Origin of the sequence: Myxococcus guangdongensis, from assembly GCF_024198255.1 — a bacterium.
Classification (GTDB): domain Bacteria; phylum Myxococcota; class Myxococcia; order Myxococcales; family Myxococcaceae; genus Myxococcus; species Myxococcus guangdongensis.
On the sequence record NZ_JAJVKW010000011.1, the window covers coordinates 282519 to 338347 of the forward strand.

Annotated in this window: 50 protein-coding genes (1 of these 50 only partly in view); 20 read left to right on the plus strand and 30 right to left on the minus strand. The window is 70.3% G+C overall.

The features are described 5' to 3' along the window. On the plus strand, window positions 1-446 hold the final stretch of the coding sequence (locus LXT21_RS30805) for a response regulator (RefSeq protein ID WP_254041779.1). Its footprint begins 1081 nt before the window's first position; the window shows 446 of its 1527 coding nt (coding positions 1082-1527); its start codon lies beyond the left edge, outside the window; the stop codon is at window positions 444-446. A gap of 54 nt (window positions 447-500) precedes the next feature. Here the strand turns inward: LXT21_RS30805 and LXT21_RS30810 are convergent, their stop codons facing one another. Continuing rightward, window positions 501-866 (minus strand): helix-turn-helix transcriptional regulator, encoded by a 366-nt coding sequence (locus LXT21_RS30810; RefSeq protein WP_254041780.1) that lies wholly within the window; start codon window positions 864-866, stop codon window positions 501-503. A 499-nt stretch (window positions 867-1365) separates the two neighbouring features. Between LXT21_RS30810 and LXT21_RS30815 the strand changes: the two genes are divergently transcribed. Together LXT21_RS30815 and LXT21_RS30820 are read left to right on the plus strand one after the other, a co-directional pair. Then, on the plus strand, window positions 1366-3006 hold the full coding sequence (locus tag LXT21_RS30815) for a methyl-accepting chemotaxis protein (RefSeq protein WP_254041781.1): 1641 nt from the start codon (window positions 1366-1368) through the stop codon (window positions 3004-3006). Window positions 3007-3119: 113 nt separating this feature from the next. Beyond that, window positions 3120-3719: a DUF2378 family protein gene (locus LXT21_RS30820; protein WP_254041782.1), complete on the plus strand. Its 600-nt coding sequence runs from the start codon at window positions 3120-3122 to the stop codon at window positions 3717-3719. A gap of 20 nt (window positions 3720-3739) precedes the next feature. Here LXT21_RS30820 and LXT21_RS30825 read toward each other — a convergent pair whose 3' ends face one another. From LXT21_RS30825 to LXT21_RS30875, 11 genes are all read right to left on the minus strand, one after another. Next, entirely contained in the window at window positions 3740-3952 is a 213-nt protein-coding gene (locus LXT21_RS30825; protein ID WP_254041783.1) for a hypothetical protein, read from the minus strand. A 220-nt stretch (window positions 3953-4172) separates the two neighbouring features. Beyond that, the gene (locus tag LXT21_RS30830) at window positions 4173-5585 is read right to left on the minus strand and encodes a TolC family protein (protein ID WP_254041784.1); all 1413 of its coding nucleotides are present in this window, start codon (window positions 5583-5585) and stop codon (window positions 4173-4175) included. After that, window positions 5585-6817 (minus strand): ABC transporter permease, encoded by a 1233-nt coding sequence (locus tag LXT21_RS30835; protein WP_254041785.1) that lies wholly within the window; start codon window positions 6815-6817, stop codon window positions 5585-5587. The genes LXT21_RS30830 and LXT21_RS30835 overlap by 1 nt, the downstream gene beginning before the upstream one ends. Beyond that, on the minus strand, window positions 6814-7569 hold the full coding sequence (locus LXT21_RS30840; protein ID WP_254041786.1) for an ABC transporter ATP-binding protein: 756 nt from the start codon (window positions 7567-7569) through the stop codon (window positions 6814-6816). Before LXT21_RS30840 ends, LXT21_RS30835 begins: the two co-directional genes overlap by 4 nt. A gap of 71 nt (window positions 7570-7640) precedes the next feature. Then, window positions 7641-8948: an efflux RND transporter periplasmic adaptor subunit gene (locus tag LXT21_RS30845; protein WP_254041787.1), complete on the minus strand. Its 1308-nt coding sequence runs from the start codon at window positions 8946-8948 to the stop codon at window positions 7641-7643. Window positions 8949-9105: 157 nt separating this feature from the next. Continuing rightward, window positions 9106-10416 carry a hypothetical protein gene (locus LXT21_RS30850; protein ID WP_254041788.1) on the minus strand — a complete coding sequence of 437 codons (1311 nt, stop codon included), beginning with the start codon at window positions 10414-10416 and terminating at the stop codon, window positions 9106-9108. 162 nt (window positions 10417-10578) lie between these two features. Further along, complete coding sequence (locus LXT21_RS30855) at window positions 10579-11973, minus strand: sensor histidine kinase (protein ID WP_254041789.1); 1395 nt, start codon at window positions 11971-11973, stop codon at window positions 10579-10581. Continuing rightward, window positions 11970-12698: a response regulator transcription factor gene (locus LXT21_RS30860; protein WP_254041790.1), complete on the minus strand. Its 729-nt coding sequence runs from the start codon at window positions 12696-12698 to the stop codon at window positions 11970-11972. Before LXT21_RS30860 ends, LXT21_RS30855 begins: the two co-directional genes overlap by 4 nt. Window positions 12699-12978: 280 nt before the next feature. After that, on the minus strand, window positions 12979-14484 hold the full coding sequence (locus LXT21_RS30865) for a ricin-type beta-trefoil lectin domain protein (RefSeq protein WP_254041791.1): 1506 nt from the start codon (window positions 14482-14484) through the stop codon (window positions 12979-12981). Window positions 14485-14828: 344 nt separating this feature from the next. After that, window positions 14829-16349 (minus strand): acyl-CoA synthetase, encoded by a 1521-nt coding sequence (locus LXT21_RS30870; RefSeq protein WP_254041792.1) that lies wholly within the window; start codon window positions 16347-16349, stop codon window positions 14829-14831. A 31-nt stretch (window positions 16350-16380) separates the two neighbouring features. Beyond that, window positions 16381-17982, minus strand: a complete 1602-nt coding sequence (locus LXT21_RS30875; RefSeq protein ID WP_254041793.1) for an LVIVD repeat-containing protein — start codon at window positions 17980-17982, stop codon at window positions 16381-16383. Window positions 17983-18248: 266 nt separating this feature from the next. On the opposite strand from LXT21_RS30875, the gene LXT21_RS30880 reads away from it, so the two are divergent. Continuing rightward, the gene (locus tag LXT21_RS30880; protein ID WP_254041794.1) at window positions 18249-19802 is read left to right on the plus strand and encodes a serine/threonine-protein kinase; all 1554 of its coding nucleotides are present in this window, start codon (window positions 18249-18251) and stop codon (window positions 19800-19802) included. Window positions 19803-19813: 11 nt separating this feature from the next. On the opposite strand, the gene LXT21_RS30885 is transcribed toward LXT21_RS30880, so the two are convergent. Then, complete coding sequence (locus LXT21_RS30885) at window positions 19814-20851, minus strand: synaptic vesicle VAT-1 family membrane protein (RefSeq protein ID WP_254041795.1); 1038 nt, start codon at window positions 20849-20851, stop codon at window positions 19814-19816. A 156-nt stretch (window positions 20852-21007) separates the two neighbouring features. Between LXT21_RS30885 and LXT21_RS30890 the strand changes: the two genes are divergently transcribed. After that, entirely contained in the window at window positions 21008-22030 is a 1023-nt protein-coding gene (locus LXT21_RS30890) for a lipase family protein (RefSeq protein ID WP_254041796.1), read from the plus strand. Window positions 22031-22551: 521 nt separating this feature from the next. Here LXT21_RS30890 and LXT21_RS30895 read toward each other — a convergent pair. The 6 genes from LXT21_RS30895 to LXT21_RS30920 all read right to left on the minus strand — a co-directional run bounded on the left by LXT21_RS30895 (window position 22552) and on the right by LXT21_RS30920 (window position 29626). Next, window positions 22552-23733, minus strand: a complete 1182-nt coding sequence (locus LXT21_RS30895) for an alpha/beta fold hydrolase (RefSeq protein ID WP_254041797.1) — start codon at window positions 23731-23733, stop codon at window positions 22552-22554. Between the two features lie 2 nt (window positions 23734-23735). Beyond that, entirely contained in the window at window positions 23736-25394 is a 1659-nt protein-coding gene (locus tag LXT21_RS30900; protein WP_254041798.1) for a hypothetical protein, read from the minus strand. A 180-nt stretch (window positions 25395-25574) separates the two neighbouring features. Continuing rightward, complete coding sequence (locus LXT21_RS30905) at window positions 25575-26177, minus strand: hypothetical protein (protein ID WP_254041799.1); 603 nt, start codon at window positions 26175-26177, stop codon at window positions 25575-25577. Window positions 26178-26300: 123 nt separating this feature from the next. After that, complete coding sequence (locus LXT21_RS30910; protein WP_254041800.1) at window positions 26301-27854, minus strand: acyl-CoA synthetase; 1554 nt, start codon at window positions 27852-27854, stop codon at window positions 26301-26303. A 14-nt stretch (window positions 27855-27868) separates the two neighbouring features. Continuing rightward, window positions 27869-28864 (minus strand): 3-oxoacyl-ACP synthase III family protein, encoded by a 996-nt coding sequence (locus tag LXT21_RS30915; RefSeq protein ID WP_254041801.1) that lies wholly within the window; start codon window positions 28862-28864, stop codon window positions 27869-27871. A gap of 9 nt (window positions 28865-28873) precedes the next feature. Then, window positions 28874-29626 (minus strand): TetR/AcrR family transcriptional regulator, encoded by a 753-nt coding sequence (locus LXT21_RS30920; protein WP_254041802.1) that lies wholly within the window; start codon window positions 29624-29626, stop codon window positions 28874-28876. A 249-nt stretch (window positions 29627-29875) separates the two neighbouring features. On the opposite strand from LXT21_RS30920, the gene LXT21_RS30925 reads away from it, so the two are divergent. Continuing rightward, entirely contained in the window at window positions 29876-30814 is a 939-nt protein-coding gene (locus LXT21_RS30925; RefSeq protein WP_254041803.1) for a TraB/GumN family protein, read from the plus strand. 45 nt (window positions 30815-30859) lie between these two features. Here the strand turns inward: LXT21_RS30925 and LXT21_RS30930 are convergent, their stop codons facing one another. Next, window positions 30860-31195, minus strand: coding sequence for an imm11 family protein (locus LXT21_RS30930; protein ID WP_254041879.1), 336 nt, complete (start codon window positions 31193-31195; stop codon window positions 30860-30862). A gap of 146 nt (window positions 31196-31341) precedes the next feature. Here LXT21_RS30930 and LXT21_RS30935 point away from each other — a divergent pair, with 146 nt between their 5' ends. The 9 genes from LXT21_RS30935 (at window position 31342) to LXT21_RS30975 (ending at window position 37051) form a co-directional block, all read left to right on the plus strand. Continuing rightward, on the plus strand, window positions 31342-31734 hold the full coding sequence (locus LXT21_RS30935; RefSeq protein ID WP_254041804.1) for a hypothetical protein: 393 nt from the start codon (window positions 31342-31344) through the stop codon (window positions 31732-31734). Window positions 31735-31806: 72 nt separating this feature from the next. Further along, window positions 31807-32295, plus strand: a complete 489-nt coding sequence (locus LXT21_RS30940) for a hypothetical protein (protein ID WP_254041805.1) — start codon at window positions 31807-31809, stop codon at window positions 32293-32295. Between the two features lie 227 nt (window positions 32296-32522). Then, entirely contained in the window at window positions 32523-32921 is a 399-nt protein-coding gene (locus tag LXT21_RS30945; RefSeq protein WP_254041806.1) for a hypothetical protein, read from the plus strand. Window positions 32922-32985: 64 nt separating this feature from the next. Next, entirely contained in the window at window positions 32986-33447 is a 462-nt protein-coding gene (locus LXT21_RS30950) for a hypothetical protein (protein WP_254041807.1), read from the plus strand. 88 nt (window positions 33448-33535) lie between these two features. After that, the gene (locus LXT21_RS30955) at window positions 33536-33790 is read left to right on the plus strand and encodes a hypothetical protein (RefSeq protein WP_254041808.1); all 255 of its coding nucleotides are present in this window, start codon (window positions 33536-33538) and stop codon (window positions 33788-33790) included. A gap of 62 nt (window positions 33791-33852) precedes the next feature. Beyond that, window positions 33853-34104 (plus strand): hypothetical protein, encoded by a 252-nt coding sequence (locus tag LXT21_RS30960; RefSeq protein ID WP_254041809.1) that lies wholly within the window; start codon window positions 33853-33855, stop codon window positions 34102-34104. Window positions 34105-34389: 285 nt separating this feature from the next. Further along, window positions 34390-34866 carry an Lrp/AsnC family transcriptional regulator gene (locus LXT21_RS30965; RefSeq protein ID WP_082164907.1) on the plus strand — a complete coding sequence of 159 codons (477 nt, stop codon included), beginning with the start codon at window positions 34390-34392 and terminating at the stop codon, window positions 34864-34866. A 3-nt stretch (window positions 34867-34869) separates the two neighbouring features. Further along, on the plus strand, window positions 34870-36087 hold the full coding sequence (locus LXT21_RS30970) for an aminotransferase-like domain-containing protein (RefSeq protein ID WP_254041810.1): 1218 nt from the start codon (window positions 34870-34872) through the stop codon (window positions 36085-36087). Window positions 36088-36304: 217 nt separating this feature from the next. Beyond that, window positions 36305-37051: an SDR family oxidoreductase gene (locus tag LXT21_RS30975; RefSeq protein ID WP_254041811.1), complete on the plus strand. Its 747-nt coding sequence runs from the start codon at window positions 36305-36307 to the stop codon at window positions 37049-37051. Window positions 37052-37336: 285 nt separating this feature from the next. Here the strand turns inward: LXT21_RS30975 and LXT21_RS30980 are convergent, their stop codons facing one another. The 4 genes from LXT21_RS30980 to popC form a co-directional block, all read right to left on the minus strand. Beyond that, the gene (locus LXT21_RS30980) at window positions 37337-39691 is read right to left on the minus strand and encodes a lytic transglycosylase domain-containing protein (protein ID WP_254041812.1); all 2355 of its coding nucleotides are present in this window, start codon (window positions 39689-39691) and stop codon (window positions 37337-37339) included. A 201-nt stretch (window positions 39692-39892) separates the two neighbouring features. Beyond that, window positions 39893-40336, minus strand: coding sequence for an SRPBCC domain-containing protein (locus LXT21_RS30985; protein WP_254041813.1), 444 nt, complete (start codon window positions 40334-40336; stop codon window positions 39893-39895). Between the two features lie 292 nt (window positions 40337-40628). Then, complete coding sequence (gene popD / locus LXT21_RS30990) at window positions 40629-41042, minus strand: PopC secretion inhibitor PopD (protein WP_254041814.1); 414 nt, start codon at window positions 41040-41042, stop codon at window positions 40629-40631. A 63-nt stretch (window positions 41043-41105) separates the two neighbouring features. Continuing rightward, the gene (gene popC, locus LXT21_RS30995) at window positions 41106-42533 is read right to left on the minus strand and encodes a subtilisin-like protease PopC (RefSeq protein WP_254041815.1); all 1428 of its coding nucleotides are present in this window, start codon (window positions 42531-42533) and stop codon (window positions 41106-41108) included. 472 nt (window positions 42534-43005) lie between these two features. Between popC and LXT21_RS31000 the strand changes: the two genes are divergently transcribed. After that, on the plus strand, window positions 43006-43797 hold the full coding sequence (locus LXT21_RS31000; protein ID WP_254041816.1) for a prolipoprotein diacylglyceryl transferase: 792 nt from the start codon (window positions 43006-43008) through the stop codon (window positions 43795-43797). Window positions 43798-43942: 145 nt separating this feature from the next. Here the strand turns inward: LXT21_RS31000 and LXT21_RS31005 are convergent, their stop codons facing one another. Together LXT21_RS31005 and LXT21_RS31010 are read right to left on the minus strand one after the other, a co-directional pair. Beyond that, entirely contained in the window at window positions 43943-44902 is a 960-nt protein-coding gene (locus LXT21_RS31005; protein WP_254041817.1) for a sigma-70 family RNA polymerase sigma factor, read from the minus strand. 4 nt (window positions 44903-44906) lie between these two features. After that, a complete protein-coding gene (locus LXT21_RS31010) occupies window positions 44907-46211 on the minus strand; it encodes an FAD-dependent oxidoreductase (protein WP_254041818.1) in 1305 nt (434 codons plus the stop codon). A gap of 289 nt (window positions 46212-46500) precedes the next feature. On the opposite strand from LXT21_RS31010, the gene LXT21_RS31015 reads away from it, so the two are divergent. Together LXT21_RS31015 and LXT21_RS31020 are read left to right on the plus strand one after the other, a co-directional pair. Next, entirely contained in the window at window positions 46501-46740 is a 240-nt protein-coding gene (locus tag LXT21_RS31015) for a hypothetical protein (RefSeq protein ID WP_254041819.1), read from the plus strand. Between the two features lie 182 nt (window positions 46741-46922). After that, entirely contained in the window at window positions 46923-47855 is a 933-nt protein-coding gene (locus LXT21_RS31020) for an alpha/beta fold hydrolase (protein ID WP_254041820.1), read from the plus strand. A gap of 39 nt (window positions 47856-47894) precedes the next feature. On the opposite strand, the gene LXT21_RS31025 is transcribed toward LXT21_RS31020, so the two are convergent. The 3 genes from LXT21_RS31025 to LXT21_RS31035 all read right to left on the minus strand — a co-directional run bounded on the left by LXT21_RS31025 (window position 47895) and on the right by LXT21_RS31035 (window position 50718). After that, a complete protein-coding gene (locus LXT21_RS31025; protein ID WP_254041821.1) occupies window positions 47895-48818 on the minus strand; it encodes a DMT family transporter in 924 nt (307 codons plus the stop codon). Between the two features lie 54 nt (window positions 48819-48872). Continuing rightward, entirely contained in the window at window positions 48873-49154 is a 282-nt protein-coding gene (locus LXT21_RS31030) for a rhodanese-like domain-containing protein (RefSeq protein WP_141330090.1), read from the minus strand. 82 nt (window positions 49155-49236) lie between these two features. Continuing rightward, the gene (locus tag LXT21_RS31035) at window positions 49237-50718 is read right to left on the minus strand and encodes a DUF6891 domain-containing protein (RefSeq protein WP_254041822.1); all 1482 of its coding nucleotides are present in this window, start codon (window positions 50716-50718) and stop codon (window positions 49237-49239) included. A gap of 174 nt (window positions 50719-50892) precedes the next feature. Here LXT21_RS31035 and LXT21_RS31040 point away from each other — a divergent pair, with 174 nt between their 5' ends. Both LXT21_RS31040 and LXT21_RS31045 read left to right on the plus strand, forming a co-directional pair. After that, complete coding sequence (locus LXT21_RS31040) at window positions 50893-51408, plus strand: GreA/GreB family elongation factor (RefSeq protein ID WP_254041823.1); 516 nt, start codon at window positions 50893-50895, stop codon at window positions 51406-51408. Window positions 51409-51507: 99 nt separating this feature from the next. Next, the gene (locus LXT21_RS31045) at window positions 51508-54039 is read left to right on the plus strand and encodes a sensor histidine kinase (RefSeq protein ID WP_254041824.1); all 2532 of its coding nucleotides are present in this window, start codon (window positions 51508-51510) and stop codon (window positions 54037-54039) included. A gap of 1 nt (window position 54040) precedes the next feature. On the opposite strand, the gene LXT21_RS31050 is transcribed toward LXT21_RS31045, so the two are convergent. Further along, on the minus strand, window positions 54041-55780 hold the full coding sequence (locus LXT21_RS31050) for a sensor histidine kinase (RefSeq protein WP_254041825.1): 1740 nt from the start codon (window positions 55778-55780) through the stop codon (window positions 54041-54043). Between the last annotated feature and the right edge of the window lie 49 nt (window positions 55781-55829).

Here is a 55829-nt window from a genome sequence, read left to right on the forward strand (position 1 = left end):
CCGGCAGGGGCTCCGAGTTCGTGGTGCGGCTGCCGCTCCTGCACGCGAACGAGGTGTCGCTGGTGCCGCCCATCAACACGGTGTCGCGCTCGGGCCGGCGCATCCTCCTGGTGGAGGACAACCCGGACGCGCGTCAGGCCATGCGCGAGCTGTTGGAGCTGTGGGGCCACGACGTCGAGGTGGCGCCGGACGGCCTGCAGGGCGTGGAGCTGGCGGTGAGGAAGCCGCCGGAGCTGGCGCTGGTGGACATCGGCCTGCCAGGGCTGGACGGCTACCGGGTGGCGAAAGAGCTGCGCATGCGCATCGGCCGCGACATCCGCCTGGTGGCGATTACCGGCTACGGCGGGCCGGAGGGCCATGACCGCGCGCTCGCGGCGGGGTTCGACCTGCACATCGTCAAGCCGGTGAAGCCCGACGAGTTGGATCGCCTGCTGTCCAATCTGTGAGGGATGCGGGGGTGGGCGCGGGCCGGCGCCCTTCACTTCTTCGGGCGGGGCGCTTCAGCGCCGGCCCAGGGCGTTGGCCACCAGCCCCAGCAGCTTCACGTGGGGGGCCTCCAGCTGACGCACGGTGCGAAGCAGGCGGCGCACCTCGGGCCGCTCGGGTGGGGACGACGACGACTCGCTGACGCGCGTGGGCGGGGCGCCCTGCGAGGCGAGCCCCAACAGCTCGTCCGCGGAGACATGCAGCTCGTGACACAGCTTCAGCAGCGTCTGCACGCTGGGAAGCATGCCGCCGCGCTCCAGCCGCCCATACACCTCCGTGGCCACGTCGATGCGCTCGGCCACGTCAGCCTGGGTGAGCTCCAGCCGGGACCGCGCGGCTCTTGCTCCCGCTCCGATGGTGGTTGCCAGTTTCTTGTCCATGCCTTACCGACCCGAAACGTTTGGCCGCTGGCATAGGACGTATAGAGGCAGACAGACAGAACTTGTCGGGTCAGCCTCAGGTTGTTCACCCAGCGGGTCACCGCTGTAGAGGGAGACTTTCGGGGTTCCGAGTACCTCGATACCCGCCCCTTTCTCTCGACGGAAGAACCGACTTCCACGCTCAACCCGGCACCCTGAAGTCGGGGGAAGAGCCCCTGGAAGCGGACGACCTGATACGTCGGGCGTCGATTTTCCTACGGTGCCTGGGAGTCCTACCGCCAGGGCCACCCCGCAGGGTTGTATCCCCTGTCGGACGGCGGATGACGTCGGCGCCGGTGTGTCGGAACGTCGCGAGCGGGCAGGCGGGCCGTGACGCTCGCCCTGCCGCACACGGTGTACGCCGGAGAGGACGCGACCTGTGACAACCGGTGGCAATCGACGGGGAGACGACCTTGGGAGTCGCGCGCGTCGAGGGCGGGAGGACTAATCTCGCGCGCCGATGTCGCTCGGACGGCGCAACCTGCTGGTGAAGCTCTGTGTGGCGATGGGCGTGGTCGCCCTGCCGTTGCTCGTCGCCATCCTGGGCTACGTGTTGCCGCAGCTGCGCGCGCAGCTGCACGCGGACCGGGTGCGCGGGCTGCGGCAGGCGGTGGAGACGGCCTACGGAGTCCTCCGGGTGTACGAGGCGCGCGAGCGCACGGGCGCGCTGACGCGCGACGAGGCGCAACAGCAGGCGTCCGCGCTGCTGTCGTCGCTGCGCTACTCGGAGGTGGAGTACTTCTGGGTCAATGACCTGGACACGCGGCTGGTCATGCACCCGCACCTGCCAAAGATGGTGGGGCAGGACATGAAGGGCTACCGCGACGTGCGCGGGCGGCCGGTGTTCTCGGACATCGTCACGCTGGTGCGGGCGCGAGGCGAGGGCGCGCTGGGCTACGAGGCGACGCGGCCGGGCTCGCCGGACCCCATCCCGAAGGAGAGCTACGTGAAGCTCTTCGAGCCGTGGGGTTGGGTGCTGGGCACGGGCGTGTACGTGGAGGACATCGACCGGGAGGTGGCGGCGGTGCGCCGGCGCATCCTCGTTGCGGTGGGCGGCGCGCTGGTTCTGGCGGCGCTGGCGGGGGTGTATGTCTCGCGCCGCGTGGTGAAGCCCGTGCGCGCGCTCGCGCTGGCGGCGCACCAGGTGGCGCGCGGGGATTTGTCCGTGCGCGTGGAGGTGCGCACCGAGGACGAGGTGGGCCAGCTCACTGGCGCGTTCAACACCATGGTGGCGGGGCTGGGCGAGGTGGTGGGCGCGCTGACGCGGGCGGCGGGTGACACGGCGGCGGACGCGGAGCGCATCCGTGTGTCGGCGGACGGGCTGTCCCGAACGACGCGCGAGCAGGCGGAGTCGCTCGAGCGCGCGGCCAGCTCCGTCCAGGAGATGAGCCGTCATGTCTCGCTGGGGGCGGCGGACGCGCGCGTGGCGGCGCGCTCAGCGTCGAGCCACGGACAGGTGGCGCGCGAGGGCGGCGTCGCGGTGGACCAGGCGTCGCGGAAGATGGTGGAGATCGTCGACGTGGTGGAGCGCTCGGCGCGCACCGTGGAGGAGCTGCAGGCCTCCGGCCGCGCGACGTCGCGGATGCTCCAGCTCATCCAGGCGGTGGCGGACGAGACGCGGATGCTCGCGGTGAACACCGCCATCGAGGCGGTGCGCGCGGGGCAGCACGGCAAGGGCTTCTCCGTGGTCGCCGGCGAGGTGCGCAAGCTGGCGGAGCGCACGCACGAGGCGGCGGACCAGGTGCAGGAGCTGCTGACGAAGCACGAGGCGGACACCACCGCGGCGGTGGAGCTGATGCGCCGGGGGACATCGAAGGTGGACGAGGGCATGGGCCTGTCGTCCGCCGCGGCCCAGTCGCTCTCGCGCCTGTTGTCCGGCGTGAAGGAGCTGGGCGAGCGCGTGGAGGCCCTGGCGGAGCAGAACGCGCGCCAGTCGTCCTCGGGTGAGGCCATCGCCGAGCGCATCCAGGCGCTGTCGGAGCGCTCCGCCGAGGCCGTGTCGGGCGTGGAGCGCATCGCCCGCTCGGTGGAGGACCTGAGGGCCCGGGCAGGACGGCTCCAGGAGCTGGCCGCCCGCTTCACCCTGGGCGGGCCCCCTTAGTTCCCGGCGTTAATCTTTCTTCATACCCGCGCAACGCCCAGGACAGCTGTGCCGGGCAGTCTGCGACTCCAACCTGGATGGACGTCCTCCATCCACACCTGGAGGTAGGAGACATGGCGCTGGCATTGACGCGGGCCCCCGGGCGCGAGCCCGTGGTGTTCGGATACGCGCTGGAGACGCTGCTGTCGGCGGCGGCGCCCCTGACGGAGCTCACGCAGAAGGCGCTGGAGCGGCAGGGCATCTTCGCGCTGCGGCCCCTGCACACGGCCTACCCCTGCGCGGTGTGGCCCCAGAGCATCCAGCTGTTGGCCGCCACCACCCTGCCCCACCTGGAGCGCGAGGAGGCCGAGTACGAGCTGGGCCTGCGCTTCGCACAGGCGTTCATCCAGGCGCGCCTGGGCACGGCGCTCCAGGACTTCGCGCAGGTGGTGGGCCCGGAGAAGATGTTGCTGCGGCTCGCGCGCTCGCTGCGCTCCATCAACAACTTCCTCGACGCCTCGGTGACGCCGACGGGGGACGACGGTGGTTGGGAGCTGAGCCTGTACCCGGTGCGGGAGTTCCTCGACCACCCGCGCCGTCGGGCGGACCCGCCGCACTTCATGCGGGGCCTGCTCACGTTCGCGTTCCAGCACAGCGGCGCGCCCACGGCCCGGGTGACGCTCACCCGCCACGATGAAGCGCGGGCGGTGACGACCTTCCACGTCAGCCTGTAGTCACCTCGGGCGGGCGAAGCTCACTGACACCAGTGCGGCTGACGGACGCAGTCGCGGCACAGGCCCCCCACGCACGTGCTGTTGCCCGGGCAGTAGTCATCCGGGTGACGACACGCCAGGGCCTGCTCGGTCTCGCCCAGCGTCTCCGGGACCGCCTCCTCCGCGGGGCCGCCACAGGCCGACAACGTCAGCACCGCCATCAACCCCAGCAGCCCCTTGTAGAGTCCTCGCATGGCACGCTCCTCGGCTCGGATGGGTACGAGCCTCCGAGATTAACCCGATTCCAGATGCCATGGGATTGCGACCCGGATTCGTCGCGATGCAGGGTGCTCGTTTGAGCGCGAGCAAGCGACACGGGCCCACCTCGGCGAGCACGGCCTCATCCGCTCGCCGCGAACAGGTGCAGGGGCCACGCCGCGCTCCACTCCCGACAGGCTCGGCGCCATCCATTCGCTACGAGCCGGCGACGCGGGCCTGCTCCTGACGAGCGCAGCGCCATCCATTGACCGCGAGCAAGCGCGGGCTGACCCCAGGCTCCTCCGATGAGCGCCACGCCACCAGCGTCGGCCGCGTGCCGAGCGCACGGGCCAGCTCCGCGCGAGCGGTGGCGAGCTCGTAGTTCGCCTGCACGCGCTGGGCGGCGGCGCTCGTGTAGGCCACCTGGGCGTCCCCCAGCTCGATGATGTTGCCCACGCCCGCGGCATAGCGCCCCTCGGCCAGGCGCAGGCGCTCGCGCGCATTGAGCAGGGCCTCCTCGGCGGCGGACAGGGCCTCGCGCGCGGCGGTGACAGCCAGTCGCGTCTGCTCCACCTCCAGGCGCACCTGTTGCCGGAGCGCGTCCTGCTGGGCCCGAGCATCCCGCACCAGCGCCCGACGCTCGCGCACCTCGGCCCGGGTGCGCCCGCTGTCCCACAGGTTCCAGCTCAGGTTCAGCCCACCGCTCACGCTCACGTCCGCGTCGACAGGACTGTCCCCCAGGTCCTGCACCCCGGCCGTGGCCCCCAGGCTGGGCCAGTACCCCCCTCGCGCCACGCCCACCTGCGTCTCCTGCGCCCGCACTTGGAGCTCACCGGCGGCCACGTCCGCGCGCACCGACAGCGCCCGCTCCACCAGGACCTCCGTGGCGGCCTCCTCGCCCTCGAGCGGCGCCACCGCGACGTCCCGCACCACGTAGTCCGTGGAGCCCTCCACGCCCATCGCCTGATTGAGCCGGGCCTTCGCGGACGCATACCCATTGCGCGCGCGGATGAGCTGCACCTGCGCGTTCGCGCGGGCCGTGCGCTGCTGGAGCAAGTCGATTTCGGGCCGCGAGCCCACCTCGACGGCGGCCTGCACCTGCTGCAACCGACGCGACTCCGTGTCGAGCGTCTCCTGCGCCACATCCAGCAGCGCGAACTGCGTGAGCGTGTCGAAGTACACGGCGCGCACGTCGAGCAGCACGTCCTCCAGCGTCTGCGCCTGCGAGGACTCCTGCGCCTGGGCGGACTGGCGCGCGGCGGTGAGCCGGCCGCTCGTGCGCCCGAAGTCATAGAGGAGCTGATTGGCGGACACGCCCGCGCTGAAGCGCTTCGACACACCCCGGCCGCCGGGCACCTCCGTCGTGAGGTTCCTGCCCACGTCGTAGCCCGCGCTGCCGCTCACCTGGGGGAACAGCCCCGCACGCGACTGGTCCGTGCGAGCCCGCGCCGCATCCGTCCCCGCCTGGGCCGAGCGCAACCGGGGCTGCCGCTCCCTCGCGGTGGACTCGGCTTCATCCAACGTGAGGACCCGCGCCTCGGCCGTCACTCCAGGCGCCTCCGTCGACGCCCGCGCCGCTCCAGCCGCCAGACCCCACCCCAACACCACCATCCACGACAGCGCGCGCATCACTCGTACCTCAGGGCATCGATGGGGTCCAACCGGCTCGCCTTGCGCGCCGGATACAGCCCGAAGCCCACGCCGACGAGGGCGCTGAAGCCCAGCGCCAGCACCACGACGTCCGGCCGGACGAGCATGGGCCACTGGAACTGCGCCGCGAGCAGCTTCGCCACGCCCGCGCCCAGGGCCGCGCCCAACAGCCCGCCGAGCATCGACAACGTCAGCGCCTCGACCAGGAACTGCAACAGGATGTCACGCGGCCTCGCACCGATGGCCACGCGCACGCCAATCTCCCGCGTGCGCTCCGTGACGCTCACCAACATGATGTTCATGATGCCGATGCCGCCCACGACCAGGGACACCGCGGCGATGGCCGCGAGCAACAGGCTCAACGTGCGCGTGCTCTCCTGCTGTCCGCTCGCCAGCTCCGCCAGGTTGCGCACGTCGAAGTCATCCGCCTCGCCGTCCTCCAACCGGTGACGCTCTCGCAGGAGCTGGGTCACCTCCTGCTGCGCCTGCGTCGTCTGCGCGGAGGACGCGGCCTGCACGTAGACGACGCCGCTGATGTACGCGCCCAGGCTCTGCGCCTGCACGCTGCGCCGGAAGCTGGTGGCGGGGATGAACACGGTGTTGTCGAAGTCCTGGCCCATGCCGGACTGGCCCTTGCGCGCCGCCACCGCCACCACCGTGAAGGGCGTGGTCTTGATGCGCACCACCTGTCCCACCGGGTCGAAGCCCGGGCCATACAGGTTGTCCACCACCGTCTGGCCCAGGATGACCACCTTGGCGCCCAGCTCCGCGTCGGACTCGGAGAAGCGGCTGCCCAGGGCCATGGTCCAGTTGCGCACGTCGAAGAAGTCCGGCGTGGTGCCCACCACGCTCGTCGTCCAGTTCTGCTCGCCGGAGAAGACCTGCGCGCTGGAGCGCAGCTCGGGCGCCGCCGCGCGCACGCTCGGCAACTGCGTGCGCATCGCCTCCAGGTCGTCCCACGTCAGCGTGGGCTGGCTGCCGAAGCCGCCGCGCATGCCGCCCGCGCTCGATGAGCCCGGCAGCACCACGAGCATGTGGGTGCCCATCGAGTCGAACACCTTCTGCACGCTGGCGCGCGCGCCGTCGCCGATGGCCACCATGGCGATGACCGCGCCCACGCCGATGATGATGCCCAGCGCGGTGAGCACCGAGCGCGTCTTGCTGCGCAGCAGCGCGCGAATCGCCAGTCGCATCGTCTCCAGGAGGTTCATGGGTGAGCCTCCTCGCCCTCGTCCTCAGGCAATGGAACCGCGGCCTGGGGTGTCTGCCGCTTGTCGGAGACGATGCGCCCGTCCCGCACCACGACGACGCGTCCCGTGTACGCGGCGATGTCCGGCTCGTGCGTCACCACCACCAACGTGAGCCCCTCACGCTGGAGCTGCTGGAACAGCGCCATCACCTCCACGCTGGTGCGCGAGTCCAGGTTGCCCGTGGGCTCGTCGGCGAGGATGAGGCGAGGCCTGCCCACCAGGGCCCGGGCGATGGCCACGCGCTGCTGTTGTCCGCCGGAGAGCTGCTTGGGGTGGTGCTCCAGTCGCTCCCCCAGGCCCACGCGCGTGAGCGCATCGCGGGCCCGCGCGTGTCGCTCGCGAGCGCCCACGCCCGCGTACAACAAGGGCAGCTCCACGTTCTCCAGCGCCGAGGTGCGCGCCAGCAGGTTGAAGCTCTGGAACACGAAGCCGAGCGTGCGGTTGCGCACGCGGGCCAGCCCGTCCCGGTCCAGCCGCGACACGTCCTGTCCATCGAGCAGGTAGTGGCCCTGCGTGGGCTTGTCCAGACAGCCCAGGATGTTCATCAACGTGGACTTGCCGGAGCCGCTGGTGCCCATGACGGAGACCAGCTCTCCCGGTTGCACGGTGAGGTCCACGCCGCGCAGCGCGCGCACCTCCACGTCCCCGGTCCGATACACCTTGCTCACCGCGCGCAGCTCCACGAGCGGCGGCGCGACCTTGCTTGATTCCATGTCCACCCGACTCCTCGCTTCCCCGCCCTGAACCCGTTTCCAACCGGCCGAACGAGCGCTCCGCGCGCCCCTCAGAAAGGCCCGGGCCCACGCCGCATCGGCGGCCGCCCCCCAGCCGGTGGCGCCCCGCCCGCAGCCGCGCTGGTCGTCTGACCGATGACGACCACGTCTCCGGCCTTCACGTCTCCCTCGGACAGCTCCGTGTAGCTGCCATCCGTGAGCCCGGTCTTCACACGCGCGGGCGTGGGGTGCGTCTGTCCCGCGCGCAGCAGGTACACGGTGCGACGGCCATCCTCCTCGGGCGGCGCGCCCCGGGACCCCTCGGCCGGGGGTGGTCCCTCCGTCACGGCGGGACGGAAGCGCAGCGCCGCGTTGGGCACGGCGAGTGCCTGGTCCTTCTGCGCGGTGACGATGGTGACGTTGGCCGTCATGCCCGGCTTCAGCTTCAGGTCCGGGTTGTCGACGTCGATGATGGCGTCGTAGGTGACGACGTTCTGGACCGTCGTCGCCGCGTTGCGAATCTGCCGGATGGTGCCGTGGAAGCGCTCACCGGGCCACGCGTCCACGGTGAAGGTCGCGCGCATCCCATCCTCCAGCCGCCCCACGTCCGCCTCGGACACGCTGGTGTTCACCTGCATCTTGCGCAGGTCCTCGGCGATGGTGAACAGCGTGGGCGCCTGGAGTGACGCGGCCACCGTCTGCCCCACGTCCACGCTGCGCGAAATCACGATGCCATCCGTGGGCGAGACGATGGTCGTGTAGCGCAGGTTGACGTCCGCCTCCGACAGCGCCGCCTGCGCCTGCGCGAGCTGCCCCTCCGCCGCCGACACCTGCGCACGGGACGACTGCGCGGTGGACTCAGCGGTGTCCAGGTCCGCCTGCGAGATGAACTGTTTGTCGCGCAGCGCCTTCGAGCGCTCCGCCTGCTTGCGCGCGTTGTCCGCCTCCACGCGGGCCTTGGTGACGTTGGCGCGAGCGGCGACCAGGTTCGCCCGCGCGCGCTCCACCGCCGCCTGGAACAGCTGCGGGTCGATGCGCGCGATGACCTGCCCCTTCTTCACGGGCGAGTTGAAGTCGACCGACAGCTCCTGGATGCGCCCTGACACCTGGCTACCCACCTGCACCGTCACCAGCGCGGACAAGGTGCCGGTGGCCGTCACCTTCGACGTGAGCCGTCGCGGCTCGACCTTCGCCGTCTGGAACGCGGCGGCCGGGTCCTCCACCTGCCCTCGCACACGGAGGACCCCCACGCCCACGACGACCGCCAGCCCCAGCAACGTCCAGCCCCACCAGGGCAGCCGTCGCCTCGTCGTCTCCACCTCATGAGTCACGGGGGCTGGGACCAACAGCTCCCCCGCTGCTTCGCTCGAGACCTTCATGTCGCAAGGTCTACGTGGCGAATGATTACGGCGAATGAAGGCGGGATTACGAGGTGTGTCCGAGCACCTCGCGGTCGAAGCCCGGCCGACGGGCCTCGGAGCAACCGGGGGGGCGGGGCCGTGAAATCAAGGGCAGGGAACGAATTGAGTCGCGACCTTACCGCCTGGAGTACTTGTCCCCGACCTTCGGCCACCGATCTCGAACGGGAGGCGTGAGGAGGCGTCCAGTGCCCTTGAGCATCTTCTGGTGCTCCTCATCGGCTGTTTTGAGGAACGCGCTGAGCCTCTGCCAGTCGATGTCATTGCTTCGAGCAAGCTGCTCGACCACCGCCAGATGCTTCGACCGAGGCGTCTGAACACGAACCTTTCCATGATTGTCATGGTTGGGATCAAATCCAGCGCCCGGGTCAACCTTGCGGAGCTCGGAGAGCGGACCCACCTCGAGGTTCGCAGGGAGGTTGAGCAGTATCTCCAGATAGTCCGATTTGGTGGCAGTCGGCCGGACCCGGCTCTGGATCTTGTCCAGGAGCACGCGAAGTACGGCGCCTTGGGCGCCAGCCTTCTCGAGCTTCTGGCTCAATTCTCTCAAGGTCGCTTGAGAGATCTTGTGGTGCAATGAGCCCCTCTTGGTGGGGAAGAGATATTGGTGTTCGGGGTCAGCCGCGAACTTCTGGGCATCCTCGCGGAGCACTTTCAGCGCCCAGTCGCCGTGGTTTGCGGCCCCCGTGCCCAACCGCACCTTGCCATCGTCCAGCTCCCACTTCTTCAGATGCTCCCGCACCTGATTGACGTAGGTGCTGTCCCATTTTGCCCGGACCACCGCCAGGCCGACCTCGTGAAGAGGGCCCAGCACGCCCTTCCACCTGGCGAGCATTTCGCCGAAGACGATCTGCTCTTTGTCGCTCAGCTTCGATGACACGAACTTCATGAGCTCCTCTTCCGGGTCGACCCAGGCGGAATCATCGTCCGTGTCTTGCGCAGGAGGCTTCTTCGCCATCTGCCCCGCCCCTGCGGCGGCCGCCGCGGATGCCCCATCACTCGCGGCCGCCGCGGATACTCCGCCACTCACGGAGGCCGCAGGCTGGCCGACCGTTTTCGCACCGGCCTTCTTCGCGTCCCGCCGGGCCTTCTTGGTCGAGGCAGCTTTGGCCTTCATGGCGGGCGCAGCGGCCGCGCCCCCCTTGATGCGACTGGCATTCTCAGCCTGCCTGCACGAGACACAAGACCCAGCGACCTGGTTGTGTCCGCAGCGCTTCGGCTGGACGCACATCGCACAACCGTCAGGTGGCTGTCCGTGCTCGCAAGTCGCTTGCGTGGCGATGTCGCTGTCCGGCGCCATCCCCTTGAACGTCGTCCTCATCATCAAGTTCGAAGCGGCAACATCGGCTGAGGCAGCCATGCCGCACCCAGGGCATTTCTTCTTGTCTTCCTGGCTCGTCAGCTCGGTGTTGCAGTAGGCACACAGCAAGCACTCCCCCTCTCGTGATTCGAATGCGGCGACAACAGTGACGCACCAGTCACTGCATGTCACATACCACTCACGACAAGGGTGAGAGACGCCCCGGTCAGGGCGCATCCCAGTCGCCCCGGAACGCAGGCGCGTCTGGGCAAGACGCAAGAGAGGGCCGCGCTACCCGTCGACGCGAGCCTCCACCGTCGGCAGCGGCAACACGATGCGCGCCGTGGTGCCCACGCCCGGCTGGCTCTCCAGCGTCAACGTCCCGCCGTGCGCGTCGACGATGCGACGGGCCAACGCCAGCCCCATGCCAATTCCCCCCGTGCGCCGCGCGCGGCTGCGGTCCGTGCGGAAGAACGGCGTGCCCACGCGGCCCAGGTCCTCCGACTCGATGCCGATGCCCTCGTCCGCCACCTCCAGCGAGAGCGTTCCCGGAGTCCCGGCGGACAGTGCTCGCAGTCGCACCGGACTCCTCGGCTCGGAGTACTTGCCCGCGTTGTCGAGCAGGTTGTCCAGCGCGCGGCGCAGCAGCACCGGGTCCACCTCCACGGGTGGCAGCGAGCCCTCCACGCTCACCTCCAGCACCCGGCCCGGCCGCGCGGAGCGGAAGCGCGAGGCGGCCTTGTCCACCAGGCTCCGCACCTCCACCTGCTCCTGCCGCAGCGGCGGCGCGCCCACGCCCGCGTTCCCCGTGGTCAAATCCAGCCGCGCCGCGGTGAGCACGTCATCCACCAACTGCTCCAGCTCGGCCAGGTCACTCGTGATGTCGGAGAGCATCTCCCGCGCCGTCTCCGCGTTGCCCTCCGCCGCCAGATCCAACGCCACGCGGATGCGCGCCAGCGGCGTGCGCAGCTCGTGCGACACGTTGGCCAGCAACTCTTTCTGCGAGCGCAACAGATGCGTGATGCGACAGGCCATCTCGTCGAAGGCCTCCGCCACCTGCCCCAGCTCATCGCGACGGCGGATGCCCGTGCGCGTGTCCAGCTTGCCGTCGCCCAGCGCGCGCGCCACCTCCGCGAGCCGCTGGAGGGGCCGCGCCAGCGTGCGCGCGAAGGCCAGTGAGGTGATGGCCGTGGACAAGAGCACCGCGCACACCACGAGCGCGGTGTTCCCCGGCGGCGGCTCGGGAGGACGGGTGATGATGGTGGCGTACGCCTCCAGCGGCCCCTCCTCCGGAATCGGCAGCGTGAGCGCGTGCGGCGGAGGCCCCCGAGACAGCCGCTCGCCGTGCAGCGCCAGCTCATCCAGCTCCACGGGGGTGAGCTCGGGAGCGGGGGCCGACGTGTTGGTGGCGATGAGCCGCCCCGAGGCGTCTCTCAGCGTCACCTTCGCCTCGAGCAGCCTCGCGGCGCGGTCCAGCGAGGCCTGGAGCGCCACCGGGTCTCCGAGCAGCTCCTCCCACTCACGGATGTTGTACGCGGCGTGACGGACGAAGCCGTGCCGCAGCGGCTTGTCGACGACGAACGAGCGCGCCGCGAACAGCGTGGCGACGACGAGCACGAGCTGGGCGATTCCCACCAGATAGATGCGGAACAGCAGCCTGCCAGGAGCGCGGAGACGACGGCTCACGACTCCTCTCCGGTCGCGAGCATGTAGCCGGCGCCGCGCACCGTCTTCAACAGCAGGGGATTGCGAGGGTCCACCTCCAGCTTCTGGCGCAGGCGGAAGATGTGCACGTCCACCGAGCGGTCGAACACCTCGTCCGCGCTGCCCTTCACCAGGTCCAGCAGCTGCTCGCGGCTGAGCACGCGGCCGGCGCGCTCGGCCAGCACGCGCAGCAGGCTGAACTCGTAGGTGGTGAGGTGCAGCGCCCGACCGTCGAGCGTGGCGCGCAGGCTGCGTGGGTCCATCAGTAGCCGTCCGGCCTGCACGGGCTGGGACGAAGGACCGGCCTTGCCCCGGGCGCGGCGCACCTGGGCGCGGATGCGGGCGAGCAGCTCGCGCGAGGAGTAGGGCTTGGCCAGGTAGTCGTCCGCGCCCGTCTCCAGGCCGAGCACGCGGTCGGCCTCCTCGCCTCGCGCGGTGACCATGATGATGGGGACATCGGTGCGGCCTCGCAGGTCCCGACACACCTCCAGGCCATCGCGGCCGGGGAGCATCAGGTCCAGGAGGATGACGTCGAACACGTGGCGGTTGGACTCGACGAGCGCGTCGGAGCCGCTGTGCGCCAGCGTCACCACGACGCCGTGCTCCTGGAGGTAGCGGGCGGTGAGCCGCGCCAGACGCTCGTCATCTTCGACGAGCAGGACCTGGATGGTGCCCTCCTCCAGCGAGGGACGGCTGAGTTGTTCCATGGGTGCGAGCCTCCTGCCTTTCCGCGGACCTTCCCACCGGGAAGGTAACAGCGGAGCCGTGGCCCGGGAGCAGGCGGGAGGGGTCTGGCGCCACTCGCCGGGCTCCGGCCGGGTCCAGCGAGGGCATTCAAGCTCCCGGGCCACGCGTCGAACGGTGTCACCGGGATATGTCCGGGGTGCGTCCCGCGGATGACGGATTGTTACCGGCAGCCACCCGCCCGCCCAGGGACCGGTCGGGCCTCCGACACCCCGTCCGGCCCGGAGTTCCAGGGAACTCCGGTCAGCGCAGGTACCACTTCTGGTTCGCGGTGCCGGCGCACTCCCAGATGTGCAGCCGCGTGCCGTTGTTGCTGTTCCACTCGGCCACGTCCACGCACTTGTTCGCCTGCGGGTTGACCAGGTCACCCGCGCCGCTGAGGACGAACTGCTGCGCGGGGTTGCCCGTGCAGTCGTGGAGCTGGATGAGCGCGCCGTTGGCCGTGGAGCCCCACGTCACGTCCATGCACTTGCCGAAAGCGCGCAGCGTGCCGTCGCCGTGGAAGGTCCACTTCTGCGCGTTGGTGCCGTTGCAGTCCCACAGCTGGATGGGCGTGCCATTGGCCGTGTTGGAATGGTCCACGTCGATGCACTTGCCCGCGAGCCCGACGATTTCACGTCCACCGCCGCCGCCGTTGGTGGTGAGCGACAGGCCGTAGACGGAGAGGATCTCGTTCACCGGCTGGAAGTACGTGGTGCCCCCCGTGGAGCAATTGCCCGAGCCGCCCGACGTCACGCCCTGCGCCTGGTTGCCCGAAATCCATGAGCCGCCCGAGTCGCCACCCTCCGCGCACGCGTTGCTGCGCGTGAGCCCGTACACGGGGCCAACGTCGTAGTTGACGGTGACATTCTTCGCCTGGATGACGCCACAGCGCCAACCGGTGGTGGAGCCCGAGCGACAGACGGACGCGTTGATGCCCGCCTCCGCGGAGCCCGCGACGATGACGTTGCCGCCCGCGTAGTTGTAGACCCACGGCTGCGAGGCCCAGCTGCCGTTCGTCTGCACCCAGCCGTAGTCGTTGTTCGGGAAGGACGAGCCGCGCACGGTGCCCTGGCCCGCGCCGTTGTGGCCCTGGGTGGAGGAGTTCACCCCGCCGCAGTGGCCCGCGGTGACGAAGCCTCCGGCCACGGGGAAGCCGATGGAGCAGCGCACGTTGCCGTTGATGTAATACGCGTCACCGCCGCGCAGGTCATACAGGGGGCGGGGCTTCTCCTGGGAGATGACCACGCGCACGGCGGTGTCGGCCGCGCCGCTCTCCGCGACGAAGCGCTCCGCGTTCACCACCGCCGCGTCCCGGGCGAGCACCACCACGCTGTTGGTGGGCAGGTCCACGTACCAGCCATGGATGTCCTTGCTGGCCACGTCCGCGCCCCGGTCCAGCGCCTCCTTCAGCGCGTCCAGCTCGCGCTCCGTGCGCGTCACCCAGCGAGGCTCCGCGCCCGCGCGCCGCGCCGCCTGCTCTCCCGCGGCGGTGGTGACGCCGACGATGAACCGGTCTCCCGTCTCGTTCAGCCACGCGCCGCCGAAGGAGGTGCCCAGCTCGCCCCGCAGCGTCCGCTCCGCGCGCGCTGTCAGCGCCTCTGTCTCCAGCCGTTGCCGCGCCTGTTCGGCGGTGAGCCCCAGGTCCCGCTGCATCGCGGTGAGCACCTCGGGAGAGATGTCCTCGCTCGCCGCGAGCGCGGCGCCAGGGAGCGTCAGGGTGGTGAACAACGCCGTCGCGGTCCGGAGCGCATGCAGTCTTCGGTTCATCGGGGGCTTCCTTTCTGAACGGGGGACCGGCGCACGCGGACACCCTCGTCCGCGACGCCTCGCGGACCATCGGAAGCGGGATTCACCTCCCGAGTCAATCAATTCAAGTATTCACAGAAAATCACGACACTTTTGCCGGACGGAGAATAAAGTCCCGAACATTGGCCGCCCGGAGCGGAATCACCGAGCGGTCGAGTTTCTCCACTTGGTGGAATAATTCAGGCCGTCGACACCGTCGTCGAGGCGCCCGGAGACGGCTTCTCACGTATCCGGCACGCGCCTCGGGAACAGGCTCACGGCCCGCACGAGGCGGAGGCAACACGCGTCAGAGAGTGGGCGCCCGCTCAGGGCTGACCGTGCGCGGAGGACAGCGCACGGCGGTCCACCTTGCCAGCGGACGTGCGCGGCAGTGACGCGACGAAGCGCACGGAGCGCGGAGTCTTGTAGCGCGCCAGTCGTCCCTCGCAGAACGACAGCAGGGACTCGGCGGTGGGCGTCGTTCCCGCGCGAGGCACGACGAGCGCGCGCGGTGTCTCGCCCCACTTCGCGTCGGGTACGCCGATGACCGCGACCTCCGCGACGTCGGGGTGTCCAGAGAGCACGCTCTCCACCTCGGCGGGGTAGATGTTCTCACCCCCGGAGATGATGAGGTCCTTGTGGCGACCCACGATGCGGAAGCATCCCTCCGCGTCGCGCAGGGCGAGGTCGCCAGTATGCAGCCACCCATCGATGAGGGTGCGCGCGGTCTCCTCGGGGCGGCGCCAGTAACCGGCGCACACGTGCGGCCCGCGCAGCAGCAACTCACCCACGTCCCCGGGCTGACGCTCACCGTCGATGCGGGCCTCGACCTGGAACAGCGGCACGCCGACGAAGCCCGGCTTGCGGCGCACGTCCGAGGGCGGGAGCCAGAAATTGTTGGGCCCTGCCTCCGTGAGGCCATAGCCCGTCTTGAAGGCCACGCCCTTGGCGAAGAAGCGCTCGAACACGGGCGGCGGACACGGCGCGCCGCCGCTGACGACGAGCTTGAGCCGGGAGAAGTCCATCGCCTCGAAGCGCGCGTGACGCTGCATCTCGATGAACATGGTGGGCACGCCGAAGAAGAGGCTCACCTCGCGGCGCTCGATGAGGTCGAACACCTGCTCCACCTCGAAGCCCTTGCACACCACGGACGCGCCGCCCACGTACACCAGGGGCAGCGTGAAGACATTGAGTCCCCCCGTGTGGAACAGCGGCGCGTTGAGCACGGCCACGTCGTCGGACGTGAGGCCCCAGCTCACCACCGTGTTGACGGCGTTCGCGGCGATGGAGCCATGGGTGAGCACCGCGGCCTTGGGGACGCCGGTGCTGCCGCCCGTGTAGCAGAGCACCCACGGCGCCTCCGCCTCCAGCTCCAGCGCGGGCAGCGGAGACTCGGGCGCAGTGTCCCGCTCGGCCACGAAGTGACGCTCATCAAGACCCGGCGCATCGAAGGTGAGCCAGTGGCGCACGAAGGGCGCGTGCTCGCGCACGGCGAGGACCTGGGCGCGCAGCTCCGAGCCATACACGAGCACGGTGGGCTCCGCGTCGGCGAGGATGCCGGAGAGCTCCGGCGCGCTGAGGCGCCAGTTGAGCGGCTGGAGGATGGCGCCCAGCTTCGCGCAGGCGAAGAGCAGGTCCAGCGTCTCCACGCGGTTGTGGGCGAGCACGGCGACGCGCTCGCCGCGTCGGACACCGAGCACCTGGTGCAGGTACGCGGCGGTGCGCGAGGCACGGGCGTCCCACTCGCGATACGTGATGCGGCGTCCCTCGCGGGTGGCATCGACGAGGGCCAGGTGGTCGGGGTCCAGGGCCGCGCGTCGGGCCAGCCAGTCATGGACGATGGGCATGGCCCGCACGGTAGCCGAGCGCCCCGCCCGCTCAAATCTCCGGGAAGATGAGCAGCCCGCGCGTCGTGTCGACGACGTAGACGTAGCCGTCTCCGGGCAGACGGATGCCGATGGCGCCGTCCCAGAAATCGAGCCCCCGGTTCGGGTCCGACTCCCGCACCGTGTGGAAGTGACCCAACTGCCGAGGCTCCCGAGGCCTGGAGACGTCCAGCACGCGCAGGCCGTGCTGGTAGTGGGCGAGGTAGAGCCGTGAGCCCTTGAGCTCCATGTTGTGGATGGAGGCCCAACCGGGCAGCTGGTACTCGCCGATGAGCGTGGGGCTCGCCGGGTCGTTCAGATTGAGCACGCGCAGATGGGCGCCCCAGTCCTCCCCTCCCTCGAAGGCGATGAGGTTGTCGTTGAAGTACCCCGCGCGAGAGGCATGGCTCGTGGCCCGAGGGTACACGTACGCGCCCAGCCGCTTCACGTTCTCCGGGTCCTTCGCGTCGAGGATGACGAGCCCGCCGCGCCAGTGGCTGACGAAGAGGCGATGGTTCAGGGACGTCGCGTCATGCGGATAGGAGCCGCGGACCACCCCCACGGTCGAATCCCGGTAGTGGCCGAGGCGCACCGGCTCGCGCGGATTCTTCACGTCGTGGATGTGCACCTCCTGGTTGGGCCCCACGGCCATGGAGTAGAGCCGGTCACCGTCCACGAAGAGGGTGTGCACGTTGGTATGCACCCCTGCGGACAGGTCGCGCAGGAACAGCGGGTTCGCGGGGTCCGTGATGTCGAACACCAACACGCCCCGGGCGGCGCTGGCGACGTAGAGCGCATCCCCCTTGGCCCACACGCCGTTCCAGTAGGAGTCGTCGGGGAACTGGACGGTCCTCACCAGACGCGGCGCCCTTCGGTCCTTCACGTCGTAGACCTGGAGCGCACCGGACCCGAGGAAGAAGTCGTCGATGGAGACGACATAGGCGTGCTCCTTGGCGACAAAGACATCCACCGCCCGTCCGCTGTGTCCGCCCGCTTCACCGAGGAGCTTCAGCCCTCCGGAAGACTCCGCCTCCCCGGGGAGCCACTGAACCCGCCGGCCCTCCCACGTGTCGACCACGGGAGCCTGGCCCTCCAGGCAGGTCACCGCGCAGCCCTTCACGTGGTCCTGGGCCTGCGCCGAGCAGCCCACCGTGGCCATCACGAGCGCGGGCCTGTTCGGACGTGTCTCCCTGTAGACGGAGTACAGCAGGTGGTCATCGGCGCCACGCGTCAACGGGAGGGCGCCCCGTCGGCCCAGCGCCAGGGGCGCGAAGTGGTCGACCCCGATGTACTGCGCCGTGTCGTCCGTCGCGATGTCCGCGCCATGGAAGCGCAAGTTGTAGCCGCCCGAGCGGTCCAACCCGCGCAGGCTCTCGGTGTCGCAGCCCGACAGGTCGAAGGACTCCAGGGTTCCACAGGCGGGGAGCTGCTCCATCCCAGGCTTCAGCTTGCACGCTGCCAGCGGCACCGGCTCCCAGTCCGCGCGGTCCTCGATGGCGGGCCCGGGTGACAGGTCCACGGGAATCTCCACGACCTCGAGGTCCCGACTCTGGCAGGACACCGACGCGCCCGCGCACCACAGCGTGACAACAGCACCCACGATACGCTTCACCATGTCAGCCCCCGGGGTTGGGGCCGGCGACACAGGAGGCTCGAGCGAGGAGGGACTGCCGGCCTGCTTCCGACATCCTACGAGCGACGCAAGCCGCCCCCTCCGGATGCCCTTCAACCCAGAAGCGTCTTCCCCATCCTCACCCCTCCGTCCGATTCCAGACCCTTGGCCTCACAACACCAGACACCCGCCGCGGCGCCAGCCCGGGCAAAGCTGACCCGCCCGGCCAAGGCCATCCATCCGGGCCCCTTCTGATAGCTTTCACCCCCATGGGCGACACGGGGGTCATCCAGTTCGGCCGGTACGAACTCCTGGAGCGACTGGGCAGCGGAGGGATGGCGGAGGTCTACCGGGCCCGCTACCCGGCCGCCCCCGGCGTCTCCAAGTCCGTGGTCATCAAGCGCGTGCTGGGCCACTTCGCCGCGAACCCGGCCTTCGCGGAGATGTTCCTCGACGAGGCGCGCATCTGCGTGGGCCTGAGCCACGGCAACATCGTGCAGGTGTTCGACTTCGGCCAGGTGGAGGATGAGTACTTCCTGGCCATGGAGTGGGTGGACGGACAGCCCCTGTCCCTGGTGCTCAAGCGCTCCAAGGAGAAGGGCCTGCCCTGGCTCCCAGCCCCCATCGCCGTGGGCATCGCCATCGACCTGTGCCGGGGGCTCCACTACGCGCACGCGCTGCGTGACGAGCACGACGAGCCGCTCGGGCTGGTGCACCGCGACGTCTCCCCGGACAACATCCTGCTCAGCTACGAGGGCGAGACGAAGCTCTCCGACTTCGGCATCGCCAAGGCCCGCATGGCCGGCCGGGTGAACACCGAAGCGGGCGTGGTGAAGGGCAAGTTCCAGTACTTCTCCCCCGAGCAGGCCCGGGGAGAGGAGGTGGATGCGCGCTCGGACGTCTATGCCGTGGGCGTGGTGCTCTTCCAGATGCTGTGCGGGCAGCGGCCCACGTCGGGGACGGAGCTGGAGGTGATGTTCCAGGCGCAGGAAGGGCGGCTGATTCCCGCGCGCACGCTCAATCCCTCGCTGGACGAGGCCCTGGAGGAGATTCTCCAGCGCGCGTTGATGGCGTCACGGGACGCCCGCTATCGCTCGGCGGAGGCGCTCCAGCAATCCCTCTCCGACTGGCTGGGGACGAACGCGCCGCGCTTCCCGACGCACCTGCGCAAGCACCTGGTGCGCTGGCTCTTCCAGGAGGAGCTGTCCACGCGCAAGCGCTTCGTGGAACCGCCGCCCGTGTTCCTGACCCATCTGGAGTCCTGGCGCGTGCGCGCGGCGCCCGAGCCACCGGAAGAGCGCGACACGCGGCCGGACATCGACGCGCTGCCCTCGTCCCTCCGCGCGACCCAGCCCGCCACCGCCATGCTCGAGGAGCAGCCCGGGCTGCAGGAGATTCGGGCGCAGGTGGACGTCCCCTTCCCACCGCCGAAGCGACGCGAGCCCTCGCCTCCTCCCAGCCCCATCCCCAGCGAGCCCCCGTGGCGGCGCCCCATCACCCAGCTCACGGTGCTGGTGGGCTTGGTGATGATTGGCGTGTTCCTGGTCATGGTGGAGCGCGCCCACGGACCGCGCATCATCCAGCTCACCTCCACGCCCTCCGGCGCCCAGGTGTACCTGAATGGAATCCTGGTGGGCGTCACGCCCATGCCGTTCTCCTCCGAGGCTCACGGCGGCGTGCGGCACGTCGAGCTGCGGCTCGAGGGTCACGAGCGCTGGGAGACCTGGCTCCACCGGAACAGCGACGTCACGAACCTGTCCGCGAAGCTGCTCCCCCTGGCGCCCTTCCCCCCGAAGCGCAGGAGCCAGGGCACCGGCAACTAAAAGCCCGCCGCTCACGGCACCAGCACCAGCTTGCCCACCGTCGTGCCGGACTCCAGCGCCTGGTGCGCCTGGGCCACGTCATCCAGCTTGAAGGTCGTCACCTTCGGCGACACCACCTTCCCCTCCTCCACCCACGCGAGCAGCCGCGCCATGCTGTCCTCCAGCACGAAGCGCTGCTCGAACAGGTACGACAGGTTGAACGCGAGCACGCTCGTGTTGTCGTTCGTCAGCGTCAGCGGGTCGAAGCGCGGCGTGCGCAGCCAATCCCACGCGAGCTTCGCGTAGTTCGGCCTGCCGCCCGTGCGCGGCAGCATCGAGTGGAACCCATAGATGACCAGCTTCCCCGGTGACGCCAGGTGCCGGTAGCTGTCCTTCAGCGTCGACGGGCCGTTCGCGTCCAGCACCACCTCGTAGCCCTTGGGTGACGCCGCCTCCGCGGCCTTCCACAGGTCCTCGCGGCTCTTGTCGATGACCACGTCCGCGCCCAGCGCCCGCGCCGCCTCCACCTTGTGCGTGCTGCCCACCACGCCCACCATCCGGCACCCGGCGATGCGCCCCAACTGCAACAACGCGCTGCCCACCCCGCCCGCCGCCGAGTGCACCAGCACGTTCGTCCCCGGCCTCGGGTGCGCCAGCTCGAACAGCGCGTAGTACGCCGTCAGGAACACCGCGGGGAACCCCGCCGCCTGCTCCATCGTCCACTTCGACGGCAGCGCGAACACCTGGTGCCGGGGCACCACCACGTGCGTGGCGTACCCGCCAAAGCGCGTCACGCCGAAGACGCGGTCCCCGGGTGCCAGGTCCGTCACGCCCTCACCCACCGCGTCCACCGTGCCCGCGAACTCGAAGCCGGGGGTAATCGGCCACCCCACATACTCCTTCGCGGAGGCGTACAGGCCCATGCGGATGACGCAGTCCGCATAGTTCACCCCGATGGCCTGGGTGGCCACCCTCACCTCCCCGACTCCAGGTGAAACCTGATTCAGGTCTTCGACGCGGAGCTGCTCGTAACCGCCGGCCTTCGGGATGACCACCTTGCGTGCGCGCATGTCCCGATGACTATCACGCGACGCACCGCGACAACGTCCGCGCGCGTCCACTCGGATGACGACGCTCGCGTGAGATGTCTCTACACTGTGTCTCGCGCTCGAAGACATGTATCGGTCCGAGCGCGAGTGCATCCCCCACAACCGAAGGAGTCCACCATGCGATTGCGGCATTCGCTGTTCCTCATGGCCCCCCTCTTCGTCGGAGCCCTCACCGGCTGCGGCGAGGGGCTCGAGGAGTCCGTCACGCCCGAAGCGCCCATCACCGAGCAGCTCGGCACCGCCGAGTCCGCCGCCGTCTCCACTCAGGGAATCACGTCCCACTTCCAGACGTGGCTCAACGCCAACGGCTACCAGGGCGACGACTTCGCGCGGTACACCCTGCCGGGTGGCAGCTACGGCGGGAAGAAGGACGCCAACGACACCGTGGTGAACACGCCCGTCATCTTCATCCACGGCAACTCCGACAAGGCGGTGGGCACCGGCACCGCGGGCCAGTCGGGCTGGAACGCGTCGCTCGATTACTTCCTCGCCAATGGCTACAAGACGAGCGAGCTCTACGCGCTGACGTGGGGCCCGGCGGACATCATGCAGACCGCCGTGCAGTACCACTCGAAGCCGAACATCATGCGGGTGCGCCGCTTCATCGAGGCGGTGAAGGCGTACACCGGCGCGTCGAAGGTGGACATCGTCTCCCACTCGATGGGCGTGACGCTCGCGCGCAAGGCCATCCTCGGCGGCGCCGCGAACGACTCCGCCAACGGGGGCGCGTACAACGTCGGCGCGCCGCTGACGAGCTCCGTCGATACGTTCGTCGGCATCGCCGGCGCGAACCTGGGCCTGACGTCCTGCTACCAGACGGGTCCCACCACGCCGACGTGCGGCTCCACCAACGGCCTGTACCCGGGCTACCTGTACTTCGGCGCCGTGCTCGGCCGCTCCACGTTCCTGGACAACCTGCGCGCCACGAGCGGCTACGAGGGTGCGTACCGCTACAGCATCTACTCCACGGCCGACGAAATCATCGGCTACGGCGGCATCGTGTACGGCGACTACACCTCGCGCATCCCTGGTCAGCAGGGTGAGAAGGTGTACTCGGCCTATCCCTACGGGCACTACAACTCGAAGGACCTGACCGGCGCCGTGCAGTACAGCATGGTGCGCAACCACATCGTCCCGTAGCCACACCCCGCTCGTCTCCCGGCGCGTCGTCACGCGAGGCGTCGCCGGGAGCACGGGCCCGAGGACTCGGGCCCACCTCGTGGGAGTCACTTCGAAGTGAGGACCTTGGCGCGCCCGCCGTCGGGAGCGTGAGCTGGCAGTCGTCCACGCCGTGGGGGAGTGGACACGGGCCGGCCTGCCGCCTCGCGAAGGCGCGCGAAGTCCCGGGCGGCCTCATCCAGGTTTCAGGATGAGGCCGCCCCACTCGTTTCCAGCGCGAGCGCGACACCTCGTCGCGGGGACCTCCTCCCAGTCGGAGGTCACCTCTTCCGCTTCGAGCCTTGCCGCGCGCTCACGACCCGGGTCCCCGATGTCCACACCCGGTCGTGCGCGCCGCTTGCATTCACCCCTCCGACCTTCAGGAGATGGCGGTCCTCCCGCCGCGCTCCTCCACGGCGGGCGTCGCCTCATCCACCGGAGGGCGCCGTGCGCCCCCTCGCGCCGAGACCGGCCAGCCTCTCGGCGCGGGGCCGTGCCTCGCGCTACGGCCTCGGTCCGTCCGACGGCGCCGGCGCATCGTCCTGCGCGGGCATCGGCGAGGGCTGCGTCTCCGGCGCGCCGGGCACGGGCGACGGCTCGCTCGGCTTGGCCTCCTTGTCCTCGGGCTTCGTCTTCTCCACGAAGGGCTTCGCCGCCGTCGGGTCCGCCAGGAACGCGAGCACCACCTCGTTGACCGGCTCCGGGCAGTCGAGCTGCACCGTGTGTCCACAGCCCTTCATCGGCGCCAGCGCGGCGCCGGGGATGCGGGACGCGCCGTACTCCATGATTTCGCGCGCCTCGCCGCCGTGCAGGAACGGGTTGGGAATCAGCCGGTCATCCGTGCCGTAGACGATGAGCGTGGGCACCGAGACGCGGTGCAGGTTGTCGCGCACGAAGTCGTTGTTCGCCAGGCCCCGCACCGTGCGGACGTTGGCGTAGGCGTACGCGTCGAACTCCGGCGACTTCGCCAGCCGCACGCGGTCCTGGATGAGCCAGTCCAGCTCCGGCCGCCAGTGCATGAAGTTGCCCTGACGCACGCTGCCCCAGATGCCCGCCTCCGGCGCCGCCTTGATGAAGTCCGAGCTCATCACCCGGCGGAACCACTGCTTCTCCTTCCAGGAGAACTTCTCGAACCCGGCCGGAGACACCAGCACCAGCGCCTCCACCGCGTCCGGGTAGCGCAGCGCGTACGACAGCGACGTCTGCCCGCCCATGGAGTGCCCCGCGAGGATGGGCTTCTCCACGCCCAACACCCGCGCCAGCTCCGCCACCGCGTCCGCCATGGCCTCGGTGGTGTACGGGAACGTGGCCGGCTTGTCGGACTTGCCGTAGCCCGGCAGGTCCACCGCGACGACGCGGTAGCCCTTCGCGTGGAACACGTCCAGCTGCGCCTGCCAGAACTTCAGGTACGAGCCCAGGCCGTGCACGAAGATGACCGTCTTCGCCTCGGGCGTGGGCGCGGGCAAATCCACGTACGAGACATGGAGCGGGCTCGCCAGACCGTACCGGGCGGTGACGTCCGGCAGGGCCACGCGGTGCACGGGCCAGGCCTGCTTCGTGCCCGCCGTGGAGTAGTCGAGGTCCTGGAAGGACAGCGCGGACTCGCCAGCATACGAGCGCACGCAACCGGCGGAGGACAGCCCCGCCGCGAGGAGCAACGCGGTGAAAGCGCGGGAGGAGCTCATGGTCAGAACGCGTACCAGGTGAAGGTGGTGAAGGCCGCCCACGGGTCGCTGCGCACGGTGGCCGAGCCGTCGTAGAAGCTGCCGCGGAAGAGGTAGCCGCCGTGGAGGCCCACGGTCATCAGATAGCGGATGTGGTAGCGCAGCTCCGCGTTGACCTCCGCGCCGATGAACCGGCCGCGCCGCACCTCCGCCACCCAGGGCGTCGGGTCCGCGCCCGAGTTCGCCAGGCCCGTGGCCACCTTGAGGTTGAGCTTGTTGGGAATGATGTCCCACGCCGCCGAGGCGATGCCCGCGCGCAGGCCGTAGCCCTGGTTGGAGATGTCCGTCACCGCGCCCGTGTAGTTGTTCACCGTGCTGGTGAACGGGAACAGGATGAGCATCTTGTGGTTGAACCACACCGCGCCCGGCAGGCCGTACTGGTTCAGCGTGAAGGCGCCCGTGTACTTGTCGTCGTCCAGGTTCGAGTCACCGGAGGAGAACATGCCCTCCAGCGTGACCACGTCGCCGGGGCCGCGGCCCCACTGGTACATGACCTCCAGGTTGGCGGACACGCCGGAGATGTTCAGCTCGTCGATGGGCGAGTTCTCCGGATCGTCGCTCTTGTACTTGCCGCCGTTGTACATCACGAAGCCAGAGGCCCCGAGCCGACCGTTGCGGAAGTCGATGTTGTGGTTGAAGTGCGCGCCCGCCCAGAAGACGGTGCCGGTGGGGCGGTTGATGTTGAAGCGCGCCGTGCCGGTGAAGCCCGGCAGGCCCGTGGACGACGGGCCGCTCTTCACCAGGCCCTCGAAGGCGTACGCGTCACCCTTGGTGTCGTCGTTCAGCGCCCACACGGACACGCCCACGTTGGTGTTGGGGCGCACCGGGTAGACGTAGTCCGCCATCGCCAGCCAGATGTACTTCAGGCGCGGGTCGTTGCGCGTGGCGCGGTCCGCCTGCGCGCTGCCCAGCGGGAACAGGCTCAGGCGCGCGTTGCCCTTCAAGCCGCTGAAGATGGACAGGCCCGTCGCGTCGCTGCCCAGGAAGGCCAGCTTGTAGCCGGTGCGCGTGAGGTCCGACAGCGGCGTGCGCGTCGGGTCGTAGGCGCTGTCGTAGACCGGCTGGGTGCCCACCAGCAGCGTGAGCTGGTTCGGGTTGCGCGTCGGGTAGATGGCGACGTTGACGTTCTTGGTCTGGATGTTCACCTGGTCGGCGTTGAAGCCGCCGCCCTCGTTCTGACCAATCGTGTTGGCCGAGCGACCCCAGAGGAAGTCCACCTCGAACTGCGCGCGGAAGGACGCCAGCCCGTCGACGAAGAACGGGCTGTACTCGATGACGGGAATCCAGCGCTGCTCGATGAAGTACGCCGAGCGGCTCGGCTCGGTGCTCACCGCGCTGCCCACGCGCGAGCCGATGGGACCCAGCGCCACGCCACGAAGGCCGGCCGGGTCACCAATCTGGTTCGTCATGGAGACGCGCGTGAAGAAGTAGTTGATGAGGCTGAACTCACGCGGCTCGGCGTCCTCCTCGCGGTTCTTCTCCTCCTGCCATTCGGCGTACAGCCCCGGCACCGGGGTGCTCTGCGCGGCGGCCGGCGTCGCCAGTCCCACGAGCCCCAGCGCCGCGAGCATCCTCGCGTTGCGCCGCAGCGTCTCGCGTGCCTCGAACCCACTTCCCGTCATATCCACCTCGGCCCCGCACGGCGGGGCGCTCCCGGTACACCGGGCTCGGATGTCACCACTGTCGATGGCTCAAGTACGGCCAGGCTCCTGGGGGACGCGGGCGACGAGCACCCGCGTCCGGACCTCCGACCGGAAGGGAGGGCGGGAGCGCACCCTCCCTCCGGCACGAGGTGAGGCGGACTAGCGGATGGAGTACGTCTGCACGGCGTTGCCCGTGAAGGGCTGGCCGTTGAGCGTCACGGAGCTGGACGTGCCCACCGCGCCGTTGGCGCAGCGGATGCCCGTGCCCTGGTTCTTGAAGTACAGCTCCAGCTTGAGCGTCTTCTGGTCCGCGGTGAAGCCGCCGCGGCCCTCCTGCACCAGGCCACCCGGGAAGGAGAACGTCACGTCGAAGCAGCTCCCGTCGGACGCCACGTTCTCGATGAGGACGGTGTTGGACGTGAAGGAGAGCGGGTTCTTCGGCGCGTTGTGGTCACAGACGTTGTTGGCGATGGTGCCCGGGATGCTGTCGACCTTGAAGTTGCCACCGGCCACCGACATGGTGACGCTCTGGTAACACTGGGACGCCGCGCCGTAGTCGACATCTTCGTTGAAGCCGTTGGGGTGGCTGGGGATGTTGGTCCCCTCCATGATCATCGACTTGCCCTCGAGGAACGCGAGGATGTTCGCGGAGCTGTCGAGCTTGGGGGTCTGGGGCGTCGGGGTGGGGTCGCTGTCGTCATCTCCGCAGCCGACGAAGCCCAGCGCGCAAACCATGACCGCGGACAGCAGCTTCTTCTTCATGTGGTGCTCCCTTCGTTCCGGCGTCACCGCCGGGGTGTCACGACAGACGACAAGCATGCAGGGCCAACCCCAGACATGCCCGCCCAGACAGTGTTCAGCGCGGTGCGTCGGAGCCGGTGGGCGTCATCGCCCCTCGGCGTCGGCGGCGATGGCCGCCTCGCGAAGCTCGCGCTTGAGAATCTTCCCCGCCGCGGACACCGGCAGGCGCTCCACCAGCACCACCCGCTTGGGCACCTTGAAGCGCGCCACCTTGCCGCGCAGGTGCTCGAGCAGCGCGTCACCCGTGCAGTCCACGCCGGGCTTGAGCACCACGAAGGCGCGCCCCACTTCACCCCACTTCGCGTCCGGCATGCCGATGACCGAGCACTGCTGCACGGCGGCGTGCTCGTACAGCACGGACTCCAGCTCCAGCGGGTACACGTTCTCCCCGCCGGAGATGAACATGTCCTTCTTGCGGCCGGCGATGGTGAAGAAGCCGTCCGCGTCCTGACGCGCCAGGTCGCCGGTGTGGAACCAGCCGTCCGCGTCGATGGCCTCGCGCGTGGCGGCCTCGTCCTCGAAGTAGCCCGAGCACATGGAGGGGCCCTTGAGGACCAGCTCTCCCACGCCGCCCGTCGGCACCTCGCGGCCGTCGTCGTCCACCAGCTTCGCCGCGATGAAGTAATTGGGGCGGCCGATGGAGCCCGCCTTGGACACCGCGAACTCGGGCCCCATGCTGAAGATTCCCGGGCCGAACTCGGTCATCCCGAAGCCCTGCTTGAAGGGCACCGCGTGCACCGCCTGCCACGCCTGGATGAGCGGCACCGGCAGCGCCGCCCCGCCGCTGGTCATGAAGCGCACCGACGAGAAGTCCGTCGTCGCGAAGCGCGGCGAGTCGAGCAGCTGCTGGTACTGCGTGGGCACCGCGAAGAACAGCGACACCTTCTCGCGGGCAATCAGCGCGAGCAGCTCCTCCGGCTCCCAGCGGCGCATGATGACCACGGTGCCGCCCGCGGTGAGCAGGGGCAGCGTGTACACGAGCAGCCCGCCCGTGTGGAACATGGGCGTGTGCGTCACCGTGACGTCGCCGGGGCGCACCTCGTGCACCAGCGTGTTGAGCGTGTTCCACGCCACCATGCGGTAGCTGACACACGCGCCCTTGGAGCGCCCCGTGGTGCCGCCGGTGAAGAGCAGGCACAGCGTGTCCTCCTCGGACACGGCGTCGTTGCGCACGGGCGCGGTGGGGCGGTGCGCGAGCACGTCCGGGTACGTGGCGACGCCGGGCAGCCCTTGCGGCTCCAGCGCCACGAGGCGCAGCGAGTCGCCCACGCTCTCGCGCACCTGGGCCACGGCGTCGCGGAAGTCGTCGCCGAAGAGCAGCACGCGCGGGCGGATGGAGCGGACCAGGTCGGTCAGCTCGGAGGCATGCAGGCGCCAGTTGTAGGGGACGAAGATGGCGCCCAGCTTGCCGCAGGCGAAGAGGGCATCCAGGTACTCGACGCCGTTGTGGGCGACCAGGCCCACGCGGTCCCCGGGCTTCACCCCGGCGACGTCGCGCAGCCAGCCGCCGAGCGCCTCGGCGCGCGCGTTCAGGGCGCGGTAGGTGAAGCGGCCGGCGTCGCCCTTGGCCGTGTCCACCACCGCGACGTGCTCGGGCCAGTACAGGGCGCCCCGCCCCATCCAGTCTCCGATGAACATGCGCGCCTCCAAGCTCAGGCCGTCCAGCGGTAGAGGGCGGAGGCCATGGCGAGACCGCCGCCGCTGGCACAGAAGGCCACCAGGTCGCCCTTCTTCACCTTCCCCTGCACCACCGCGTCGTCGAGCGTCATGGGGATGCAGGCCGAGCCCGTGTAGCCCCACTTGTCCATCGTGTAGTGCGCCTTGGCCATGGGCTGGTTGAGCACCTTCATGGTGGCCTCGATGGTGCGCAGGTTGAGCTGGGTGAAGACGAAGAGCTTCACGTCATCCAGCGTCTGGTCCTGCCGCTTGAGCAGCTGGTCCAGCAGCATGGGCCAGCGCTCGGTGTTGAAGGTGGAGGGGAACTTGCGCACGAACTGCACGGCGGGCTTGCCGCCGGTCAGCGGCAGCGTCTCCGCGGTGGCGGGGCGACTCGTGCCGCCGGTGTAGATGCCGAGCGCGTCGTGGTACTCGCCGTTGGCCAGGAGCTTCGCGCCCATGAAGCCGGGCTTGTCGCCCGCGCCCAGCACCACCGCGCCCGCGCCGTCCGCGAACAGGGTGCAGGTCTTCTTGTCCTTCCAGTTCACGTAGCGCGTCATGCCGTACGCGCCGACGACGAGGATGCGCTGGTAGCTGTCATCCGCGGCAATCGTCTTCGAGCCCACGTCCAGCGCCGTCACCCAGCCCGCGCACGCGCAGTTGAGGTCGTAGGTGCCGGCGTTGGGGGCGCCCAGCTTGGCCTGCACCACGGAGGAGGTGGCGGGGCTCAAGTAGTCGGGCGTGTCGGTGGCGACGATGATGAGGTCCAGCTCCTCCGGCTTCGTGCCCGAGCGCTCCAGGGCCTGACGGGCGGCGGCGACGCACAAATCACTGGTGGCCTGGGAGTCCGCCATGACGTGGCGCTGCTTGATGCCCACGTTCTGCTGGAGCCACTCGTCGACGGGCTCGCCGAGAATCTTCTCGACGTCCGCGTTGGTGAGGACCTTCTCGGGGACGTAACGGCCAGTGGAGAGGATCTGCGCGTATCGCATGTGCTTTCGTCAGCTCCGGGCGCTCCGCGCCGGACGGCGCGTGGGGCGCAGGGTGTTCTTCTTGGCGTTCTTGGTGGGGGCGGCGCGCGAGGGCGCGGCCTTGGCGGGGGTCTTGGACGTCTTGAGCGTGTTGCGGCCCGGGGGCGGCGCGGGGCGGGTGTCCAGGCCGTGGCGGATGAGGCCCATGGCGGTGTCGAGCACGCGCTCCAGGCCCGGGTCCTCCTCCCACAGCACCCAGCGCATGCCCAGGAAGTCACCGATGCCCATCAGGCAGTAGGCGAGCGCCTCCGGGTCCATGCGGCGCACCTCGCCCTCCTCCATGGCGCGGGACAGGCCGGTGACGTAGCCCTTGGCGAAGCGGTCGTAGTAGCGGCGGTAGCAGTCGGCGTCGACGAACTCCGCCTGGCGCACCACGCGGTAGAGGTTGGGGTGCTGGCGCACGAACTGGAAGAAGGTGCGCAGGCCCTCGCGCTCCACGTCGATGCGGTTGTCGCACTTGGAGGTGGAGTCCGCGATGAGCCGACGCAGGCGCGTGCCCAGGTCGTCCACCACCTCGACGAAGATGGACTGCTTGTCCGGGAAGTAGACGTAGAACGTGCCGAGCGCCACGCCCCCCTTGCGCGTGATGTCCGCGATGGAGGCGCGCTCGTAGCCCTTCTCCCCGAAGACCGACTCGGCGGCCTTCAGCAGCTTCGCACGCGTCCGCTGACCTCGCGGTGTCACGGGTCCGGAGCGGTCTGGAGAAGTTGAAGGCCGATTCATGTTTCACCTAGCGGTAACACCCGCTCAATGGGGTTGTCAAAGCACGGAGAATGGCTCCGCGCGTCATGGACTGTGGGCGACGCAGGGCGTCACCGGAAGACCTCGTGTCCTCTGTGAGGGAGCGTACTCCGGAAGGCGTCCGAGGCAGCGCGCGCGGTACCGGGCGCGTGGAGGGGCCCTGGATTGAGCCTCGACGCAGTGCGTGCCCGGGTGGTTCGATGGGTGGACCACCTGGGGGAAGCCCACACCATGAAGCGCGCGTCGTCCCTGTCGTTGTCCCTGTTGTTGGTCGTGCTGCTCGGCGCGGGCTGCGCGTCCACACCCGCCGCGCGGAAGTACACCCCGGTCGACACGGGGAAGGCGTTCCTCTGGGAGGTGAAGGGAGCGGGGGGAGGCACGGCGTACCTGGTGGGGTCCATCCACATGGGGAAGCCCGGGGCGCTCGCGTTGCCGGCGTCGATGGACGCGGCGTTCGGCAAGGCGGAGGTGCTGGCGGTGGAGGTGGACACGACGAAGACGGATGCGGCGGCGATGGGGAAGCTGGTGCGCGAGCTGGGGATGTTGCCGGAGGGGCAGAACCTGACGCAGCGGTTGGACCCGGCGACGCGGGAGTTGTTGGGGAGAGCGGCGACGCGGCTGGGGGTGGAGGTGAAGGGGTTGGAGCGGCTGCGGCCGTGGCTGGCGGGGCTGGTGCTCAACAACCTGGAGTTCGAGGCGGCGGGCTACAAGCAGGGGCACGGCGTGGACCGGGCGTTCCTGGACAAGGCGCACGGGACGCAGAAGCAGGTGATGGAGCTGGAGACGGCGGACGGGCAGCTGCGGATGCTCGCGGGCACGCCGGACTCACTGCAGGACCTGATGTTGAGGGACCAGCTGCGGCGGGAGCAGGGACCGGGAGAGATTGTGGAGGCGCTCACGTCCGCGTGGCAGGCGGGGGACGCGGAGGGGATGGCGGGGTTGCTGCTGGAGGGAGCGAAGGATGAGACCTACCGGCCCGTATACGAGCGCGTGTTCTTCGAGCGCAACGTGCAGATGGCGGACCGGATGGAGGGGCTCTTGAGTGAGCCGCGCGTGCACCTGGTGGTGGTGGGCGCGGGGCACGTGGTGGGCGCGGAGGGCATCGTGGCGCTGCTGCAGAAGAAGGGGCACACGGTGCGGCAGCTGCCTCGGGATGCCGCGGTGGAGTGAGGCGCGGGGCGACACAGGAGTGAAGGTGGCGCCATTGGGCTTCAGTCACTCCAGCGCCTCCTTGATGTCCTCGGAGACGATGAGGGCGATGTCCCAGTCTTCCGTGCGGAAGACCTTGGCGTTGCCCACCTTCGACGTGTCGATGCGCATGTCATCCACGGCGTAGTACGTCCCCTCCTTCCCGCGCGGCGCGTGCTTGGGGTCCCAGAACTGCACCTTGGACGCCTGCTCATCGATGCAGCGGATGAGCTTCGTGGCCACCAGGATGATGAAGACATAAGGGTCCTCGACCTCATGCCCCTGCGAGTCCTGGGGATTTCCCAGGTACCAGCACCCTGCTCGGACGTCCTCGTTCAGCCTGAAGTAGCGCACCCGTGGCATGGTGAAGGGCGCAATAGCAGAGCGGTCCGACATGCGCGGCCGGTGTATATCCAGACACCCTCGTTTCACATTGGACCTTCACCCATTGTGAATCATTCTCATCTCCCTGGGAGACACCTTCGTCGTCCCTACAGGAGAGAGAACCCATGCAGAATCCTCGTCAGCTCGTCACCGCGGTCCTCGCCACCGCGCTCATCGGAACGGCCGCCTGGGCCGGAGAGAAGAGCGCCTATCCCGTCACGGTGTACACGGGGTCACGCGAGGCCTTCGGCTCGCTGGCCTCGACGCGCGACACCGCGGACTCCTTCCAGAAGCTCGGCTGTCAGGTGAACACCTCCAGCACGGGCTCGACGACCGTCTATTGCTACGCGCAGAGCGCCTCCGCCGTGGGCGCCTGCCTGTCGAGCAGCGCCGCGCTCGCGGAGGCCGCTCGCAGCATCCAAGGCGACTCGTACCTCTACTTCACCTGGGACGCCTCCGGCACCTGCACGCACATCAACGTCACCCACGGCTCCCAGTACGCCCCCAAGCAGCCCTGATTCCCTCGCCGCACTTGGGAGGATGTGAACCACCGCATCCTCCCACCGGAGCCCCGCCCATTGTCTCCCTGGATGAAAGCCCTGCTCATCGCCTCGCTCTGTCTGGGCCCCGTCCTGGGGTTCCTCGCGGGACGCGCCACTCAGGCTCCCGCCTCGACCGACCTGGAGCCCGTCCTGCGCGAGCTCGCCGCACAACGCGCGCTGCTCACGACGCTCCACGCTCCGCCGCCTCGTGCCCCAGTCGGAGGCAACCTCGACTCCGCCTGGCTCCGCGCGGAGATCACCGAGGCAGTGCGCGAGGCGCTCGAGGAGAAGCCCGCGCCGCCTGTCGAGGCCCCTCCTCCCGAGACCTCCGCGCAAGCGCTCGCGGCCCTCCAGGAGGGTCACAAGGTCATCGACAACGCCATCGCCTCCCGACGCTGGACGGACGAGGATGTCAGCGCACTGCGCCGCGCACTGCGCACCATGACCGCGCCACAGCAGGATGAGGTCGTCCGACGACTCGTCATCGCCCTCAACTCCAACACCCTCGAGGTGCGCACACACGGCGCTCCGTTCTGAGCCTCGCACGCCTCATCTTCTCGAAACGGAAGAGCCCTGAGTCTTCACTGATACACCCGACACGGATTCATTCTCAATCCCTGGCAATCCCGCGGCGAGCCCCAGGCGATGCACTCCAGACCCGGGGTGTCTCATGAAACCCTTGTCTGGATTTGTTTGCCTTCACGGACCGTGAACGCCATCCTGCCGCCCGGAGAGACATCTCGTTTCCTCCAGGAGAGACATCCATGACGAAGAACATCTCGAAGCTCGTGGGAATCGGCATCACCGCCCTCATCGGGACGGCGGCCTGGGCTGGCGCCAAGAACTACGACCCCGTCATCATCGACCTGGCAACGGACAGGGCCTCGGGCTCCCTGGGCGATGCTCGCAACAGCGCGGACACCCGGCAGTTCATCGGCTGCTCCATCACCACGACCGTGGGGAGCGCGCCCATCCTCGGCTGCTTCGCTTACGACGTCGCCGGTACCTACTTCGCATGTTCCTCGACCAACTCGGACCTGCTCGCGACAGCGCGCTCCATCACGACGGACTCGTTCATCTCGTTCAACCGGTACCCGGGGACGGCCACCTGCTCGGTCCTCAGCGTGGTCAACGCATCGCTGGGCGCGCCCAAGCAGCCGTAGCCTGAAGACAACTGTGGGGATGCGCGCCTCCATCGCGCGCGCATCCCCACGAGCAGCCGCCACGATGCCTCCCCCGTCCAAACCCCTCCTCGCGCTCCTCCTGCTGGGCACCTCCGCCACCGCGTTCCTCGCCGGACGGCAGACCGCCCCAGACACGAACGCGCGAATCCTCCAGGAGCTCGCGAGCCAGCGCGCCGTGCTCGACACGCTCCTGTCACGGACCTCCACACCCGACACGCGCTGCGCCATCGCCGCGTCGGGTGCCCCGGTGGCCGCAACCCCATCCACGCCACCCGCAGCGGCCCCCAGCGAGCCCTCCGCGGAGAACCTCGCGGCCGCCCAGGAGGGCCAACGGCTCATCGACGCCGCGCTCCGCGTCAAGCGCTGGACGAGCCAGGATGCCCAGGCCTTCCGCGTCGCGCTCGTCGACATGACGCCGGACCAGCGCACCGAGGCCCTGCGTCAACTCCTCACCACCATCAACAGCCAGGCGCTCCAGGTGCAGACCGGGGGCATGCCGTTCTGAGTTCGCGCCCCCCTCTGTCCTGCCCTGCTCGCCACGACTAATCTATCCATGCTTTTCGCGCATTTCGCGCGAAACCGTGGAGGTCGACATGCGAGCAATCTGGATGGGGATCCTGGCCCTCAGTCTGACGGCGTGCGGCGGCGTGGAGTCCGGCGAGGCACTGGATGTGGAGAACTCCTCCCAGGAGCGCTCCGCGCTCGGCCCTCCCTGTGAGGGCTACGTCGGCAAGACCTGCCGTCCAGGTCCTCTCGAAATCCTCTGCACCTGGAGCGATGGCGCCGAAGGCAACTGCTATTGCCAGTCCCCGCCGTTCAACAAGTGGGTCTGCGACTACAGCGGCTGATGTCTCCCAAGGTCTCCTCCTCGCGAGGGGAGGAGACCTTCCCCCAACCCCTGGAGCCCCCAATGCGAGCCATCCTGCCCCTGGCGCTCTCCCTCTACCTCGCGGCGTGCGGCGACGCGGTGGCGCCGCACGAAGACGTGTCCTCCGGTCCCCAGCAGCAGGACTCCGCACTGACCGAGAGCTGCGACGCCTTCGCCGGCACACCGTGCCGCCCCGGTGGCCCCGACTTCCTCTGCCTGTGGAGCCACGGCCCCGAGGGCTGGTGCTACTGCCACCCCGAGCCCTTCAACACCTGGACGTGCGAAGGGGCCTGAAGCCCGGGTCCCCCGCCGCGATGCGCAACACCCGGATTCGCCCGCGCGGGTAACGCCCTCGCCCACCGTGGCGACCGCGAGCCCCCCCAACGCCTGTCCGCTCCCCGGCACCCCGCGCGCAATCGAGCCCGCGGGGCCCCGTCCGCCCGTGAGCGAACGGACAGCCGAGCGACGTCCCGCGTCGTTCACCCTTGCACTTCCACCCCACTTGCTTATTTTGCACGCCAAATTTAATTTAGCTGTCGAAACCCCAAGGGACTTATAAAAATAAGGTCAGACCCGCCGATGCCCATGGATGAGCTCGATTTCCGCCTGGTGGACCTGCTGCAGCGCGATGGCCGCGCGACGCAGCTGGAGCTGTCACGCGCGGTGGGGCTGTCCCAGCCGGCGGTCGCCGAGCGCATCCGCAAGCTGGAGGAGCGGGGCGTCATCACCGGCTACGCGGCGCGCGTGGACGCGACGAAGCTGGGCAAGGACATCACCGCCTTCATCGGGGTGAGCATCGAACATCCGAAGTACTTCGAGGGCTTCGCCAAGAAGGTCCTCGCGCTGCCGGACGTGCTGGAGTGCCACCGCGTCGCCGGGCAGGACTCGTATCTGTTGAAGGTCAAGTCGGCCAACACGCGGACGCTGGATTCGCTCCTCGTGGAGACGCTGCGCACCATCGCCGGCGTCACCCGCACACAGACCGTCATCGTCCTGTCGTCCATCAAGGAGGACACGCACGTCCGCGTGCCTCCCGAGCTCGCCAAAGGAGAGTGAAAGATGAGCGCCGATGCCATGAGCGCACCCCTTCCCCCGCCGCCGGTCTGGCGACTCGCCCAACGCATGTCGCGCATCAAGACGTCCGCGGTGCGCGAAATCCTCAAGGTGGCCGAGCGGCCGGACATCCTGTCCTTCGCCGGCGGCCTGCCCGCCCCCGAGCTCTTCCCCGTCCAGGCCATCGCCCAGGCGCACGCCCAGGTCATGGCCGACGAGGGCCCCGCCGCGCTCCAGTACAGCACCACCGAGGGCTTCGGCCCCCTGCGCGAGTGGATCGCCGGCCACCTGGGCAAGAAGGGCCGCGTCTGCGAGGCCAACCAGGTCCTCATCACCAACGGCTCGCAGCAGGGCATCGACCTGGTCGCCAAGGTGCTGCTGGACCCCGGTGACCTGGTCATCGTGGAGAACCCCAGCTACCTGGCCGCGCTGCAGACCTTCGGCGGCTACGAGGCGAAGTTCGCCACCGTGGAGAGCGACGACCAGGGCATGCGCATGGATGACCTGGAGCGGGTGCTGGCCACGTGCAAGCCCAAGCTGCTCTACATCGTCGCCAACTTCCAGAACCCCAAGGGCACCACCCTGGCGCTGGAGCGCCGCAAGAAGCTGGTGGAGCTGGCCCAGCAGCACCGCTTCCTCATCCTCGAGGACGACCCGTACGGCGAGCTGCGCTTCCGCGGCGAGCACCTGCCGTCCCTGGCCGCGTTCGATGACCAGGGCGTCGTCGTCTCGCTGGGCACGTTCTCCAAGACGCTGGCCCCGGGCCTGCGCATCGGCTGGGTGGCGGGCCCGCGCGACTTCGTGCGCAGCCTCACCATCGCCAAGCAGTCCACGGACCTGCACACCGCCACCCTCGCCCAGCGCGCGGTGGCCCGGCTGCTCAGGGACTTCGACTACTACGCGCACCTGGACGCGCTCACGCCCGTGTACGGCCAGCGCGCCAACGCGATGCTGGACGCGCTCAAGGCCCACATGCCCCAGGGCACCAGCTGGACGCACCCCGAGGGCGGCATGTTCCTGTGGGCCCAGCTGCCACCGGGCCTGAGCGGGGACACGCTCCTGCCGCGCGCCATCGACCAGAAGGTGGCCTTCGTGCCGGGCAGCCCGTTCTTCGCCAGCGACCCGCGCTCGGAGTTCATCCGCCTCAACTACTCCAACCGCCCGCCCGAGCTCATCACCGAGGGCATGAAGCGGCTGGGTGGCGTCATCTCCGGCGCGCTGTAGACAGCGCCCCTGACACCTCGAGGCCGTGCCGCGCCGCGTCGGACACCCGACGCGGCGCTTTCGTTTCCGCTGAAGTTGAATGTCGATTCATGTTTCAACTTCTTCGGTGCTGGCCAGGGCGGGCCGGGTTGCGTAGCCTGCGCGGCGGGTTTCCCGGCGGCACGGGCCCGCAGGTGGGTTCCGCAAGGCCGCCCCAACACACCGGAGAGAGACAGACATGCAGCTCAAGGACCTGAAGGTGATTGTGACGGGCGGCGCCCAGGGCATGGGGGCGCACTTCGCGCAGCGGCTGATGGAGGCGGGCGCGCAGGTGGCGGTGGGCGACGTGGCCGAGGACAAGCTGGCGGCGCTGCCCGCGGGCATCCACCGGCGCAAGCTGGATGTGTCCTCGGAGGCGGACATCACGTCGTTCGTGGCCTGGGCGAACGAGGCCATGGGCGGGCTCAACGGCCTCATCAACAACGCGGGCATCCTGCGCGACGCGCTGCTGGTGAAGAAGGACCGGACGACGGGCGAGGTGAAGAAGCTGTCCACCGCGGACTGGAACGCCGTCGTCGGCGTCAACCTCACGGGCGCCACGCTGATGGTGCGCGAGGTGGTGGCGAAGATGGTGGAGACGGACCAGAAGCCCGGCGTCGTCGTGAACATGTCGTCCATCGCCCGGCACGGCAACCGCGGGCAGTCCAACTATGTGTCCGCGAAGGCGGCGCTGGCGGCGAACACGGTGACGTGGTCGCGCGAGTTCGGCCCGTTCGGCGTGCGCGTGGGCGCGGTGGCCCCGGGCATGATTGAGACGCCGATGACGCAGGGCATGAACCAGAAGGCCCGCGACGCGCTGGTCTCCGCCATCCCCGTGGGCCGCATCGGCCTGCCCGAGGACATCTGGCTGGCCGTGAAGTTCATCCTCGAATGTGACTACTTCAACGGCCGCACCATCGACGTCGACGGCGGCCTGAACTTCTAAGGCCCTCGCGGCGCTGGCGCGTCTCCTCGCGAGGAAGGCGCGCCGCACGCGCCGCTGCACGGCCACGCCTCGACGGAGGAGTGTCCCCGAGGCGTGCAGCCGGCTCCGCATGCGAAGGCGGACCTCGGCATCGAGGACCACGCCAGTGAGGTCGGACATCCCTCGCGGAAGAGGTGTCCCACCCTGGGCGGCAGCCCGGCTCCCCATGCAACGGCGGTCCTCGGCTTCGAGGACCGAGCCAGCGCGGTTGTTCATCCCCCCGGTGGCTCGCCTCCCCTTGCGCCGCTACCTGCGACTGGCGGCCTCGACCTTCGTCGGATGCAGCATCACCGGCTGGCCGGTGTAGAGCAGCTTGTAGGCGCCGTAGCTGCCGAGCACGTGCTTCACGTACTCGCGCGTCTCGTCGAACGCGATGTGCTCCACCCACTCGTCCAGCTCCGCCTGTGGCAGCGCCTGACGCCAGCGGTCCACCGCGTGCGGCCCCGCGTTGTACGCGGCCACCGCGTACGCGACGTTACCCCCGAAGCGGTGCAAGAGCTGCCCCAGGTACGCCGAGCCCAGCCGCACGTTCTGCGCGGGCTGCAGCAGGTTCGACTCGCCCACGTCCCCCAGCTTCAGCGCCTGCGCCACCTGCTTCGCCGTCGCCGGCATCAACTGCGCCAGCCCCAGCGCCCCCGTGGACGAGCGCGCCGTGGGACGGAAGCGGCTCTCCTCGCGGATGAGCCCCTGCATCAGGTCCGGGTCCACCTTGGACGCCTTCGAGTACCGCTGGATGACGTTGCGGAAGGCCAGGGGCCACGTCGCCTCCCACACCGGACGCGACTCGGGGCTGAGCGGACCCTGCACCTCGCGCCGCAGGGACTCGCGCGCCACCTGTCGCGCGGCCCGCTTGCGGCCCGTGCGCACCATCGTCTGGTAGAGCAGCCGCGCCGGCGCCTCCGACAACCCTCGCGAGTTCACCGCGAGCAGCTCTTCCGCCGCGCCCGGATGCCCCAGCCGCAGCAGCTCCACGCCCGCCGCGAAGCGCACGTCGTGGCGCAGCGGACCGGGCGGCAGCGGCCACACCTCGTCCGCGGGCTCCGCGTCCCCGCCCGTCCCGGGCTCCGGCGACAGGCGCCCCAGTCGCTCCGGGGCCAGCATCGCCAGCCGCGAGCGCGCCAGCATCCCGTACCAGGTCGCGGGCCGCTCGGTGGCCAGCTGCTCGTAGTCGTCGAGCGCGGTGGCGCTCGTCAGGGGCACCGGCTCGCGCACCCTCGCGCGCCAGTACCGAGCCCGCCACAGCGCCTCGTCCGTGCGTGACGCCGCGGGCAGCCGCTCCACCGCCTCGAGCGCCGACAGCGCCTCCGCCTTCGCCTCGCGCCGCGTGTGCAGCCAGAAGGCGCGGAAGAGCGCCTCCGACGCGAAGTTGCCCGCCGGGTAGCGCTCCGCCGTCTCCTGGTAGCGCGAGAGCGCCTCGTCCAGCTGCCCCGTGCGCTGCAGCAGCCACGCCTCGAAGAAGAGCGCGTCATCCGCGTACCCGTGCTCGGGGTAGTCGCGCGCGAGAGTGGCGTACGTGGTGATGGCCGACCTCGGGTCCACCACCGACTGCGAATAGCCCAGCACGTAGAGCGCCTGCGGCCGGTACTCCGCCGAGGTGCACTTCTCCACCACCGGCGTCAGCAGCTGGATGGCGCGGCGGTGCTGGCGCTCCTTGCGCAGCGCGCGCCCGAAGGCCAGGTGCGCCCGACACGACAGCTCGTCCGGCGGGTCGACCTGGGACATCACCCCCACGAGCAGCTCCGTCGCGGGCCCGTGGCGGTGCAGCTCCACCAGCGCCTCGCCCCGGCGCACCTTCCACTTGAGCGGCAGCGGCAGACCCTTGAGCCGCTCCTTCGCGCGCTGCGCCTCACGTGACAGGGGGCTCGTGGCCCACACCTCCAGCAGCGCGCGGTGCTCGACGTTGTAGAGCCCCTGGGCCCGCGCCAAATCACAGATGGCCAGCAGCGCCTTCATCCGCAGCGCGTCCGGCCCCCGCGCCTGACGACTGTCGATGAGCTCCTGCAGCGCCTGCAGCGCCCCCGGGATGTCCCGCTGCCGCTGCAACACGCGCGACAGGCTGAAGCGCGCCTCCGCGTACAACGGCGAGCCCGAGCTCACCTCGCGGTACTGCGAGGCGGCCAGCTCCAGCTTGCGCAGCTTCTCGTTCGCCTGCGCCGCCCACAACAGGCAGTGGTCCTTCAATGGCACATAGTCCACCGCCAGCGCCGCCAGCTCCTCCGCGGCAGTGGCATAGTCGCGGCCGAGCAGCGCGCTCTGCGCCCGCAGGAAGCGCACCGGCAACGTGGGCTCCTGGTCCGCGAGCAACGCACGGGCCTTCCCGAAGCGCCCCCTGCGCACCTCCGACTGCGCCCGCGCGAGGACCCCTTCCGCGAAGTAGGGCGCGAGCTGCTCCGGACCGAACGACGCCACGGACAGCTCCGCGCCGGAGGGCTGCTCGGCGGGAGTGTCGAGGAGCTGTTCGAGCTGCTCCTCCGACAACACCTCACCTGGCTCTCCCTCCTCGGGAGCCTGCGCCCACGCGGAGCCCGCGCCGCCCACCAGGCCCGCGCACGCCACGCACACCGCCATGGCACTCGCGCGCAGCCGACGTCGTCCATCCATGCATGCCCTCGTCGCGTTTCGGGCCGCTGAGGATTTGCACGCCGGGCGGAGTTGGGACCGGGCCTCGCGCACGCCAGACGCGCACGCGTCGTCCAGGCGATACACGCGCGCGACGTGTCCGCGCATCACTGCCAGAAAGAGAACGAAAGCCCCGCGCCCCCACGTGGGTGCGCCTGCGCCAGGGTGCCGCCGGGGACGACGTCACGCGGGGGTGGACAGTGCCCTCACCCGCTCCGCCAGCGCGCGGTTCATCACCTCATAGGCGGCCCGGAACGCGTCGCGCCGGGGCTTGCCCATGAACCACGTCACCACCCCGCTGAAGTCCTCACCGTGGACCAGCCGCGTCCCGGTGCCCTCGGGGCGCAGCTCGAACCCGTGCCGCCCGAACATCAGGCCCGGCACGCCGCCCGTCCACTCCAACCTCGTGGGTGACTCCACCCGCGTCAGCGTGGCGCGAAAGCCGAACACCCGCCCCGAGCCATCCGGCGAGCGCGCCTTCATCGCCACCCTCGCGCCCACCTCCACCTTCCCGTGCGCCTCCAACATCAACGGGTTCCACAAGGGATAGGCCCTGAAGTCGCTCAGCACCGCCCACACGGCGTCAGGCGACGCGTCGATGAAGGCCTCGGTCCTCAACTGGAACATCCACCACCCTCGCGCCCTTCGGCTTCTGCCGACTCAAAGCCAGCCCCAGGCCTACCGAAGGCTTGCTCCGGTGTGAAGCCAACGCTCACATGCCTCCCGGGACGATTGCGGGATGACATGCGAATCGCGAGTTTCTAAGTTAATCAGGAACAAGCGGAGAGACCGTGAGTTCCCCGGATTGAAAGCCGGGACTCGCGCTCCGCCGACAGGTGGAACGAGCCACCACGGGCCGCCCTCCGGAACATCGGATGGGGAGCCCAGACCAGGGGTGCACGGCGAGGGGCACCCACCGCTAGTAGAGGTCGACGGGCATCATCGCGCCCGCCTCGAACTCCGGAGCACGCCGCAGCTGGTCCAGCACGCGCGGCGCGCAGCGCAGGTGGAGCATGGGCATCGAGCCCGGCTCGCTCACCGAACGCACGGAGCCCAGGAGGTGGTGCGCCTCGAGCCAGCGCATGAAGCTCTCGTGGAAGCGAGCGCTCTCCGCCAGCCCGGCCCGTTGGACCTCCGCCCGTGACAGGGGCGGGGGACGTGCGGGCGCGCGCGCGCGAGCAGGCGCGGGCGTCTCCCGGGGCATGACGGTGATGTCGATCCACTCGGGCTGCGTGCGCGCGCTGGCCATGCCAGGCAATGCTCGCACGCTCGAGGAGACGCGGGAAACCCCCGCCGCGAAGCCGTCTCCGGGTTCGCCATTCTTTCTGCTCATGGCCTCATCCTCCCCCGGGCCCGGCGCTCCACTGGCGCCGACCCCGGTTTCGACCCACCACCATCACCGGAAGACAGCCAGGCCCTTGCCCGTTCGGTGACCACCTGAGCGAGGAAGCTTGACCGCATTGGCCAAAATCAAATCCCGCACCTCGAGCGCCGTCAAGTCAGGCGCGCGGCACCGATAGAGCGCCGCGATACCCGCGACATAAGGCGCCGCCATGCTGGTGCCACTCATTCGTTCGTAGAACGCCTGATTGTTACAACGCCGCTCGGTGCTCGAGTACACATTCACCCCGTAACCCATGACGTCGGGTACGACGCGGCGCTCCACGACACCGCTGGCGGAGAAATGAGCCACGTTGCGCTCGAAGTCGACTGCTCCGACGGCCAGGGACTCGTCAAAGGCGGCTGGATAACCAACCGTGTCGGGTCCACTGTTGCCTGCCGCGACAACAGGCAGCACGTTGCTGTCGAGCAGCCGACGAATCATGGTCTGCAGCGCGCGCTGGTTGAGGCGGTAGTCGGCCTCGGAGATTCCCGGAGGCGGCTTGAGCGGGAAGCCCAACGACAGGTTCACCACCGCGGGCCGGGTGACGTTCTGCGGGCTGCTGAACTGGTGCAGCAGCCACTCCATGCCGGCGGCCACGCGGCCCAGGCTGGTGCGGATGGTCTCCGATTCGATGACGGACGCGACGTAGAGGTCCACCTCCGGGGCGACGCCGTGGTGGGTGCCCGCGGCGATGCCGCACACGTGGGTGCCGTGGCCGTCCGGGTCGAAGCCGCGGATGTCGCGCGCCGGATTGTGCGGCGAGTTGGGGAACAGCGACACGTAGCGGAACTGGATGACCTTGGCGGCGTGCTCGGGGTGGTCGGCGTCCACGCCGGTGTCGAGCACGCCGAGCAGCACGCCCGCGCCGCGGATGCCCTGGGCGTGGGCCAGGGGGACACCGCTCTCCTCGGGCCACTCGCGTTCGGCCAGCGAGCTCATGCCCCGGTTGCGCGGGCCGGACTGTCCGGCGGACACGGGGCCGGGGAACGACAGGGGCACCACGTCGGGGATGAACTCGAAGTCGGCGGCGAGCTCGCCGCGCGCCTCGGCCTCCGTGGCGTCCGAGTAGAAGTGGGCCATGGTGGCGCCGATGAGCGGCATGAAGCGGAAGCTGCCCGCCTCGCTGCCCGTCTGCTCCGAGACAGGAGCGCCGGGCAGCGGCGGGGTGGACGCGTCCGCGCCACGGGTGGTGGGGCGCTTCACCTTCGAGCCCTTCGCGACGCGCTTGCGCGCCTCCTGCCCGCTGACGGGCGGACGCGGACCGGGCAGCGTCGCCGAGCGCAGGCCGAGCAGCGACAGCGTGTCCGGGGCGCGATTGGCGACGGTGAAGCGCAGCGCCGTGGTGCGCGGCAGCACGCGCTCACCCTGCTGCGTGCCGCGAGGCCCGACGCGGGCCTGCGTTTCGATGGACTCCTTGGGGACCAACAGGTAGGACTTCATGGGTTGTCGACTCCTTGAACCACCGTGCAACGCGGATGGCGACGGACAAGGGCCACCCGCATCCAGACCGCGTCCGCCATGCCCGGAGCCTCGCGAGCCCGGCGGATGTGAAGGCGCGCTCCCTGGGCGCGCGTCTGCCGGGACCTCCCGCCCGGCGTGATGAGACCTCCCGGAATCCCTGAAGCCATTGTGAGATTGGACAGGACCGGCCTGACAATTAAAGCAGGGTTTCCATGCTGTAGACGCCTGAGCCCCCCTGTTTCGGTCCTGGCGGGACTTTCTGGAGCGTCGGGAAGTATGAAGGAGGCCCTCCGACTGCTCGAAGCGGCACAGGAGGGGTGTCCGCCAGCCGACCTGGGCCGTCCGGGCGGAGCAGGCGGAGAGGGGGAAGTTCGCGTCCCCACAATTGTTCGCCTAGGTCGCCCCCGACGGATTAAGTGGGGCGGACGGTCCGTCCTCTGGAGCCATCGACGTGATTCCTTACTGGCATGCCCCCTCGCTGAAGCTGGGGCCCCTCACCATCGAGCCCTTCGGCATCTTCGTGGCCGCGGGCATCCTCTTGGCCGCCAACCTGCTTGGCCGCCAGGCGAAGCGCCAGGGGCTGGACCCCACGCCGCTCGCCGACTACGCCCCCTGGGGCGTGGGCGTGGGCGTGCTGGTGGGACACTGGGTGCACCTGTTCTTCTACCACCCGGAGGAGCTGTCCAAGAGTCCGTTCCAGATACTGAAGGTCTGGGATGGGCTGTCGTCCTTCGGCGGCCTGGTCGGCGGCATCATCGCGGCCATCTTCTTCTTCCGGCACCGCAAGCTGCGCTTCAACGACTACGCGGACGCGTTCGCGCTGGGCGTGGCGCCGGGCTGGGCGGTGGCGCGGTTGGGGTGCTTCGCGGTGCATGACCACCCGGGCGTGCGCACCGACTTCTTCCTGGCGGTGGCGTTCCCCAACGGTCCCCGTCACGACCTGGGCATGTACGACGCCATCGCGCTCTTCGCCATCTCCGGCCTGCTATACGCGCTGCGCGACGTGGAGAAGATGAAGGGGCGGCTGTTGCCGCTGCTGGCCATCCTGTACGCGGCGTGCCGCTTCAGCTTCGACTTCCTGCGCGCCACGGACATGAGCTACGTGGACGCGCGCTACTTCGGCATGACGCCCGCGCAGTACGGCTGCTTCGCGCTGGTGGCCTACGGCCTGTGGGGGCTCTTGCGCCGCCGCGAGTCGAGCGCGCCGTCCGCGCCGCCCGGCAGTCCCGTGGGCGCGCGGTAGTTTGACGTCCCTGGCCCTCGCGCGAGCGGGGGCCGGGCGCCCCCGGCGCTGGTGGAGGAGCACGCGAGCCGCTGCGCCAGTCGCCGGCTCGCGCACCACCGGCCGCCCCTCCCGCGAGGCGGTGGCGCGTCGGCGGGCCTGGGTCTCACGCGGGCGTGGGCATCCTCACGTGGGCGAGCTTGCGCTCGGCCAGCACCGAGTGGACGCGGGTGATGCGTCCGTCCGCGCCCAGCGCCACGCTCACCACCGCCCGCGTCGCGAGCATCGGGTCCTTCGCGGGCGCGAGGAGCAACACCAGAGCGGGCAGGCCGTTGAGCCACTGGAGCTCCACCGCGCGCGGCGCTCCTCGCATCTCCATCAGCTTCGTCAGGAACGTCAGCACCCGGCGCGCGCCCACCACGGGCACCAGCGCGGCGCGCACCTCGCCCCGGCCGTCCGAGAACGCCTTCACGTCGCCGGACAGGAGCGCCTCGGCCGCCGCGACGTCCCGCTCGAGCAGCGCCGTCATGAAGCCCTCCAGCGCCGCGAGCGTGCGCTGTTGGAGGTCCTTCGTCGGCAGGCAGCGCTCGCCGTCGTACGCCGCCATGGCCGCCCGCGCGCGGTGGTGCACCACCTTCACGTGCACCTCGCTCATGCCCAGCGCCTCGGCCACCTCGCGCACCGAGGAGTCGAACACGTCGCGCAAGAGCAGCACGGCGCGCTGCTTGGGCGTCAGCGCCTCCAGGGCCAGCAGGAAGGCGAAGGAGACGCTCTCCAACAGCTCATAGCGCCCCTCGGTGGAGCCGCCTCCGGGCAGCCTCGCCTCCACCGCGGGCGGGACCTCCTCCTCCCCTGTCTCCAGGGGTGACGGCAACCACGTCCCGACGTAGCCCTCGCGACGTCGACGGCGCAGCGAGTCCCGGGACAGGTTCACCGCCACCCGCGTCAGCCACGGGCGCAGCGCCTCGTGCCGCGCGGGCGGTGAGGACAGGGCGCGGGCGAAGGTCTCCTGCACCAGCTCGTCCGCGTCCGCCGCCACGCCCGTCATCCGGTAGCACAGGCCCCAGAGGTAGCGCTCATGCTCGCGCGCCGCCTCCTCCAACGCCCCTCGCGACAGGTCCGACATGTCCTCAGGCTCCCACTGCCCGCCGACGCGGCGCCACCGCCGCGTGACGGAGCAGCGCGCGCTCCACCGACTCCGCGCTGGCGAAGGACGCATCCGACAGCATCCCCTCCGAGCCGACCCAGTCCCCCACGCGGTACAGGCCCGCGACGTGCGGCACCGCGGGCGCCGGCCTCCCCGACAAACCTCCCGTGCTCGCCGTCGGCAGCAGGTGGCTCACCACCAGCGCGGGCCGGAAGCGGCGGGCGACGAGCACCTCGCGCCAGCCCGGCTGCAGCACGTCCATCACCGCCTCCAGCTCCGCCTCGGTCGCCTCGGAGGCGGACGGCGACAGGTACTTCATCACGTGCACCATGGCGCCTCCCTCCGGCCCCAGCCGGGCGTAGGCCGAGTGCACCGAGGCGTACCACGGCCCATCGACGCCGAGCGCGAAGAGGGCCTCGCGCCTCGGCAGCCGCGACAGGCCCAGCTCCAGCGTGGCCGCCCGGATGGGCGTGGCCGCCTCCGCCTCCTTCGCGAGCACCGCGTCCTCCGGCAGCAGCGACGCCACGTCCTTCGGGCTCCCCGCGAGCACCACCGCGTCCGCCGCGCGCACCGAGCCCTCCGACAACCGGAGGCCGCGCACCTGACCCTGCTCGACGACCACGCCCTCGACGCGCGCGGACACCTCCAGCGTCGCGCCAGCCTCCTTCGCCACGGCGGCCACCGCGTCCACCAGCGCGCCCCAGCCGTCATCGAGGTAGAGCACGCCCGCCTCGACGGCGAGCTGGACCTGCGTCACCGCGGCCTCCGCGCTCAGGGCGTCCAGGTCCGCGGCGTAGGTGGCCACGCGCACGAGCGCGGCGACGACGGCGCGCGCGTCCTCCCGGGACAGGCGCGTGTCGAGCCACTGGCGCATCGACACGTGCGTCAGCGGCTCCGTGTCCACGCGGCGCAGGCTCGCGAGCAGCCGTGCCATCTCCAGCTTGCTGCTCAACTGCAACACGTCGGTCGTGAGGAGCGACACGGGCCCGCGCGGCAGCGTGTGCAACCTGCCGGCGCGCAGCGCGTAGGAACCACCCGACTCCCCGGCGATGCGCCCCCGCGGCTTCACGCCCAGGCGTCCGAGCACCCGCATGCCGGCCCCCGCCCGGTACAACGCATGCGGCCCCAGGTTGAAGCGGAAGCCCTCCACGTCCGTCGTCTGCGCGCGGCCGCCCAGGTGCTTGGAGCGCTCGTACAACGTCACCGCGCAGCCGCCGCGCGCCAGCAGCGCCGCCGTCGCCAGCCCGCCCAAACCGCCTCCCACCACCGCCACCTTCTTCGTCTCCATGTCCGTCCTCCGTCGCCCGCGTCGGGGGAAATCCCGGCGTTCGACGGCTCCACGAAAATGGGCGGCGAAAGGTTACAGCGGGCCTCGAGGCGCCTCCGGATGGCCCCGGACGACAGCCCTCCTGGAGACGACGATGCGACGCGTCGTGAGGGGCGTCACCCCGTGCGGGCGGTCCTGGTGCGCAATTCCCGCCGCTCGGGTGTCATGGCCTCGCGAGCCCTCTCTCACCTGCCACCCGCGTCGACGGAGCGGTTAGGATGTGGGCATCCTGGGGCCGCTGGAGACAGTCATGCGCAACGCCGCCGTCATCGTCATCGCCAGTCTCCTCTTCACGGGATGCAGCAACTACTGGTGGCTCGCCCGCGCGCTCCTTCCGGACCACACCATCAACGGCAGCGGCGGCACCCAGACCCTCCGGGAGCCTCGTCCGAACCCCTCCAGCGAGCCCGTGTACGGCCCCGACCGCTCCTCGGATGCCCCGGATGCGAAGCAACAAGACGAGGCCAAGGCCGCCAACGACACACCTTGAAACATCCTGGCGAGAACCTTCCGCTCCGAGTGCTGTGAGACGTATCAACCGGGTCTGTTTCACCTCGGACCTGGAGCGAAGACGACCCCAGACGTCACGAGAAGCAAGGCAATGTCAGAGGTAGTCGTAGGATGATGCGTGCACGGCGGATTCCCCGCCGGGACTGGACAAGGCACGCATCCATGAAGACGCTCCTCGCCGCCCTGCTCACGCTTCCCCTGCTCGCCTGTGGCCCCGCGCCCGAGGCCGAACCCACGCAGGCTCCGTCGGACACCGAGAGCCTGACGCAGTCGAGCGAGCTGTCCTCCTCCGCCCCCCGCGAGCGCTCCATCCGCCTGCGCACCGGCGTGACGCTCCGCTATGTGGAGCAGGGCTCGCGGCATGGCCCCGCCGTCGTCTTCCTGCACGGCTACACGGACTCGCACCACACCTGGGACTTGAACCTGTCGCGCTTCTCGCGCGACCTGCACATCTACGCGCTGGACCAGCGTGGCCACGGTGATTCGTCCCGCCCCGCGTGTTGCTACACGCAGCAGCACTTCGCGGCGGATGTGGCGGCCTTCCTCGACGCCGTGGGCGAATCGCGCGCCATCCTCGTCGGCCACTCGATGGGCAGCTTCATCGCGCAGCAGGTGGCGCTGGATTACCCGCGTCGCGTGGAGGCGCTGGTGCTCGTCGGCTCGGCCCCCACCGTCGCGGGCAACGAGGTGGCCCTGGGCCTGAAGTCCGTCGTCGATGAACAGGTAGGCACCGTCGACCCGGCCTTCGTGCGCGAGTTCCAGTCGAGCACCTTCGTCCGCCCCGTGCCCGCCTCCTACCTGGACACGCTCGTGTCGGAGAGCCTCAAGGTCCCCGCGCGCGTGTGGCAGGACTCGCTCGACGGGCTCATCGCGGAGGACCACTCGCGGCGCCTGCGCTCCATCCGCGTGCCCGTGCTCGTGGTGGGCGGAGACCAGGATGGCTTCTTCCCCGTCGCGCAGCAGCGGGCGCTCGTCAACGCGCTGCCCGACGCGCGCTTCATCCTCTACCCCGACACCGGCCACGCGCCCCACGCGGAGCTGCCGCAGACCTTCGTGCGCGACGTGAGCCAGTTCATCCAGCGCGTGACCCGATAGTCCGCGCCCCCGCGAGAGGCGCGCCCACATGAGTGCGTCTCACGCGGTCCCCGGGTCCTCGTGCTTCAGGCCCTGGCCCGGCACATCCGAGCGCGCGAGCAGCACGGCGGCCGTGAGGATGAGCACCCCGCCGAATCCCTGGCGCAGGCTGAGCCGCTCGTTCAGGAAGAGCGCGCTCAGCACCACCGCCGTCAGCGGCTCCATGTTGGACACCAGCGACGTGTTCACCGGGCCGATGCGCGCCATGCCCAGGAAGAAGAGGAATACGGCGGCCACGGTGGAGATGAGCGACAGGCCCACCACCGCGCCCCAGCCCAGCGGCGTCGTGGGGAAGGACGGCCCCTTCACCAGCGTCGCCAGTCCGAAGGTGAGCCCCGCGGACATCAGGATGACGGTGCTGGAGACGAGCGGCCCCGCGCGGCCCGCCACGCGCGCGCTGGTGACGACGTACCCCGCGTAGAGCAGCGCGGACAAGAGCCCCAACACGACTCCCAGCGGCGTCACCCCACCCTGGCTCAGGTCCGCCGTGAGCGCCGTGCCACACAGGGCCAGCACCACCGCCACCCACTTGATGCGCCCCAGCTTCTCGCGGAAGACGAACACCTGGAGCAGCGCCACCAGCGCCGGGAATGAGTACAGGAGCAGCGCCACCAGCCCCGCGGGGGCGTGCTGGAGCGCGGCGAAGTACACGCCCGCCTCGCTCACGTAGCCCACCGCGCCCAGCAGGATGAGCGACACCAGGAGGCGCCCTCGGGGCAGCGGCTGACGCAGGGCCACCATCACCGCGCCGAGCACCGAGCCCGCCAGCGTGAAGCGCAGGAACAACAACGTGGAGACGTCCGCGCCCGCCGCATAGGCCAGACGCCCGAAGAGCCCGAGCGCGCCGAAGCACGCACCGGACAGGGCCACGATGAGGAAACCAGCGGTGCGGTTCATGACGGGAGCGACGGCACGCTGCTCCATGCCGCCCGCCTTGTCACGCGTCGCGCGGGGCGACGCCCTCGCACGGACCTCCGGTCACCAGTTGTTCACCGAGCGCAGGTCGAAGACGTCCGGAAAACCATTGGCGCGCAAAATTTGTGTGGCCACCGCGCTGCGTCCGCCAGCGGCGCAGTACACCACCACGGGAGTGCCGGGCGGGCCGACCTCCTTGACGCGCTGGGGCAGCTCCTGCACGGGGATGTTGCGAGCGGCCTCGGGGTGTCCCTGCTGGAACTCCTGAGGGGTGCGCACGTCCAACAGCACCGCGCCATCGGCGACGAGCTGCCGGGCCTTCTGTGACAGTTCCTGGGGCGTCATGGGCGACAGCATGCCCTACTTGCCCAGGGCGGGGCTCGCTCGTCGCACGAGCCCTGTTCCCTTCAGGGCACATCCCCCGGGCTCAGAGCTCCACCGTCTGCTCGAAGCCGCCCGCCCTCACCGTGAGCGACCCGAGCGCGGGGAAGCGCTCGCGCGCCTGGGCCACCACCGTGTCCAGCGCGTCCTTCGCGTCCTCCTCCCGCTCGTAGCGCAGGGTGAGCTCCCTCAGGCTGTCCGAGCGCAGGTCCCGCAGGCCGACGGTGTCCCCAGGGAAGAACTCGAACGCGCGCAGCTTCGGCAGGAACTCCACCAGGAGCGCCAGGATGCGATTGCCTTCACCCAGCGACCACGTCTCGGTGGTGTCCACGCGCGCGCGCCGGCGCCGCCAGACGAAGGCGGGCTTCAGCGTGATGGGACTGTGGGCATCGCCGCTCCACTCCGGCGTGAAGCCGTGCTCGCGCAGCACCTCGACGATGATGCGCCCCACCGCCGCGGCGTCCTCGCTCACCTTCGCGTCCTCCTCCGCGGTGAACTCCTCCTCGCGCCCGTCGTCCTCCTCGTCGTTGACGAGCCCATAGGCCAGGTGCAGCGGGTGGCCCTTCATGGCGGAGGCCGCGTCCTGCTGGTCGAAGAACACCGTGCCGACAATCGTCTCGCCCTGCTCCCGGCGCATGTCCGCCAGCTCGCGCGACACCTCCCAACCACCGCTCATCGTGGTGGACGCGGACATCTCCGCCACGAAGCCTCGCGCGCGCAGCACGTCGAACGCCGCCTCCAGCCGGTCCGCGGGGATGACGTCCGGCCAGGTCTTCTCCTCCTCGGCGCGCGCTCGCACGTGCGCGCAGACCTGCTCGAGCACCCGACGCTGCAGCCGGTCGTCGTAGATGTCATCCCAGTCCGGCATGCCCAGGTAGTCGAAGAGGCGGTTCAACGGGTGGTGGGCGTACTCGAACTGCTCGAGGACGGCCTCCACCACGCCCGGCACCAGCGCCGCCTCGTCCTCGGGCTCCGGGTCCGGCGTCGGCTGGAACCCCAGCGCCCCCAGCTTCGCCGCCAGCTCCAGGGCCTGGGCCACCAGCCCCAACCGCCGCGCGCGTCCCGACTCCGGGACATCACCGCGCGTGGTCGCCAGCGCCTCGAACTGGAAGCGCCACTCGTCCTTGTCGAAGGTGTGCACGCCCACCTCGAGGTGTCCGCTGCCCCGCCACTCGACGACGGCGTCGTGCCCCGCGGGCTCCAGGACCTCCTGCGCCAGCGCGAGCACCTTCAGCTCCCACTGCTCCTTCTCCGACGGCGCGTGCGGGACGAGCGCCACGAGCCGCTTCGCCAGCGTCTCGACCTGCTCGAGCAGGCCCCGCTCCTTCGCCCACAGTCGCAGGCGCACCTCGCCCAGCGTCGACATCAGGGTGCGGACGGCGACCTGCCCCGAATCCGGGTCGACTTCGTCGACGTTGACGTAGCCCCGAGGTGAAGAGGCCCAGGCGACGACCCCCAGCTCGAGCTCCTCGCCCAGCACCTCCCGGGCGGCCTGGCGAAGCTGCCCCTGCAACTCCTCGTTCTCCATCTGTCGCGTCCTTCCCGGTGGGGGGCTCGAGCCGTGTACGGGCTTGCCACGAGGAAGAACGCCGAGGTGCACGGGATGTCGCAGCGGGCCCCACGGCACGGGCCCGTCACGAGGCGCCCCGTGGCGGCGGAAAACTGGAGCCGGCGCCCAGGCGCGCTACAGTTCTGTGCCATCATGTCACTCGACAAGCAGGCACTGTTGCTCCAGCTCGCCGAGCGCCTCCAGCAGAGCGACCGGCTGGCCCACAGGGCCGAGGCCGAGGCTCGCGAGGCGGCCCGCAGCCTGGCCACCGAGTCGGAGAAGAGGGAGGACGGCCGCGCGGCCTTGGAGTTCGGCAGCCTGGCCACGGGACAGGCCAATCGCGCCCGTCGGGTCCAAGAGGAGCTCCAGGCGCTGACGCACTTCGGCCAGGCCCCCATGCCGCGCTTCTCGCGCCGGGGCCCGGTGGGGCTGGGCGCGCTGGTGGACGTCAGCACCGAGGACGAGGACGGCTTCGCCGAGCGGACCTTCTTCGTGCTGCCCGTGGGCGCGGGCACGGAGCTGACGGGCCCCGGCGGCGACGGCTTCCTGTCCGTCATCACCCCCGCCTCCCCGGTGGGCCGCGCGCTCATGGGGCGCAAGGCGGGAGACACCATCGAAGTGACGTTGGCGGGCGAGGTGCGCGAGTGGACGGTGCTCGAGGTCGCCTGACGCCGGGTGTCCCGCCCTGGGCGTCCGGGGTGTCAGGCCCCCGACGCTCGGCGAGGGAGCACTAGAACCATGGGCCCGGCCACGCCTGAATCCGGGAAGATGTCCCCACCCCTCCCAGCGCGCACACCCGAGGCGCCCGCTTCCGCCACCCTCTTGCCGCTGACCTGGCCCGCGGCGCTCATCGGGCTGCTGTTCGGCGTGCTGATGACGTACGTGCCCTACGAGTTCCGGGTGGCCGCCTTCCGGCCCCTGTACCCGTACGTCCGGCTGCTGGGCCTCGTGTATCTCACCGGCAGCATCTGCCTGATGGGCGCCCTGCTCTATCCGCGCGCGCCGCGCTGGCTGGACGTGGGCGGCCGCGTGCTGCTGGGCGCGGCCATCGCGCTGTACTGGTGGGTGCTCAACGTGCTGCCCGGCAGCCTCACGGGCATCGTGCTGTACCCGCTGCTGTTCGTCGGGCTCTTGCTGGAGGGGATTCCCGCCCTGCGCCAGCGCGCCATGCTGCGAGGGCTGGCGGCGCTCACCGGCACCGCGTTCGGCGTGGCGTTGCTGTCCGTGCCGGAGCGCTTCCCGCTGTCCGTCTACGCGCACCTGGCCCCGCTGCGTCCGCTGGTGGGCCTGCTCTTCGCGGCGGGCGGACTGGGGCTCCTGCTTCCCGCGCGCTGGCTGCACCCGCGCGTGCCCGCGCTGCTCATGGGTGTGCTCGCGGTGCCCTTCTCGCTGCTGGCGTACGCGCTGGCGCGGGGCGCGTCGTGGCTGGGCGCCAGCGTCTACACCGTGCTCGCGCTCGCGTGTGTCGCGCAGGCGGTGAACTGGCGGCCGCGCGCGCCGCGCACCGTGGGCTGGAAGCTCTTGCGCGGGCTGGCCTTCGCCGGCCTGGTGCCGCTGCTCGCGCTGGGCGGCCTGGCCGCCTTCCTGGCGCAGAACGCCATCGAGAAGCAGGTGCGCGACGACACGCGCTACGCGGCGGCGGGCGAGGCGGACTTCCTCCGGCGCTACCTGGATGACTCGCGCGAATCGCTGTACCTGTTGCTGGAGTCACCGGGTTTCCGCGCCGCGCTCATGAGCGGGGAGCGCGAGTCCCTCAAGCCCTACCTCTCCAACCTGGCCGCGCGCGAGCGCACCTTCCACGCCGCGCTGGTGCTGGACGAGCGCGCGACGGTGCTGGCCACCTCCGAGGGCCTGGAGGGCTGGGGCTTCCAGATGCGGGAGCTGTTCCCGGAGCCGCCCGCGCCTGGGGAGCTGCCGCTGTCGCTGCCCTTCACCCGGCCTCCCGACAAGCCGCTCGTGGCGGTGGCGCTGCCGTTCCAGCTGGACATCCACGGCGCGCGGCGGGGCCTGCTCGTGGGGCTGCTCTCCCTGGAGCGGCTGAGCGAGGCCGCCACGCCCGCGTCGCGTCGCTTCCGCGTGCAGGTGCTGGACAGGCGGGGCCAGAAGATTCTCCGGGACACCGCGCCAGGGGCGCAGTTGCTGGGCTCGGCGCACCTGCCCGAGGCGCTGCAGGAGGAGCTGGCGCGGCCCGGTGGCGGCGTGCTGGAGGCGTTCGACGCCGCGGACCGGCGGGTGCTCGCGGCCGAGGCGCCCGTGGAGGGCTCGCCCTGGAGCGTCGTGGTGACGCAGGAGCTGGGCGTGGCCTACGCGGCGATTACGCGCATGAGCGCGGCCGTGGTGGGGCTGGTGCTGATGGGCGTGGTGATGGCCCTGGCGCTCTCGCAGCTCGTCGCGCGCGACGTCATCCGACGGCTGGGCACGCTGCGCGAGGCCACCGCCGCCCTGGCCGCGGGCGACCTCACCCGCCGCGTGGAGGTGGAGGAGGACGACGAGCTGGGAGAGCTGGCGCGCGGCTTCAACGAGATGGCGGACCGCACCGGCGCCACGCAGGAGGAGCTCAAGGGCGCGGTGCGCGTGCGGGAGGAGTTCCTCAGCGTGGCGAGCCACGAGCTGCGCACGCCCCTCACGCCGCTCAAGGGCTTCGCGGCCCTGACGCTCCAGCGCCTGGAGAAGAGCGGCGACTTCCCGGAGCGCGAGCGGCTGCTCAAGGCGCTGCGCTCCATGGCGCGGCAGACGGAGCGGCTGGCCCGGCTGGTGGATGACCTGCTCGACACCGCGCGCATCCAGGGCGGCCGCTTCGAGCTGGAGCGCCAGCGCGTGGACCTCCTGCCGGTGCTGAGCGAGGTGATGGAGCGCTTCGAGCTGCGCGGCGAGGGCGGCGTCACCTTCGAGCTGCACGTGCCCGAGCACCCCGTGGAGGGAGACTGGGACGCGCCCCGGCTGGACCAGGTGCTCACCAACCTGGTGAGCAACGCCGTGCGCTACTCGCCCCAGGGCGGCCTCGTGCGGGTGACGGTGGAGGAGGCGCCCGACAGCATCCTCGTGCACGTGAAGGACGAGGGCATCGGCATCCCCCCGGAGAGCCTGGCGGGGCTGTTCCGTCCCTTCGCGCGCGCGTCCAACGCCACCGCGCGCCACTACGGCGGCCTGGGCCTGGGCCTGTTCATCTGCCGCGAAATCGTGGAGCGCCACGGCGGCACCATCTGGGCGGAGAGCCCGGGGCCGCAGCAGGGCAGCGCGTTCCACGTCCGGCTGCCGCGCGACATGGCGCCGCCCGCCGTGTCCGACGCGGCCGCGTGACTCAGGGGGCGTCCGCCGCGGGCTCGGGCGCGCCCGGCACGGACAGCCACTCGTCCGGGATGTCGCCCCGGGGCAGCTCCAGCACGAACGTCGAGCCCTGCCCCAGCGCGCTCGTGGCCTTCACGGTGCCGCCGAACGCCTCGACAATCTGCCGGGTGATGTAGAGCCCCAGCCCCAGGCCGCCGTAGTGCCTGTCGCTCACCGCGCGCTCGAAGCGCTCGAAGATGCGCGGCAGGTCCTGCGCGGAGATGCCGATGCCGCCGTCCTCCACGGTGAGGCGCGCGGTGCGCCCGTCGGCCTCCACCGTGAGGCGCACGGGCTGGCCCGCGCCGTACTTCAGCGCGTTGGACAGGAGGTTGGTGACGACCTGCTCCAGCCGCAGCCGGTCCCACCGCCCCAGCACCGGCACCGGCGCGTGCATCTCCAGCGAGCAGCGGAGCTGGGCCGCGGACGGCGCGAAGCGGTAGAGGATTTCCGCCGCCACGCTCGCCAGGTCCATCTCCTCCAGCTCCAGCTTCAGCCGGCCGGCGGTGATGCGCGACACGTCCAACAAGTTATCGACAAGGCTGGTCAGCTTGCGCACCTGGCGCTGCACCACGTCCAGCGTCTCGGAGACGCGCTCGGCGGACACGGGCTTGCCGTGGGCGGCCAGCACGTCCACCTGCTTCTGGAGCAGCTGCACCTTGAGGTGCAGCGGCGTCAGCGGCGTCTTCAGCTCGTGGCTGGCGATGCCCAGGAACTCGTCGCGAAGCCGCACCGCCTCGCGCGCCTCGCGCAGGAGCCGCGCGTTGTCCAGCGACAGCGCCGCCCGCCGCGCCAGCTCCTCCGCCACCCGCTCCTCCTCGTCGCCGAAGGCGGGCGCCCCCTCCGAGCGGAACAGCGCCAGCGCGCCGATGACCCGTCCGCGCGCCACCAACGGCACGCCCAGGTAGCGCGTCACCCCCAGGAGCGCGAACAGCCGCGCGTGCTCGGCGTCCCGGGTGAGGGCCTCCACGTGCGTGTCCGACAGCTCCGCCACCCGCTCGGTGCGCCCGGTGAGGAACAGGGCTGGCAGCCCACGCGGGTCCAGCGGGTCCGGAGGGTAGCGCCGCAGCATGTCCACCAACAGGACGTGGCGCTCGGGCTCCGCGTGCACCGCCGCCGCCGCGCGCACCGCCTCGCCGCCGGGCCCCAGGAAGAACACCCCCGCGTCCGCCAACGTGGGCACGAGCAGCCGCAACAGCGGCGCCGTGCACTCCTCGTTCTCCAGCTCCGCGGCCAGCAGCGCGCCCGCCTCCGCGAGCACCCGGGCCGCGCGCATCGCGTCCAGCCGAGGCGCCTCCACCTCCCGCGCGCGCAGCAGCACGCCCGCGGGCTTCGCGCCGGGCTCCTGCCCCACGGGGAACACGCTGCCCTCCAGCACCACCCGCGTCCCGTCCGGACGGCACAGGCCCCAGCGCTCCTCGCGCACCACCTCGCCCGCGAGCGCCCGGGACAGCGGCGACACCGCGAGCGCCCCACCGCCCTGGTCCACTTGCACCCACGCGCAGCCCGGAAGATTGCCGTGAGACTCGATTCTCGAGGGCGCGGGAACCCCGAAGCGCAGCCCCGCTTCGGCGTTGAATGCGAGCACGCGGCCCGTCGCGTCCATCAGCAGCACGGCTTCGCCCGTCTGCTCCACGAGCAGGCGCAGGGCCGCATCGCCCGCCCGTTCCACGAGCGCCTGATGAATCAACGAAAGCTGGGCGCGGCCAGAGGACATGAGTTCAGGGACTCTCCGCTCGTGGCATGGTGGCATCCCCACCCGCATG

Excerpts from the sequence above, each read along its gene's own strand:
- LXT21_RS30810 (WP_254041780.1), bottom strand. The coding sequence starts at position 866 with ATGGACAAGAAACTGGCAACCACCATCGGAGCGGGAGCAAGAGCCGCG.
- LXT21_RS30815 (WP_254041781.1), top strand. The coding sequence starts at position 1,366 with ATGTCGCTCGGACGGCGCAACCTGCTGGTGAAGCTCTGTGTGGCGATG.
- LXT21_RS30820 (WP_254041782.1), top strand. The coding sequence starts at position 3,120 with ATGGCGCTGGCATTGACGCGGGCCCCCGGGCGCGAGCCCGTGGTGTTC.
- LXT21_RS30825 (WP_254041783.1), bottom strand. The coding sequence starts at position 3,952 with ATGCGAGGACTCTACAAGGGGCTGCTGGGGTTGATGGCGGTGCTGACG.
- LXT21_RS30830 (WP_254041784.1), bottom strand. The coding sequence starts at position 5,585 with ATGCGCGCGCTGTCGTGGATGGTGGTGTTGGGGTGGGGTCTGGCGGCT.
- LXT21_RS30835 (WP_254041785.1), bottom strand. The coding sequence starts at position 6,817 with ATGAACCTCCTGGAGACGATGCGACTGGCGATTCGCGCGCTGCTGCGC.
- LXT21_RS30840 (WP_254041786.1), bottom strand. The coding sequence starts at position 7,569 with ATGGAATCAAGCAAGGTCGCGCCGCCGCTCGTGGAGCTGCGCGCGGTG.
- LXT21_RS30845 (WP_254041787.1), bottom strand. The coding sequence starts at position 8,948 with ATGAAGGTCTCGAGCGAAGCAGCGGGGGAGCTGTTGGTCCCAGCCCCC.
- LXT21_RS30860 (WP_254041790.1), bottom strand. The coding sequence starts at position 12,698 with ATGGAACAACTCAGCCGTCCCTCGCTGGAGGAGGGCACCATCCAGGTC.
- LXT21_RS30865 (WP_254041791.1), bottom strand. The coding sequence starts at position 14,484 with ATGAACCGAAGACTGCATGCGCTCCGGACCGCGACGGCGTTGTTCACC.
- LXT21_RS30870 (WP_254041792.1), bottom strand. The coding sequence starts at position 16,349 with ATGCCCATCGTCCATGACTGGCTGGCCCGACGCGCGGCCCTGGACCCC.
- LXT21_RS30875 (WP_254041793.1), bottom strand. The coding sequence starts at position 17,982 with ATGGTGAAGCGTATCGTGGGTGCTGTTGTCACGCTGTGGTGCGCGGGC.
- LXT21_RS30880 (WP_254041794.1), top strand. The coding sequence starts at position 18,249 with ATGGGCGACACGGGGGTCATCCAGTTCGGCCGGTACGAACTCCTGGAG.
- LXT21_RS30885 (WP_254041795.1), bottom strand. The coding sequence starts at position 20,851 with ATGCGCGCACGCAAGGTGGTCATCCCGAAGGCCGGCGGTTACGAGCAG.
- LXT21_RS30890 (WP_254041796.1), top strand. The coding sequence starts at position 21,008 with ATGCGATTGCGGCATTCGCTGTTCCTCATGGCCCCCCTCTTCGTCGGA.
- LXT21_RS30895 (WP_254041797.1), bottom strand. The coding sequence starts at position 23,733 with ATGAGCTCCTCCCGCGCTTTCACCGCGTTGCTCCTCGCGGCGGGGCTG.
- LXT21_RS30900 (WP_254041798.1), bottom strand. The coding sequence starts at position 25,394 with ATGACGGGAAGTGGGTTCGAGGCACGCGAGACGCTGCGGCGCAACGCG.
- LXT21_RS30905 (WP_254041799.1), bottom strand. The coding sequence starts at position 26,177 with ATGAAGAAGAAGCTGCTGTCCGCGGTCATGGTTTGCGCGCTGGGCTTC.
- LXT21_RS30910 (WP_254041800.1), bottom strand. The coding sequence starts at position 27,854 with ATGTTCATCGGAGACTGGATGGGGCGGGGCGCCCTGTACTGGCCCGAG.
- LXT21_RS30915 (WP_254041801.1), bottom strand. The coding sequence starts at position 28,864 with ATGCGATACGCGCAGATCCTCTCCACTGGCCGTTACGTCCCCGAGAAG.
- LXT21_RS30920 (WP_254041802.1), bottom strand. The coding sequence starts at position 29,626 with ATGAATCGGCCTTCAACTTCTCCAGACCGCTCCGGACCCGTGACACCG.
- LXT21_RS30925 (WP_254041803.1), top strand. The coding sequence starts at position 29,876 with ATGAAGCGCGCGTCGTCCCTGTCGTTGTCCCTGTTGTTGGTCGTGCTG.
- LXT21_RS30930 (WP_254041879.1), bottom strand. The coding sequence starts at position 31,195 with ATGCCACGGGTGCGCTACTTCAGGCTGAACGAGGACGTCCGAGCAGGG.
- LXT21_RS30935 (WP_254041804.1), top strand. The coding sequence starts at position 31,342 with ATGCAGAATCCTCGTCAGCTCGTCACCGCGGTCCTCGCCACCGCGCTC.
- LXT21_RS30940 (WP_254041805.1), top strand. The coding sequence starts at position 31,807 with ATGAAAGCCCTGCTCATCGCCTCGCTCTGTCTGGGCCCCGTCCTGGGG.
- LXT21_RS30945 (WP_254041806.1), top strand. The coding sequence starts at position 32,523 with ATGACGAAGAACATCTCGAAGCTCGTGGGAATCGGCATCACCGCCCTC.
- LXT21_RS30950 (WP_254041807.1), top strand. The coding sequence starts at position 32,986 with ATGCCTCCCCCGTCCAAACCCCTCCTCGCGCTCCTCCTGCTGGGCACC.
- LXT21_RS30955 (WP_254041808.1), top strand. The coding sequence starts at position 33,536 with ATGCGAGCAATCTGGATGGGGATCCTGGCCCTCAGTCTGACGGCGTGC.
- LXT21_RS30960 (WP_254041809.1), top strand. The coding sequence starts at position 33,853 with ATGCGAGCCATCCTGCCCCTGGCGCTCTCCCTCTACCTCGCGGCGTGC.
- LXT21_RS30965 (WP_082164907.1), top strand. The coding sequence starts at position 34,390 with ATGCCCATGGATGAGCTCGATTTCCGCCTGGTGGACCTGCTGCAGCGC.
- LXT21_RS30970 (WP_254041810.1), top strand. The coding sequence starts at position 34,870 with ATGAGCGCCGATGCCATGAGCGCACCCCTTCCCCCGCCGCCGGTCTGG.
- LXT21_RS30975 (WP_254041811.1), top strand. The coding sequence starts at position 36,305 with ATGCAGCTCAAGGACCTGAAGGTGATTGTGACGGGCGGCGCCCAGGGC.
- LXT21_RS30980 (WP_254041812.1), bottom strand. The coding sequence starts at position 39,691 with ATGGATGGACGACGTCGGCTGCGCGCGAGTGCCATGGCGGTGTGCGTG.
- LXT21_RS30985 (WP_254041813.1), bottom strand. The coding sequence starts at position 40,336 with ATGTTCCAGTTGAGGACCGAGGCCTTCATCGACGCGTCGCCTGACGCC.
- popD (WP_254041814.1), bottom strand. The coding sequence starts at position 41,042 with ATGAGCAGAAAGAATGGCGAACCCGGAGACGGCTTCGCGGCGGGGGTT.
- popC (WP_254041815.1), bottom strand. The coding sequence starts at position 42,533 with ATGAAGTCCTACCTGTTGGTCCCCAAGGAGTCCATCGAAACGCAGGCC.
- LXT21_RS31005 (WP_254041817.1), bottom strand. The coding sequence starts at position 44,902 with ATGTCGGACCTGTCGCGAGGGGCGTTGGAGGAGGCGGCGCGCGAGCAT.
- LXT21_RS31010 (WP_254041818.1), bottom strand. The coding sequence starts at position 46,211 with ATGGAGACGAAGAAGGTGGCGGTGGTGGGAGGCGGTTTGGGCGGGCTG.
- LXT21_RS31015 (WP_254041819.1), top strand. The coding sequence starts at position 46,501 with ATGCGCAACGCCGCCGTCATCGTCATCGCCAGTCTCCTCTTCACGGGA.
- LXT21_RS31020 (WP_254041820.1), top strand. The coding sequence starts at position 46,923 with ATGAAGACGCTCCTCGCCGCCCTGCTCACGCTTCCCCTGCTCGCCTGT.
- LXT21_RS31025 (WP_254041821.1), bottom strand. The coding sequence starts at position 48,818 with ATGGAGCAGCGTGCCGTCGCTCCCGTCATGAACCGCACCGCTGGTTTC.
- LXT21_RS31030 (WP_141330090.1), bottom strand. The coding sequence starts at position 49,154 with ATGACGCCCCAGGAACTGTCACAGAAGGCCCGGCAGCTCGTCGCCGAT.
- LXT21_RS31035 (WP_254041822.1), bottom strand. The coding sequence starts at position 50,718 with ATGGAGAACGAGGAGTTGCAGGGGCAGCTTCGCCAGGCCGCCCGGGAG.
- LXT21_RS31040 (WP_254041823.1), top strand. The coding sequence starts at position 50,893 with ATGTCACTCGACAAGCAGGCACTGTTGCTCCAGCTCGCCGAGCGCCTC.
- LXT21_RS31045 (WP_254041824.1), top strand. The coding sequence starts at position 51,508 with ATGTCCCCACCCCTCCCAGCGCGCACACCCGAGGCGCCCGCTTCCGCC.
- LXT21_RS31050 (WP_254041825.1), bottom strand. The coding sequence starts at position 55,780 with ATGTCCTCTGGCCGCGCCCAGCTTTCGTTGATTCATCAGGCGCTCGTG.